The sequence below is a fragment of the Gammaproteobacteria bacterium genome (assembly GCA_024235095.1).
Classification (GTDB): Bacteria; Pseudomonadota; Gammaproteobacteria; order Competibacterales; family Competibacteraceae; genus UBA2383.
On the sequence record JACKNC010000002.1, the window covers coordinates 115,343 to 173,013 of the forward strand.

Here is a 57,671-nt window from a genome sequence, read left to right on the forward strand (position 1 = left end):
GAATCGGCGCATTCAGCGCCGTGGAAAGAGACAGGCCGAGAATGCGCCGGGTCTGCGCGGGGTCGACCACCCCGTCATCCCACAAGCGGGCCGTCGCGTAGTAGGGATGGCCCTGCTCCTCATACCGTTCGCGGATCGGCGCTTTGAACGCCTCTTCGTCTTCCTTGCCCCAGACGCCGCCGCTGGCCTCAATGCCATCCCGGCGCACGGTCGCCAGTACGCTGGCCGCTTGCTCGCCGCCCATCACCGAAATCCGGCTGTTCGGCCAGGTCCACAGGAAGCGGGGTGAGTAAGCGCGTCCGCACATTCCGTAATTACCCGCGCCGAAACTGCCGCCGATCAGTACCGTGATCTTGGGAACCTGCACAGTCGAAACCGCGGTGACCATCTTCGCTCCGTCCTTGGCGATGCCGCCATTTTCATACTTGCGGCCTACCATGAAACCGGTGATGTTTTGCAGGAATACCAGCGGGATGCCGCGTTGCCCACACAGCTCAATAAAATGCGCGCCTTTCTGGGCCGACTCGCTGAATAGAATGCCGTTGTTAGCGACCACCCCCACCGGGTAGCCGTGGAGTTGGGCGAAACCGGTGACCAGCGTCGCACCATATCGGGTCTTGAATTCGTCAAAGCGCGACCCGTCCACCAGCCGAGCGATAATCTCCCGCACATCATAGGGCTTGCGGGTGTCGGTCGGGACAATGCCGTAGATTTCCTCGGGGTCGTAAACCGGCGCTTCACCCTTGCCCAGCGCCAGATTGACCGGTTTGACGCGGTTGAGATTGGCCACAATCCGCCGGGCGATGTACAGCGCATGGGCGTCATTTTCCGCCAAATGGTCGGCCACCCCGGACAGCCGGGTATGTACATCGCCGCCGCCCAGATCCTCCGCCGTGACCACCTCCCCGGTCGCCGCCTTCACCAGCGGCGGCCCCCCCAGAAAAATGGTGCCCTGATTTCTGACAATCACCGTCTCGTCCGACATGGCCGGCACGTAAGCGCCGCCCGCGGTGCAGGACCCCATGACGACGGCAATCTGCGGAATGCCCTGGGTCGACATATTCGCTTGATTGAAGAAGATGCGGCCAAAGTGATCCCGGTCGGGAAACACCTCATCCTGCTTGGGCAGAAATGCCCCGCCCGAATCCACCAAATAGATACATGGCAGATGATTCTGCTCGGCGATTTCCTGGCCGCGTAGATGCTTCTTCACCGTCAGCGGATAGTACGTTCCACCCTTCACCGTGGCGTCGTTGGCGATAATCATGCATTCCACGCCCTGCACCCGGCCAATCCCGGCAATCGCGCCTGCTGCCGGGGCTTCATTGTCGTACAGACCATACGCCGCCAGTTGCCCGATTTCCAGGAATGGCGTCCCCGGATCCAGCAGATGATTCACCCGCTCCCGGGGCAGCAGCTTGCCGCGCGCCACATGCTTCTGTCGAGCGGCTTCGCTGCCGCCCAGCGCCGCCTGTGCGATCTTCTCGCGCAAATCGGCGACCTGAGCGCGCATCGCCTCTGCATTCGTCTGGAACTCGGCGGAGCGGGGATTGATCCGGGAAGTGATTACGCTCATTTCAAGCGCTCTCGGCGAACAGTTCCCGGCCAATCAGCATCCGGCGGATTTCCGAGGTACCCGCGCCGATTTCATACAGCTTGGCGTCCCGCCACAAGCGGCCGGTGGGGTATTCATTGATATAACCGTTACCGCCCAGCGTCTGAATCGCCTCCCCGGCCATCCACGTCGCTTTTTCCGAAGCGTACAGAATCACGCCCGCTGCATCTTTGCGCAGGGTGCGGGCATGGTCCGCCCGGTCGCAGGACTGCCCGACCGCGTAAACATAAGCGCGGCAAGCCTGCCAGGTGGTGTACAGGTCCGCCAGCTTGCCCTGCATAAGTTGAAATTCGCCAATCGGCGTCCCGAACTGCTGGCGATCATGCAGGTACGGAACCACCACATCCATACAGGCCGCCATGATGCCCAGCGGCCCGCCTGCCAGCACCGCACGTTCATAATCCAGTCCGGACATCAACACCTTAACGCCGTTTCCGACCCCGCCCAGCACATTCTCCTCCGGCACTTCGCAGTCATCGAAGAACAGCGGATAGGTATTGGAGCCGCGCATTCCCAGCTTGTCCAGGTGCGAGCCGTGGCTGAAGCCCTTGAAATCCTTTTCCACGATGAAAGCCGTGATGCCCTTGGGGCCGGCGTTGATATCCGTCTTGGCGTAGATGATCAGCGTCTGGGCGTCACCGCCGTTGGTGATCCACATCTTGCCACCGTTAAGCACATAACAGTCGCCTTTTTTATCCGCCCGCAGTTTCATCGACACCACATCGGAACCCGCGTTGGCCTCGGACATGGCCAGTGCTCCAACATGTTCGCCGGACACCAGCTTGGGCAGATACCGGGCTTTCTGTTCCATCGTCCCGTTGCGGTGAATCTGGTTCACGCACAGGTTGGAATGTGCGCCATAGGAGAGTGCGACGGCGGCGGACGCTCGTGAGAGTTCCTCCATAACGACGATATGGGCCAGATAACCCATGTTGACGCCGCCGTATTCTTCGTCGACGGTTATGCCGATCAGGCCCAGTTCACCGAATTTAGGCCACAAATCGGCGGGAAATTGGTTGTCATGGTCGACTTGGGCGGCCCGGGGGGCGATTTCCTTGCGGGCGAAAGCCGAAACCGTCTCGCGCAGCATGTCGATGGTTTCGCCCAGATGAAAGTTCAGGCTATATAAAGACATAACTTCTCCTGGTGGGCACGGCAAGTCCTGTGGGCGTTCCTGCGCCCTCAGCGCCGGGTTTTATTTGAATGATTTTGCAAACCCTGTTTTGTCGCGGAAGTTTATTTACGCTCACCAGAGAGAATAGTTCTTTTTGAGGAAAATCACTTGAATTACTGCCGGTCCGCGAATGACCAATAATTGCGCTTCATTCATCGATCCCTTCAGCATCCCAATGATCTAAACTACAAACAAGCCTTTCCAGTAAAACGCCTAATTCAGTCACCAGACAATGGTGAAAAGGGGAAAGATCATGAGATCGCTTTTGGCAGTAATGATAGGATTGATAGCGATGGTTTCCTTGACGATTTGTCGTGCGGAGGAACCTACAGTCAAACTGGGAGCGCTTTATAATCTGACTGGCGGCATGTCCTCTATCGACGCGCCAGCCTGGCGCGGATCGCAATTGGCAGCCAAGCGCTTGAATGAGAAAGGCGGAGTGTTGGGTGGAAGAATGTTGGAACTTCTGGTCATCGATACCAGGACCGATATCCCGACTATCAAGGAAGCCGCCTTAAAATGGATCGCAAAGCCGGTCGTGGCTGGCCTGGGATACAGCGATAGCGATTCAGTATTGGCGGCAGCGCCTGTCTTTGAAAAACAGAGTATTCCCTTTCTGACCACAGGCGCGACCGATCCATCGCTGCCGCAGAAGATTGGGCGCTTCATGTTTATGACCCCGTTTGGCGATAATGATCAGGCCTATGCTATGGCGGATTTCGCCTATAAAACTCTTAATGCCCGCAATGTCGCGGTATGGATTAATGAATCCACTGACTTCACGCGCGTTCTAGCTAAGTTCTTTAAAGAACATTACCGTGAACTCGGAGGTAAGATTGTTGAGGAATACACTTTTCAAGCGGACCAAAGAGATTTTTCCACCGCTATCGAAAATCTGAAGCAGCTCTCTCCTCAACCGGATGTCATCTTTATTTCCGGTAACCCGGAAGATGCAATGCCCACGGTGCAACAATTGCGGGAAGCGCGCATTCAGCTTCCTATCCTGAGCGGAGATGGTTTTGACATCGACTTGCTGGCACTGTTGGCTAAACCGGAAAACGCAGACAGCGTCTATTTCACCACACACGCCTATTTCGAGTCGAAAAGACCGGAAGTAGCCGATTTCGTCAAGGCTTATCGGGAAGAGTACGGCCAAGCCCCGGAAAATTCCTTTGCAGCGTTAGGCTATGATGCGGTGAACCTGTTGGCCAATGCCATCGAACGAGCCGGTAACACCGAGGGCGCAGCCATTGCCAAGACCCTGACTGAAACCCGCGAATTCAAGGCGGTGACCGGCGATATCTCTTTCACGAGACCCAATCGTGTTCCCGTCGTCCCTGTAGGTATCGTGGCCATCAAAGATCAGAAGTACCACTTGATGACCACCTGGACACCATAAGGCAGTGGAGTCTCGCCAAAATTCCATTTCATCGACTACGCTTTTTCTAAACGCCGCGCCGGCAGAGTCCCCGTCCGCCGTCCCGGTGATGACAACAATAAAACGGTGATGAGACCGAATCCGGCTTCCCAGCGAACCGGGAATCGGCTGGAGGAGAATGATGTCTTCAGGAACACCCACGGCGACGCCGGAGGGCGTACAGACCTTCCCGCGCCTGCTTTTCCGTCACGCCGAAGTGCGGGGAGACGCCCCGGCCATCCGCGAAAAGGATCTTGGCATCTGGCAAGCCTGGACTTGGTCCGACGTGGCCGAACGAGTGCGCGCCTTGGCCAGCGGCCTGGCGGCGTTGGGCTTCAAGCGCGGCGATAACCTGGCCATCATCGGCGACAACCGTCCTCACCTGTACATGATGATGAGCGCCGCCCAATGTCTCGGGGGCGTCCCGGTGCCGCTCTATCAAGACGCCGTCGCCGATGAAATGCTCTTCGTCCTCCAGGACGCCGCTATCCGCTTCGCCGCTGTCGAAGATCAGGAGCAGATCGACAAACTGCTAGAAGTGTTGCATCTGGCGCCCAGGCTTGAACACATCATTTACGACGACCCGCGCGGGATGCGCCACTACACGGAACCCTTTCTTCACGACATCTACGCTCTGATGGAGATGGGACGGATTCACAACCGCAATCATCCCGATTTCCTCAACGCCGAGATCGCACAGGGACAGAGTCACGATGTCTCGGTCATGCTCTACACCTCCGGCACCACCGGTAAACCTAAGGGCGTCTGTCAAACTCACGCCGCTTTCATCGCTTCCGCTCGGGGAGGCCAGCAGATCGATCGACTCAGCCCAGATGGCGATATTCTGTCTTACCTGCCCATGGCCTGGGTCGGCGATCACCTGTTCTCTTTCGCCCAGGCGCTGGTCGTCGGCTTTACCATCAACTGCCCGGAATCCGGCGACACGGTGATGACCGACCTGCGTGAAATCGGTCCAACCTATTACTTCGCGCCGCCCCGAGTGTTTGAAAGCCTCCTGACCTCGGTCATGATCCGCATGGAAGATGCCGGGGTGATCAAACGTCGCCTGTTCCACTATTTCCTGGGCGTGGCCAAACGCTGCGGCAGCGCCATTCTCGACGGCAAGCCGGTCGCTCTCGGTGAGCGGCTTTTGTATGGACTGGGAACCCTGCTGATTTACGGTCCTCTGCGCAACGTCCTGGGCCTGAGCCGCATCCGCGTCGCCTACACCGCCGGCGCCGCCATCGGCCCGGAACTGTTCAGTTTCTACCGCTCCATCGGCGTCAACCTCAAACAACTCTACGGCCAGACTGAAACCTGCGCTTATGTCTGCCTGCAACCGGACGGTCAGGTCAAACCCAGCAGCGTCGGCGCGCCGGCCCCAGGCGTGGAGATCAAAATCGCCGACAACGGCGAGGTGCTGGTTAAAGGTCCGATGCTGCTCAAGGAGTACTACAAACGGCCTGACGCCACGGTCGAGTCCATCAACGATGAGGGCTATTTCATGACCGGCGACGCTGGGTTCATCGACGCCGACGGGCATTTGAACATCATCGACCGCGCTAAGGATGTTGGCAAATTGGCCAACGGCGCGATGTTCGCCCCGAACTACATCGAAAACAAACTCAAATTTTTCCAGCATATCAAGGAAGCCGTCTGTTTCGGCCATGATCGCGACCAGGTTTGCGCGTTCATCAACATTGATGTCGGCGCAGTGGGTAACTGGGCCGAGCGGCGCAATATCGCCTATTCCGGCTACACCGATTTGACCAGTAAGCCCCAGGTTCATGAACTGATCAAAACCTGCGTCGAAGAAGTCAACGCCACTCTCGCCCAGGATGTCATGGTGGCGGATTCCCAGATTCACCGCTTTTTCATCCTGCACAAGGAACTCGATCCCGATGACGACGAATTGACCCGAACCCGCAAGGTGCGGCGCAACTTCGTCGCCAAAAAATACCAGGTGCTGATCGACGCCTTGTATAGCGGCAAGACCTCGCAATTCATTGAAACCGAGGTCAAGTTTGAGGATGGCCGGCGCGGCAAGGTGTCCGCTGATCTCCAGATTATCGAAGCCGGAACCTTTCAACCGCGCAGCAGGCGGCGTAGATCATGAGCAAGCAAATCGGCGAGGTTATTCTCGACCTGCAAAGCATTTCGCTGCGCTTTGGCGGAGTCAAGGCCCTGACCGACATCTCCTTCGATGTGTGCGAACACGAAATCCGCGCCATCATCGGCCCGAACGGGGCGGGTAAAAGCTCAATGCTGAACGTCATCAACGGGGTTTATCACCCCCAGGAAGGCGTCATCATCTTCCACGGTCAGGAACGCAAACGCATGGAACCACATCACGCCGCAACTCAGGGCATTGCTCGCACTTTCCAGAACATCGCCCTGTTTAAAGGCATGAGCGTCCTCGACAACATCATGACTGGACGCATCACCCGGATGAAAGCCAGTTTTCTCGAACATGCGCTGTGGCTGGGCCGGGCACAACGGGAGGAATTGGAACACCGGAAAAAAGTGGAGGAAGTCATCGACTTTCTGGAAATCCAGCATATCCGCCGCACTCCGGTCGGGCGTCTGCCCTACGGTCTGCAAAAGCGGGTGGAGCTGGGCCGGGCGCTGGCCGCCGAGCCGTCCATGCTGCTGCTGGATGAGCCGATGGCCGGCATGAACGTCGAGGAAAAACAGGATATGTGCCGTTTCATTCTGGACGTGAACGACCAGTTCGGCACGACCATCGTCCTGATCGAACATGACATGGGGGTGGTCATGGATATTTCCGACCGCGTCGTAGTGCTCGACTACGGGAAAAAGATCGGCGACGGCCTGCCGGACGAAGTGAAAAGCAATCCGGATGTCATTACCGCCTATCTGGGCGTGAGTCATTGAGGAGACCGGGACCATGCAATTTTTTCTGGAAGTCCTGATCAGCGGCCTGCTGTCCGGGGTGATGTACGCGCTGGTCGCCCTGGGTTTTGTGTTGATTTACAAGGCGTCCGGCGTGTTCAACTTCGCACAAGGGGCGATGGTGTATCTTGCTGCGTTGTCGGTCGTCGGTTGCATGGAGCACGGCGCGCCCCTGTGGCTGGCGATCATCCTAGCCTTCATCATCATGACGCTGTTCGGCATCGCTACCGAAAAATTCGTCCTGCGCAAACTGGTCAATCAGCCGCCGATCACGCTGTTCATGGCTACGATTGGTCTAGCGTTCTTCATCGAAGGGCTGGCCCCCATGATCTTTGGCAGCGACCCGCGCGGTCTCGATCTGGGCATTGTGGATGAGCCGATCATGGCGATTCTCGATGCCTGGGACATAGTGATCTCCAAATTCGACCTGGTCGCAGCCGGCGTAGCCGCCCTGTTGGTCACGACGCTGGCCCTGTTCTTTCAATACACCCGGATCGGTCGGGCCTTGCGTGCGGTGGCCGACGACCACCAGGCGGCGCTGTCCATCGGCATCCCCTTGCAGCATATCTGGGCCATCGTCTGGGGCATTGCCGGCTTCGTCGCCTTGATTGCGGGCTTGATGTGGGGCGCGCGCAACGGCGTGCAATTCGCCCTGACCTTCACTGCTCTCAAGGCGTTGCCCGTGCTGATCATCGGCGGCTTCACCTCGGTGCCGGGCGCCATTGTCGGTGGGCTGATCATTGGCGCTTCGGAAAAACTGGCGGAAATTTACCTGCCGCCGGTCATGCAATCCCTGTTCGGCGGCAATTTCGGCGGCATCGAAGGCTGGTTTCCCTACGTGCTGGCGCTGTTCTTCCTGCTGGCGCGTCCCGAAGGTTTGTTCGGCGAAAAGCATATTGACCGGGTATAAGGAGCGCCATCCATGATTTATCGCGAAGCCGGTCAATTCAAAACCCGTTACGCTGCCGATCAGCAAATTTTCCCGATTCGCCAGGATCGCATCAGCATACTCATCCTGCTCGCGATGGTCTTTCTGGTCATTCCAGCGATGGCCAGCGATTACTGGTTCTCGGCCATTCTCATCCCCTTCCTGATTTTTTCCCTGGCGGCGCTGGGGTTGAACATCCTCACCGGTTATGCCGGCCAGTTGTCGCTGGGTTCGGCAGCGTTCATGGCGGTCGGCGCCTACGCCGCCTACAATTTCCAGTTGCGCATCGAAGAGATCCCGATCCTGCTCTCTTTTGTTCTCGGTGGATTGACCGCAGCGGGCGTCGGCATTCTGTTCGGCCTGCCCAGTTTGTGGATCAAGGGCTTTTATCTGGCGGTTGCGACCTTGGCCGCGCAATTTTTCATTGTCTGGTGCTTGACCAAATTCCCCTGGCTGTCCAACTACTCCTCATCCGGCGTGATTTCCACCCAGAAGCTCATCCTCTTTGGTCACGAATTCACGTCCCCCCAGGAAAAATACCTGCTGGTGCTGACGATTGTGACGGTTATGGCGCTGGCGGCGAAAAACCTGGTGCGCTCGTCCACCGGTCGCGCCTGGATGGCGGTGCGCGACATGGACGTAGCCGCTGCGGTGATCGGCATTCGCCTGATGCCCACCAAACTGCTGGCGTTTGCCGTTAGTTCCTTCTACTGCGGCGTAGCGGGCGCGCTGTACGCCTTCTGCTATCTGGGATCGGTGGAGCCGGACGGCTTTTCACTGGATATGTCCTTCCGCATCCTGTTCATGATCATCATCGGCGGAGTCGGTTCGATTCTGGGCAGCTTCCTGGGCGCGGCTTTTATCCTGCTGTTGCCGATTTTCCTGGATATCACCCTGCCGCAAATCGCCGGTTTACTGGGGTTGCCCTTTTCCAATGCAACGGTCTCGCACATCCAGATTCTGTTATTCGGAACATTGATCATGTTTTTCCTGATCGTGGAGCCGCACGGCCTGGCCCGTCTGTGGCAAATCGGCAAGGAGAAACTACGTCTATGGCCCTTCCCCCATTAGGGGGTCATTCTCGAAAACAACTAATGTGGAGAAGAAATATGATTAAAGTCCGCAAGTCCGTACTGATGACCGCCGTATCCATCACCCTGTTTTCACAAGCGGCGCTGACTGCTGAGGAGCAGTTTTTCCCGGTGCTGTCCTACCGCGTCGGTCCCTACGGCGCCAATGGTCAAGCCTTTTTCGGTGGTTTCATTGACTACCTCAACTATGTCAACCTCAAAAATAATGGCATCAACGGCGTCAAACTGGTCTGGGAAGAGTGCGAAACCGAATACAACAACGCCAAGGGCATTGAGTGTTACGAACGTCTGAAGGACAAGGCCAAGGTTTCCACCGGCCCCATCCACACGATGTCGACGGGCGTGGCCTACGCGCTGATCGACAAATCAGTGGAAGACCATATCCCGCTGGCTATGGTGGGATATGGCCGCACCGACGCGGTCGACGGCTCGGTCTTTCCCTACGCCTTCCCGCTGGTTAGCACTTATCAGATGCAAGCCTCCGCTATCCTCAAGTTCATCAAGGAAAAGGAAAAGGGCAGTCTGGAAGGCAAAAAGATCGTCTATCTCTACCACGATTCCGCTTATGGCAAGGAGCCGATCGTCGCCCTGCAGGAAGAAGCCAAGCTGAACAAATTTGATTTGACGCTGATTCCCGTGGCCCATCCGGGCAACGAACAGGGCGCACAATGGCTGCAAATTCGCCGGGAACAGCCGGACTACGTCATTTTCTGGGGCTGGGGCGTGATGAACCAGACCGCCATCAAAGCCGCGCAGAAAGTCGGATTCCCCCGCGACCGAATCATCGGCTCCTGGTGGGCCGGTTCCGAAGAAGACACGATTCCCGCCGGTGACGCCGCCACCGGCTACATGTCTGCGACCTGGAACGTGTCCGGCAAAGATGTACCGCTCATTGCCGACATTGAAAAGGTGGTCTATGGCGCGGGCAAGGGCAACCTGCAAGACCCCTCCAGGATCGGCACCATTTTGTATAACCGGGGCGTTTCTGCGGCAGTACTCTCCATTGAGGCGATGCTCAAGGCGCAGGAGAAATATGGCAAGGAAAAACCGGTGACCGGCGAACAGGTGCGCTGGGGCATGGAAAATCTGGACATCACCGACGCCCGCTTGAAAGAAATCGGCGCGACCGATTTGTTGCCCGAAATTAAAACCTCCTGCATGGATCATGAGGGTTCCGGCAAAATTAAAATCCAGCAATGGGATGGCGCCCAGTGGGTCCCGGTTTCCGGCTGGATCGAAGGGAACAAGGAACTGATCCATCCGCTTTTCAAAGCCTCCGCCGAACAGTACGCCAAAGAAAAAGGCATCACGCCGCGCGACTGTTCAAAAGAAAGCTGATCGAAGGCGTTCCCACCTCCAAAGCTAGACCTCCTCCGTTTTATGGGCGAGGATTCAGGCAAGGGGTGGGCGCGAATGCCCATGCGTCCTGTCGCAACCGAATAATCGTATATGGCTGTCCAAACTGTCGCCGCTCCAGCGGCTGAGCGCTATTTAACCATCAATAACATCGAGGTCATTTACGACCATGTGATCCTGGTGTTGAAAGGAGTCTCGCTCAACGTACCCAAGGGCGACATCGTGGCCCTGCTCGGGGCGAACGGAGCGGGTAAAACCACGACGCTCAAAGCGATTTCCAACCTGCTGCGCGCTGAACGCGGCGATGTCACCAAAGGTTCCGTGGAATTCAAAGGGAACCGGGTTGATCAGCTTACCCCGAATGAACTGGTCAAACGCGGCGTCATTCAGGTCATGGAAGGCCGGCATTGCTTCGGCCATCTGACGATTGAGGAAAATCTGCTAACGGGCGCTTATACCCGCTCGATTTCTCGCGGCGGGCTGAAGAATGAACTGGAAAAGGTTTACCACTATTTCCCCCGGCTCAAGACCCGGCGTGGCTCCCAGGCCGGCTACACCTCCGGCGGCGAGCAGCAGATGTGCGTGATCGGTCGCGCGCTGATGGCCAAGCCGGAAATGATTCTGCTGGATGAGCCGTCTATGGGCTTGGCTCCACAGATCGTCGAAGAAATCTTTGAGATCGTAAAGGGCCTGAACAATCGGGAAAACGTCAGCTTTCTGTTAGCCGAGCAGAACACCATGATGGCGCTGCGCTATGCCGATTTCGGCTACATTCTGGAAAATGGCCGGGTGGTAATGGAAGGCGCTGCCGAGGAGTTGCGCACCAATGAAGACGTTAAGGAATTTTACCTGGGTATTTCTTCCTCCGGGCGCAAGTCCTTCAAAGACATCAAGCACTATCGCCGCCGCAAGCGCTGGTTGTCCTGAGAACGACGCTTGAAACCACCATGAAATTCGTCGACATCGACGGCATCCGCCTCGAATATATCCGCCTGCCCTCGGCCCACCGGCGCGAAGGAGCGCCGGTCATGGTCTTTCTACACGAAGGACTCGGTTCAGTTTCCCTCTGGCGCCAGTTCCCGCAGCAGGTCGCCGATGCCTGCGGTTGCGAAGCTGTGGTCTATTCGCGTGAAGGCTATGGCCACTCCGACCCAGCTCCTGCGCCGCGCACCTCGCGCTACCTGCATCGTCAAGGCATCGAGGTGTTGTCAGCATTGATTGATGCCCTGGAATTGAAACGGCCATTGCTCCTGGGCCATTCCGATGGCGCTTCGATTGCATTGCTGTGCGCCGGAGAAACCACGATACCTCTATCGGGCCTGATCGTGATGGCTCCTCACGTCATGGTCGAGGAAATCACCCTTACCGGTATCCGCAAAGCCGCCCAAGGGTCTCGCGCGACCGATCTGCAACAACGCCTGAGCCGCTACCATTCCGCGACGAATGCGGCGACCGTCGTGACCGCCTGGCGGGATATCTGGCTCGATCCCGTCTTTCGCGGCTGGAACATCGAGTCTTGCCTGCCCATGATCCGTTGTCCAGTTCTTGCCATCCAGGGCGAGGACGACGAATACGCCACCATGGAACAAATCGACCGGATTGCGGCCCAGGCCCCGGACGTCGACCTTTTCAAGCTGGCCGATTGTCAACACTCGCCACACCGGGACCAGCCACAAGCTGTAATCGAAGCTATTGTTGCTTTCGTCGACCGGGTGCTGGAAAAGTCCTTATCGCCGATCGGGAGATAAACATGATTTTTCAATGGGATGATCCCCTGCTGCTGGATTTGCAACTGACCGGGGAGGAACGTCTGATTCGTGACGCCGTGCGCGACTACTGCCAGAGCAAGCTGGCCCCGCGCATTCTGCAAGCATTTCGCAATGAGCACACCGACCCGCATATTTTCCGCGAAATGGGAGAAATCGGTCTGCTTGGTCCGACTATTCCCCTTGAATACGGCGGCGGCGGCCTCAGTTACGTGAGCTACGGCCTGATCGCTCGTGAAATCGAATGCATTGACTCTGGTTACCGCTCGCTGATGAGCGTGCAGTCGTCGCTGGTTATGGGGCCGATCCACGAGTTCGGAACCGAAGCGCAGAAGCAGAAATATCTGCTGAAACTGGCTACCGGCGAATGGATTGGCTGCTTTGGCCTCACCGAACCCGATCACGGTTCCGATCCGGGTTCGCTGATGACCCGCGCCCGCGCGGTTTCCGGCGGCTACTGTCTAACCGGCAGCAAAACGTGGATTACCAATAGCCCGATTGCCAACGTGTTCATCGTTTGGGCTAAAAACGACGCGGGTAAAATTCGTGGCTATATCCTGGAAAAGGGTATGAAAGGACTTTCAACCCCAATGATCCACGGCAAGATCGGTCTACGCGCGTCCATCACCGGTCAAATCGTCATGGACGAGGTCTTCGTGCCGGAGGAGAACGAATTCCCGGAGGTCAGCGGCTTAAAAGGACCCTTTGCCTGTCTAAATGCAGCCCGCTACGGTATTGCCTGGGGGGCGTTGGGCGCTGCCGAGGACTGCTGGCATCGCGCCCGTCAATACGTGCTTGACCGCCGTCAGTTCGGTCGTCCGCTCGCCGCTAACCAGTTGATCCAGAAAAAGCTGGCCGATATGCAGACGGAAATCGCTCTTGGGTTGCAAGCCTGCCTGCGCGTCGGGCGCATGAAGGATGAAGGAATTGCGTCGGTCGAAATGACCTCCATCATCAAACGCAATTCCTGCGGTAAGGCGCTGGACATCGCCCGCACAGCGCGCGACATGCTGGGCGGCAACGGCATTTCCGACGAGTACGGCGTCATCCGTCATCTGGTTAACCTTGAGGTGGTCAACACCTATGAAGGCACGCACGACATTCACGCCCTGATTCTGGGCCGCGCCCAGACCGGCATTCAGGCGTTTTCACGTTGATCAGGATAGCGAGCTTGCGGGAGCGGTGAGTGGCTTCGCGCGAAACCGTTCTACCAGCGGATCGGGAATGCCCGCTTCGGCGAAGCCTTTAGCGCGTAGTACACAGGCTGGACATTTCCCGCAAGGCGGCTGGATACCGTTATAGCAGGTCTGCGTATCCGCCAGTGCGGGCAATGCGCCAAGATCGCGCGCGAGACGCACGGTATCGGCTTTGGACTGAAACATCAGCGGAGTATGAATCGTAAGTTCGTACTCCATCCCTAAGCAGAGGGCGCGTTCCAGCGTTTGTAGGGTGGTTTGTCGGCAATCGGGGTAGCCACTGTAGTCGGTTTGCGCCACACCAGTGACTAAGTGATGAATACCTCGTGGGTAGGCCAGCGCTGCGGCAAAAGTCAGGAAAATTAGATTGCGGCCAGGCACAAAGGTATTCGGCAGGCCAGTTTTAGCATCCACACCGTCCCGGACCCCAATATTCGCATCGGTCAGCGCATTGCCGCCAAGCGCGGCGAAGGTGTTGATCGGCAGCACGGTCTGCGCCACACCGGCGCGCGCTGCAACTTGAGTTGCGCAGTCCAGTTCGATCCGGTGGCGCTGACCGTAATCAAAAGTCACGGCCTCGACATGGCCAGCGCCGAAACGACTCAGCGCCCAGTACAGGCAGGTTGTGGAATCCTGGCCACCAGACAGAACAACGAGGGCGCGCTCCATCATGAACAAACTCCGTTCAGTCAATCCCGGAATTTCGGCTTGCGTTTTTCCTGAAACGCCCGTACGCCTTCCTGCGACTCCTCAGTGCCATAGAACAAGCTGACCGCTTTCAACCCCAGTGATGACAGACCGGCAATGTGCGCGGTATCGGCGTTAAACGAGCGTTTCGCCAACTCCAGCGCGGTGGGACTTTTCTCCAGAATTTCCGCACACCAGCGATCGACTTCCGCATCCAGTTCGTCATCGGGAACCGCCTTGTTAGCCAACCCCATCTGCACCGCCTCCGCCGCCGTATATTGGCGGCAGAGATACCAGACCTCCCGCGCCTTCTTTTCGCCGATCACCCGCGCCATATAAGCCGTGCCAAATCCGGGATCGACCGAACCGACCTTGGGACCGACCTGCCCGAATTTGGCGGACTCCGCCGCGAGCGTTAGGTCGCACAACAGCGCCAGCACATGCCCGCCGCCAATCGCGTAACCCCGCACCTTGGCGATGACCGGCTTGGGAACATCACGGATCACGCTTTGCAATTCCTCCAGCGGCAGGCCAATCACGCCGCGCCCGTCGTAATGCCCGGCGTGCGCTGACTGGTCGCCGCCGGTGCAGAACGCCCGATGGCCAGCGCCGGTCAGGACAATGACGCCCACCGATCGATTCCAGCCTGCCTTGAGAAAGGCATCAATCATTTCCTCACAGGTCTGGGCGCGGAAGGCGTTGTATTTGTCAGGACGGTTGATCGTGATGGTGGCGACGCCATTCTTGATCTCGTAGAGGATGTCCTCATAGTCGGCGGTCATAACAGCCCCTTGGTTGGTTTGAGTTACTTGGGATTATAGGCAACAAACTCCATTTCAAATCGCCCCATCTGCGACGAACCGGGTAATTTCGCTTTCAGAAAATCCCCAGCCGATCAACCAATCGTGTGAGGCGTCGATCGGCTTGCCTGGCGGCCCCTGAATCGTTGCTGGGGTGCGGCTAAAGCGCGGCGCCGGAGCCGGTTGCGTCAAGCCAGCGAACTCAACAAAGGTTTCCCGCGCCTGGTTATGCGGATGAGCAGGCGCTTCTTCCATGCTCAGCACCGGCGTTACGCAAGCGTCGGTATTTTCAAAGAGCGCACACCATTCGTCCCGGGTTTTGGTGCGAAATGCTTCACGCAGACGCTCCTTCATCGGTCGCCAGGATTTTGGATTCCATTGCTGCCGGGGATCAGGGTCCATCACGCCACAACCTTCGAGCAAAATCTGGTAAAAATGCGGCTCAATCGGTCCGACCGCCAGCCATTTGCTGTCGGCGCATTGATAAGTATCGTAAAAGTGCGCGCCGCCATCGAGAAAATTGCGCTCCCGCTGATCCGTCCAGAACCCCATCGCTCGCAGGCTGTACATGGCGGACATCAGCAGGGCGCTGCCATCGGTCATGGCGGCGTCCACTACCTGGCCCTGGCCGGAATTCCGCGCTTCCAGAAGGGCGGCCAGGATACCCACGATCAGAAACATCGCGCCGCCGCCGTAGTCGGCAATCAAATTCAGCGGCGGGACGGGGCCGCTGTCGGCGCGGCCAATGGCATGCAGCGCCCCGGTGATCGCCAGGTAATTGATGTCGTGACCCGCGGTCTGCGCCAAGGGGCCTGTCTGACCCCAGCCGGTCATGCGTCCATAAACCAATCGCGGATTTCGCGCCAGCGCCACATCCGGCCCCAGACCCAGTCGTTCCATGACGCCGGGCCGGAAACCCTCGATCAGCGCATCTGCTGATTCGATCAGCCGCAGCGCCGTTACCTGACCTTCCGGGGATTTCAGGTCGAGCCGAAGCATGCGCCGCCCCCGATTGGGAATATTCTTTTCCGGGGAGAACAGGTTTGCTTCCGGGTTGGCTGTATCCCGGTTGAGTTGCACGACCTCTGCGCCTAGGTCGGACAGCAGCATCGCGGAAAAAGGCACCGGACCGAGTCCGGCGAATTCAATGACTTTAATGCCCTGCAAGGGTCCCATCGTATTTTGACCTTATTTAATCGTATGAATAGGGCTGCCTATTTCGCGCCCATGCGTAGCGCGCCATCAAGACGGATAATTTCGCCGTTAAGATAACCGTTTTCAATGATCTGGCGCACTAGGCTGGCAAATTCCTCCGGCTGGCCCAGGCGCGGCGGAAAGGGAACCACATTGCCCAGCGAGTCTTTCACCTCCTGGGGCATGCCCATCAACATCGGGGTTTCCATGACACCGGGCGCAATGGCCATCACCCGGATGCCATAGCGGCTGAGTTCCCGGGCGATCGGCAAAGTCATCGCCACCACGCCGCCCTTAGAGGCAGCATAAGCGGCCTGACCGACCTGTGCTTCAAAAGCAGCGATGGAAGCGGTATTGATGATGACGCCGCGTTCGCCGATCTCTCCCGGTTCATTACGCGCCATGGCGGTCGCGGCATGGCGCGTCAGGTTGAACACGCCGATCAGATTAATTTGCACAACCCTGGCGAACAGAGCCAATCCCGGCGGCTCCCCCTTGACGAGCACCTTTTCCGCTGGAGCGACGCCAGCACAGGTCACCAGGCCATGCAGCGCGCCGAATGCGCTTAAGGTCGCGTCGACCGCAGCCCGTCCACTGGCTTCATCAGCCACATCGGTCACTATGAAACGAGCAGCAACGCCCAGTTCAGCCGCCAGTACCTCCCCCGCCTCCCGGTTCAGATCGGCGATAGTCGCCTGACCTCCCGCCGCGACGAGCATCCGCACCGTAGCGGCGCCCAGACCGGAAGCTCCTCCAGTGACGAGAAAAACCCGGTGATCGATCTTCATGCCCATACCCCGACGTCATCATTGATTTTTACCAGAGTCAAAGTAAGTCTAATGGATAACGTCTTTTGCGCAACAGAGCATTGACTATTCTGGCGAATATTGCTGTTAAGAACCATATAATGCATCTTTATAATGAAAATCGGACCGACAGACCAAAGGGGAGCAACGTGAGTTATACCGTTACCGTATCGTTCGACCGCAAACGGGAATACGAGATCATGCTGCATGATGGCGAAATCCAGAGCATGGATAAGGATCAGGCGCGCGCTTGGCTGACCCGGGAATTCGAGGACCTGGAATGCGTACCGTCCAACCCGACCGGCAAAATTCTGCTGCTCGACATGGTTCTTAACGTTGCCCGGTACGGCGGCGAGGATCGCTTTGAGGAAGCGGGCGAATGGGCCAGAAGCTACGCGATAGCGGTCACGGTCGTCCTGGAGCGCCAGGTCATCCGGGTAGACGTTGGGAATTTTGTCGTCGGCTGAAACCAGGTGAAGTTCGCGTATCTCCTATTCCGTTCGCTGGAGTATGGCTAAAATCCAAAATTCGCCTAATCTACAGAATATTCAGTTCATCCTTGCCTTCCGCCTATCGCCAACGAGGTCCATCCTATTATGAACGCCGTGGTTCACGCCAAGGCTGAAAGTCGCCATTTACTATCCGGCAACGAAGCCGTCGCCCGCGCTGCCTGGGAAGCCGGTGTTCGCGTCGCCGCCGCCTACCCCGGCACTCCCGCCACCGAAATTCTGGAATACATCGCCCTCTATCCTGACATCTACTCCGAATGGTCGGTCAATGAAAAAGTGGCGGTGGAAGTCGCCATCGGCGCTTCCCTGGCCGGATCGCGCGCCCTGGCGGCGATGAAACACGTCGGTATGAACGTCGCCTCGGACGCCTTCATGACGCAATCGCTGGCTGGCGTGGTCGGCGGTCTGGTGATCGTGGTCGCTGACGATGTCGGTCTATCTTCCTCGCAGAATGAGCAAGATTCGCGCTACTGGGGCCGGTTTGGCCACCTACCGATTCTGGAGCCTGCCGATTCTCAGGAAGCTTACGATCTGGCCAAGCGCGCTTTTACTCTCTCGGAAGAATACGAAACCCCGGTCATCGTGCGCATGACCACGCGCGTCTGCCATGTCAAAGCCATGGTGACCTTTGCCGGTGAACGAATCGAACGGCCCGCCGCTGGCTTCCAGAAAAATCCCCAACGCTGGGTGATGACTCCGGCGAACGCCAAGCCCCGATTACCGCTCATGCATCAGCGCGATCAGGTCTTGCGCGCGGCCTCCGAAATCAGCGACCTTAACGAAATCTCCATGGGCAGCGACCGGCGGATGGGCTTTGTCACCTCCGGTCCAGCCTTCATGCATGTCCGCGAAACCTTCCCGAACGCTCCGGTGTTCAAACTTGGCTTCAGTCACCCAGCTCCGCTGGACCGGATTCGCGCTTTTGCTGGCGAGGTAGATACGCTGGTCGTCGTCGAGGAAACCGAACCCTTGCTGGAAACCGAACTCTGCGCTGCGGGTCTCGCCGTACATGGCAAGGACATTCTGCCTCGCTTTGGCGAATTGACTCCCAGCGTACTCCGTCCGGCCATCAAGCCACTGCTTGGCGAGCCTTATTCTGTCCCAGATCGCCGCCAGGCCGATGTGTTTCCTCGTCCGCCGACCATGTGCGCCTCCTGTCCGCACCTGGGTCCCTACTTTGCTCTCTCCCATATCCGCAATCTCAACATCATCGGCGACATCGGCTGCTACACGCTGGGCGCTGGCCATCCCTGGAATGCCCTGGATACCTGCATTTCCATGGGCGCATCGTTAAGCATGGCCCACGGCATGGACAAGGGCCGCGGAGAATCCGACGAGAAAAAACACATTGTTGCGGTGATTGGCGATTCGACCTTCCTGCACATGGGTATGCAGGGCCTGCTGAACATGATTTACAACCGGGGCAACGTCACGGTGCTGCTCCTCGATAACCGCTCGGTGGGCATGACCGGCGGCCAGGAAAATCCCGGCACGGGAGAAAATCTGCATGGCCTGCCTGCGCCTCGCGTCGATTTCGCCAAACTGGCCGAAGCCCTGGGCGTCCGTCCTGAGCGCATCCGCAGGGTCGATCCCTACGAACTGCCCACGATGGTCAAGCTGGTGCGGGAAGAGACCAAAATGGAAGAACCCTCGGTCATTATCACTAACCGCCCTTGCTCACTGACCGACCGCTTCGAGCGTTTCAAGCCTTACGAAGTGATCGACGACAAATGCACCGGTTGCGGCAACTGCATCGACCTGGGTTGTCCCGCCATCTTTGTTTCCCACCGCGAAACGGTGACCGCCAAGAGCGGCAAGGCTAAGGAACTGGTCTTCGCCCGCATCGACGCCAACGCCTGCACCGGTTGCCACATGTGCGTCGAGACCTGCGCTCCTGAGGCGATTGTCCAACCCCAGCCGACGACCCGCACCATCCGGATTCATCCTCATGGCTGAAGGTATTACCAACATTCTTGTGGTCGGCATCGGTGGCCAGGGCGTGATGACCGCTGCGGAAATGCTGGCGCGCACCGCCCTGAACCAGGGTTTCGATGTCAAGAAAACCGAAGTCGCGGGCATGGCCCAGCGCGGCGGCGTCGTATCCTCGCATGTGCGTTTCGGCGCGAAGGTCTATTCGCCACAGATCGACCCCGGCGAGGCGGACCTGCTCATTGGCTTCGAAGCCGCCGAAGCGTTGCGCTGGCTGCCCCACTTACGCCCGACCGGGATCGCTATGGTCAATACTTTGCGCTTGGCCCCGCCGGTAGTTTCCGCCGGTTTGTATGACTACCCCGCTGATCCTATCGCCGATTTGGTCGCGTCCGGTGTTGAAGTCCACGCCTTTGACGCCGGCGCGATTGCGGATGGATTGGGCAATGCCAAACTGGTGAACACCATCATGCTGGGCGCGATCAGCGATCATCTGCCCTTTCCCGCTGAAGTGTTGAAAGAATGCATTATTGAGGGTTTTCGCGCTTACAAGCCCAAACTGGTCGATATCAATGCCCAGGCTTTTGACGCGGGCCGCACAGCGGGACAGGCTGCTTAAACCCTTCTATGTTTTGCCGTAACACAAGTTACTTCAATGTGTTGGAGGAATAGAAATGCTAATACAAAGATTACTAAGAATTTTTATCGCCATAATGCTACTCGTCGGTGTCAACGGGGTCAGTGCCGCCGAACCGATCAAAGTCGGTACATTCCTGACTGTCACGGGTCCCGCTTCATTCTTGGGCGACCCCGAATTGAAAACCCTGCAAATGGTCATTGAAGACCTCAATGCTAAGGGCGGGTTGAATGGACGGAAAATTGAACTTGTGCACTATGACACGGGCGGTAATGCCCGCGAGGCTCTGAACTTTGTCAAGCGCCTGATCCAGAAAGACCAGGTTGATCTGATCGTCGGCGGCACCACCTCAGGCGATTCGCTGGCCGTCATCCCCGAAGTCGAGAAGGCCCGTATTCCGCTGATCTCTCTAGCGGGCGCGGTTGAAATTATCGAACCAGTGCGCAAATGGGTCTTCAAAGTCGCTCACACCGACCGCATGGCTGCCGCTAAAATTTTCGAGGATCTGCGTAAGCGGGGTCTGAACAAGGTCGCGCTGATCACCGGCGATGGCGGTTTCGACAAATCCGGTCGGGCACAGATCCTCAAACTGGCTCCGGAATATGGCATGACCCTGGTTGCTGACGAATCCTATGGTAACAAGGATACGGACATGACCACCCAACTGACCAAGATTCGCGCTACTGACGCTCAGGCGATCATCAACTTTGGTTTTGGCCAGGCCCCGGCCATTGTGACCAAAAACATCAAGCAACTGGGTATTGACCTGCCGGTCTACCAGTCGCACGGCGTCGCCTCAAAGACCTTTATTGATTTGGCGGGCGAAGCAGCGGAAGGGGTGCGTCTGCCCGCCGCAGCATTAGTAGTTGCTGAGCAACTACCGGATACCGATCCACAGAAACCCGTATTACTGGCGTATAAGAAAGAGTACGAAGCCAAGCATGGCCCTGTATCTACTTTTGGCGGCCACGCCTATGACGGGATCATGATCGCCGCTGAAGCGATTAAGCGCGCGGGTGGAACCGACAAAGCCAAGATGCGCGATGAAATTGAAAAAATTTCGGGCTTCATCGGCACCGCCGGGGTCTTCAACATGACCCCGGAAGATCACATGGGCCTGAATCTGGATGCCTTCAAGATGGTGGAAATCCGCGACGGCGCTTGGAAGATCGTTGAATAACCCCTGTCAATGCTCGAACAGATTTTCCAGTTCCTGGTCACTGGCATTACGGTCGGCTCCATTTACGCCCTGGTAGGATTGGGCTTTGCCCTGATCTATAACGCCTCAGACGTGGTGAACTTCGCCCAGGGCGAATTCGTGATGCTGGGAGCCATGACCGCGATTGCGCTGTTAGGGGCGGGTTTGCCCCTGGCGCTGGCGGCCATTGCGGCAACGTTGCTTACGGCGCTGACCGGTCTGTTGCTGGAGCGTTGCGCCATTGAACCGGCGCGCGGCGCGTCGGTTGTCACGACGATTATCATCACCATCGGCGCAGCGATCTTCCTGCGTGGAGCCGCTTCGCTGCTCTGGGGCAAAAATTCTCTTCCCCTGCCGGCTTTTTCCGGTAACGAACCCATTAATTTGGGCGGTGCGACTCTGCTCCCGCAAAGCCTGTGGGTGCTGGGAGGTACGGTGCTATTGGTCGGATTGACGCGCGCCTTTTTGAATCGCACGCTGCTCGGCAAGGCGCTGCTGGCGTGCTCTTTCAATCCAGCCGCGGCGCAACTGGTCGGAATCAACGTCAAAGTCATGCTGCGGCTAGCCTATGGACTGTCCGCCGGTCTGGGCGCTATTGCCGGCATTCTGGCGGCGCCGATTACTTTCAGTTCCTACGAGGCCGGAATCATGCTCGGTCTCAAAGGATTTTCCGCCGCTATTGTCGGCGGGATTGGCAACCCGATGGGCGCAGTCGCCGGTGGCCTGCTGCTTGGCGTTCTGGAAGCGCTGGGCGCGGGGCTGATCTCTTCCGGCTACAAGGATGCCATCGCTTTTGTGTTCGTGCTGATGGTGCTGTTTTTTGAACCCACCGGGTTATTTGGCCATAAGATCGCTGAACGGGTTTGATAGGAAAGGAATCATGCGATTGGCCGGTTTTCTCGTCTTCGCCGCTGTAGTGCTTCTACTGCCGGTTCTGTTTCCGAACAATTATTTCGTCACCGTCGTCGGCGTCGCCGCCGGTCTGCATGTCATTCTCGCCGTGGGCCTCAATCTGCTGATGGGCTATGCCGGGCAGATTTCCCTCGGTCATGCGGCGTTCTTCGGCATGGGCGGTTACGCTTCAGCGATTCTGACCACACACTTCGATTGGCCGGGCTGGCTGGCCCTACTGGCGGGTCTGCTGGTCGCCGGAACCATTGCCTGGTTACTAGCCCGGCCTATTCTCCGTCTACGTGGACACTATCTGGCCATGGCGACTCTGGGTTTTGGCATCATTATCCATGTCATCCTGGTGCAGGCGACGGAATGGACCGGGGGACCGGACGGTCTGGGAAGCATCCCGCCCCTGAATTTGTTAGGTTGGACAATAGACAACGATGCGCAATGGTACTGGGTCATTGCCGCTGCTATGCTGCTGGTCATCTGGCTGTCACTGAATATCGTTGATTCCCGGATCGGTCGCGCCCTGCGTGCGGTGCGCGGCTCCGAACTCGCCGCCCAAATGATGGGGATTGACACGGCCCACGCCAAAACGCAGGTCTTCGTAGTATCCGCTTTATTCGCCGCCTTCGCTGGCAGTTTATTCGCTCATCAGCAAGCCTTTGTCAGCCCGGATTCCTTCAGCCTTATGGTTTCCGTGGAACTGGTGACTATGGTGGTATTAGGTGGCATAGCCTCGACTTTCGGCGCAGCGTGTGGCGCAATTGCGCTGACGCTGCTGCACGAGGGGCTGGTCGTTTTCGAGGATTACGAAATGATCATCCACGGTGGACTGTTAATGGCTGTCATGATTTTTCTGCCCCAAGGATTGTTCGTGGGGTTGACGCAGGGAATACAGCGAAGTTGGTCATGGATCGTCTTAGGACGTGGTGCGAAAGCGCAGCGTAATTCAGCAGTTTCATGATGACTTCTGATCCTTCCAACCTGCTGACTGTGGAAGCCCTTGAGCAAAGCTTCGGCGGCGTCATGGCCCTCGCCGGCGTCAGTTTCCAAACCCCGGAAAACCTGATTTACGCCATCATCGGACCCAACGGCGCGGGCAAAACCACCCTCTTCAACGTCCTGTGCGGCTTCTACCAGCCCACCGCCGGTTCCCTGCGCTTCAACGGCCACGAACTGCGCGGCATGCCTCCGCACCGCATCGCTGCGCTCGGCATCGCCCGCACCTTCCAGAACCTGCAACTGTTTTTCAACATGACTGTCCTGGAAAACGTCATGGTCGGCTGCCACTTGCGCGCCAAAACCGGGCTGCTCGCTGCCGCACTCCGCCTCCCCCGCGTATGCCGCGAAGAACGGCAACTCTGCGCCTGGGCCGCTGAAGCTTTGGAATTGTGCGAACTCTCCGACCGCGCCGGACAACCCGCCGGCGCCCTGCCCTACGGCCTGATGAAACGAGTCGAAATTGCCCGCGCCCTGGCGGCCAAACCCTGGCTCTTGTTGCTGGACGAACCCGCTGCTGGTCTCAATGACACCGAAACCATGGCGCTGCGCGACCTGATCGCCCGCATCCGCGCGACCGGCATTACAGTGCTTCTGGTCGAACATCATATGCCACTGGTCATGAGCATCTCGGATCGTCTGCTGGTGCTCGATTACGGCAGCGTCCTAGCCGAAGGCTCGCCCGCAGAGATTCAAGCGAATCCCCGCGTCATTGCCGCCTATCTGGGAGGAGCGGTGCAATATGCGGTTTGATGATAAGCGTCCGGCGCTGGATTCCAGGCAGCAGGCAGTAAAAGAAAAGCCTACTGATGCGCCCTTGCTGGAAGTTAGCCACTTGCACGGTCGCTATGGGCCGGTGCAGGTCATCGATGGTATCAGCCTGAGTGTTCACACTGGTGAACTGGTAGCTTTGGTCGGCGGCAACGGCGCGGGAAAAACCACCCTGCTGCATACCCTGTCTGGCTTGCATCCGCCCAGCGCTGGGACCATCCGCTTCGCCGGCAATGACATCACGCACTGGCCCGCGCACCGCATTGTTACCGCCGGTATTTGCCAGGTGCCGGAGGGTCGCCAGGTATTTGCTCCACTCAGCGTCGAGGACAATCTACGCTTGGGCGCTTATCGCCAGCATCATGACGCCAACTGGGTACGGAAGGAAATGGAGCGGGTTTACCATCTCTTTCCGATTCTCCAGGAACGCCGCCAGCAACTGGCCGGCACGCTATCGGGCGGTCAGCAACAAATGTTGGCTATTGGCCGCGCTCTGCTCGGACGGCCACGCCTGTTACTGCTGGACGAACCTTCGATGGGTTTGGCCCCCTTGCTGGTTGACGAGATTTGCCGGGTAATCGTCGAACTGAATGCCGAGGGCGTCACCATTCTGCTGGTCGAGCAAAACGCCCGCGCGGCCCTGGCTATTGCCGGGCGCGGCTATATTCTGGAAACCGGTCGTATTGTCAAAACCGCGCCCGCCGCAGACTTGCTAGCCGATGACGATGTGCGCCGGGCTTATTTAGGATATTAAGAGTGGAAACAGGTGAATCATGTATGTAGACCGGATTATGACTCGCGGGGTATTGCAGGTCACTGAAGACACGCGCTTGCCGCAATTGGCGGCTTTGATGCGGGATCATCATATTCGCCATCTGCCGGTTGCGCGCGAAGGTCATTTGGTAGGACTCGTTACCTCACACGATCTGGAGCGCGTCTCCCCCTCCCCCATTACCACGCTCTCTGTGGGCGAGGCCAACTATCTGCTCGGCAAGCTTACAGCTGCTAAGGTGATGCGCGCTAAAGTCATCACTTGCACCCCGGATACCCTGGTCGAAGAAGCCGCCCGTCTGCTGCGTCAGGAAAAGATCGGCTGTTTGCCCGTCGTTGAGAGCAACGGGCAACTGGTTGGCATCCTTACCCATGAGGATGTGCTTGATTTTTTTCTGGAGATCACCGGCTGCATGATGGAGGACGCAACGCGCATTACCGTGCATCTGCCCGATGCCACCGGGCAGTTAAGCCGGTTGTTGACCCAGATCAACGAAGCCGGCGGCTACATTGCCACCGTTGTTTCACCCCTGCATCCTGATCAAACTGGCCTGCGGATCGCCGTAGTCCGCTATCGTGCCGCTGATCCTTCCGCCCTGAATCAACATCTGCGCGATCTTGGCTATGATTTGCTGACTGAAACGCTGCCATTGGTAAGAAAGCAGTAGCGCCATGCTGACCCGTGACCAGCTTTCCTCCCTGTTGATCGATCTGGAATCAGATCGCGTTGAAAGGACGACATCGACTGGCAAAACCGATAAATTTGGTGAAGCGATCTGCGCCTTTGCCAACGACCTGTCCCATCACCGACAGCCGGGCTATCTCCTCATCGGTGTTAAGGACAACGGCCAGTTATCTGGACTCACTGTTACCGATGAACTGTTAAAAAACCTGGGCGCTATCCGCTCGGATGGCAATGTATTACCACAACCGGTTATGAATGTTGCCCGATTTGGTTTTGATGATGGTGATATCGCCGTAGTTGAAGTGGTCCCATCCGACCTACCTCCGGTGCGCTATAAAGGTCGGGTCTGGATCCGTGTTGGGCCACGCCGGGCCATCGCTAGCGAACAGGAAGAGCGTATTCTGACTGAACGGCGTGTCGCTTCAGCGCGATCTTTTGATGCCCGCCATTGTTCGGAAAGTAAGCTCAACGACTTGGCGCTTGGACAATTCGAAGCCTATCGTCATCAGGCGGTTGACCTGGAAACGATCACCGCCAATCAGCGGTCGATTGATCAGCAACTGGCCTCACTGCATTTTTTTAATCCTGAACAACATTGCCCAACCTATGCCGGTATTCTGCTTTTTGGCAAAAATCCCCGCTACTTTTTGCCGGGCGCTTATGTGCAATATTTGCAATTACCCGGCGCTGATTTAACTGACCTTCCCGAAGATCAGACGGAAATATCGGGTGATTTGCCATCTGTGCTGCGCGAACTAGAGTTTCGCACCAGAACTTTGACGCAAAACAGGCTTCAATCCACTCACGGATTTCAGGAAAAAATCCTTCCTGACTATCCTGAATGGGCGCTCCGTGAATTACTGATGAATGCGGTCATGCATCGCGATTACGACAGCAATACGCCTGTTCGTTTCTATGTATTCAGTGATCATATCGAAATCATGAACCCTGGCGGCTTATATGGAGAAGCAACACGCGAGAATTTTCCAACTCGCAACAGCTATCGAAATCCGATCATCGCTGAGTCCATGAAGGTATTAGGGTTTGTTAATCGCTTTGGGTACGGGGTGCAACGTGCGCAGTCACTCCTGGAGGCTAATGGTAACCAGCCTGCCGAATTTGAATTTGACCAACACTCGGTATTGGTCAAAATCAGCCGGAGATCTGTATGAAAATGATCGCCTTCTTTAACAATAAAGGCGGGGTAGGAAAAACTGCGCTGGTTTATCATCTTGCCTGGATGTTTGCTGACCATAATATTTCCACACTTGCTGTTGATCTTGATCCACAAGCCAATTTGACAGCAATGTTCTTAGATGAAAATCGCCTGGAAGCGCTCTGGCCCGACGATGATCATCCACAAACAGTCTATGGCGCTATACGTCCTATTCTGCGGGGAACTGGCGACATTACAGAACCTTTTATAGAGCAAATCACGCTAACTTTGGGATTGGCTCCAGGTGATCTGGGCCTGTCCCGGTTTGAAGATAAACTATCCAGCGCCTGGCCTCATTGCCATAACCGTGATGAATCCGCTTTTCGCACGATGACCGCCTTTTACCGCATTATTGAATCCGCGATGAAGAACGGCGGTGCCGAATTAGCGTTGATCGATGTCGGACCCAATCTTGGGGCCATCAACCGCGCCGCCTTGATTGCTTCCGATCAAGTTTGCATTCCTCTCGCGCCTGATCTGTTTTCTCTGCAAGGTCTCAAAAACCTGGGACCTACTTTACGGGAATGGCGTGCGACCTGGTTAGAGCTGCTTAGGAAAGCACCGATCGACCTATCGATGCCTAAAGGCGCGATGCAGCCTGCTGGATATATCGTTATGCAACATGGCGTCCGTGATTCAAGACCAGTCAAGGCTTATCAACGCTGGATGGGAAAAATACCGGACACTTACCGGGTTGCAGTGCTAGATGAAAAACCGGGTGCAAAGATTCCAGTAGTTGATCAGGACCCTTATTCGCTGGCGCTGCTCAAGCACTATCGGAGCCTGATGCCTCTCGCGATGGAAGCACGTAAGCCTATGTTCTTCCTCAAGCCATCAGATGGCGCAATCGGTTCGCATGTCGAGGCTGTCAGGAGTTGCTACAAAGATTTTCAGCATTTGGCGCAACGCATCGCCCAAGGTGCTGGAATTGCGATAAGTCACGATAGTGATCGGGAATGATGGGTTTCGCGCACTTAAAGGAGTATTTGCAACGCCCTCTGTGGCTCCGCTTCCTCTAATCATCTTCCCGTTCAAACTGCACTGTCGTCATTCCTAATATGGTCATCTTAATGTACATTTTCAGTTGATTGGAGTTCGGCCCCCAATTCGCACTCTTTCGACTACAATCACGACTACAATCATTCACAAAAAATGGGCGTCCGCCGATGTAGCGATTGCGCCGTCCTCTCCATCTGCCGGACACACACCCGGGTCAAAAACGGAACCAATCCCATGATTCTGGACATTGAACAGGAAACACTGCCCCGCGAAGAACTCCAGGAACTGCAAGCACGCCGTCTACGCACCACGGCCGAACGGTGTTACCAAACCGTTCCCTATTACCGCGAAGCCATGGATGAACTGGGCGTGAAGCCTCAGCACATTAAGTCAGTAGCAGATGTGCGCCTCCTGCCCTTTACCAAAAAAGAGAACCTGCGCGAAAACTATCCCTTCGGTATGTTTGCCGTACCGACGGATCAGGTTGTGCGCATTCACGCTTCCAGTGGCACCACCGGCAAGCCTACCGTAGTCGGTTACACCCGCCGTGATATTCGCACTTGGGCGCGCGTCATGGCGCGCAGTCTGGCCGCCGCTGGCATGCGGCCTGGCGACCGGTTGCATAATGCCTATGGTTATGGACTGTTCACCGGCGGATTGGGTCTGCATTACGGCGCGGAGGAGCTGGGCGTCATGGTGACCCCCATTTCCGGCGGCCAAACCCAACGCCAGATCATGCTCATCCGTGATTTTGAACCGACGGGACTGTCCTGTACTCCTTCCTACGCGCTGAACATTGCTGAAACCGCTGAGGACATGAAAGTCGACCTGCGCAAGCTGCCTTTGCAAGTCGGTGTCTTCGGTGCGGAACCCTGGACCGAAGAGATGCGCTATGAACTGGAATCGCGACTGGGCATTGATGCTATCGACATCTATGGCCTCTCCGAAGTGATCGGCCCTGGTGTGGGTATCGAATGCGTCGAGGCCAAAAACGGCTTGCATGTTTTCGAGGATCATTTCCTGATTGAAGCTGTCGATGTTAACACCGGTCAACCCATCCCTTATGGCGAAGCCGGGGAAATCGTCATCACCTCGCTGACCAAGGAAGCCTTCCCGGTGATCCGCTACCGAACCCGCGACGTATCGGTGCTTGACCCGACGCCCTGTCGTTGTGGACGCACTCATGTCCGGATGAAGCGCGTCACAGGTCGTACCGACGACATGCTAATTATTCGCGGCGTCAATGTCTTCCCCTCCCAGGTGGAAGCCATTCTGATGCAAACTGAAACACTCTCGCCGTTCTACCAACTGGAAATCTTCCGCGAGGGTAATCTCGACATGCTCACCGTCAATGTCGAAGGTAGTCCACCGCTGGTTGCCCAGGGTCAGGAAGCCATGAATCGGGTAGCCCACAAAGCGCAGAAGGATATCAAGGACTTCATTGGTGTCACGGCTGGGGTCGTGGTCAAGCAGACCGGCGAAATCCCTCGCTCGGAAGGCAAAGCCGTGCGCGTAATTGATCATCGCAAGTAAGCAAAATAATCTAGATGATGTCTAACACCTCATTCCAGATGCCAATTCCAAGAGGTGCAAGGTCATGCCAGAGCCCAAGGCGAATATTCAGGTCAATTCTCCCGTAGCTGATTCAGCTTCCCAGGAAAAGGGGACGCCTGAAAAGGCGCCAAGCCATCCACGCCGTCGCGCGAGTGGCAAATCAGTAGCCAGTGCGGGCGGCCTTATCGAGCGCTCATTACTGGGTACTCATATTCCTGAAACCATCGACCGGATGGTCAATGCGAACCTAGCGCGTGTCACGGCGGGTATTTCCCCTACCGTAATGGCAATGGCCTACTTTGACTGGCTGATGCATCTTGGCCTCTCGCCAGGTAAGCAGGCGCTTCTTAATGAGAAAGCCCTGCGTAAGGCGGTGCGGTTGGCGCTGTACGCCTTTAAATTCAATCAGAATCCGGATGTTCCACCTTGCATCGAGCCATTGCCTCAGGATCACCGTTTTGATGGCGAGGGTTGGCGGCAATGGCCATATAACCTGATTTATCAATCGTTTCTGCTGACTCAGCAGTGGTGGTACAACGCGACGACCCATAATCGCGGCGTTGACCGACGCAATGACGCCATTGTCTCCTTCATGACCCGACAGATTCTTGATATGTTTTCCCCATCGAATCTGCCGCTGACCAATCCGGAAATCCTCAAGGCCACTGTGGATGAAGGGGGGCAGAACCTGGTGCGTGGTTGGACCAACTTTATGGCTGACATGGAGAAATTGGTCGCTGGTAAGCAATTGGTCGAGGATGATGAGCAATTTGTCGTAGGTCGCGATGTAGCAGTCACGCCGGGTAAGGTAGTTTTCCGCAATCACCTGATAGAGTTGATTCAATATCAGCCGGTGACTGAACGAGTCTACGCAGAACCTATTCTTATTGTGCCCGCCTGGATCATGAAGTACTACATTCTTGATCTATCGCCGCACAACTCAATGGTGCGTTATCTGGTTGAGCAGGGTCATACCGTCTTCATGATCTCCTGGAAAAACCCGACAGCTGACGATCGCGATATTGGTATGAGCGATTACCGCCGACATGGGATCATGGCGGCTTTGGACGCGATCACGGCGATCGTGCCGGATCGGATTCATACGGTTGGTTATTGCCTGGGCGGCACCCTGCTTACGATAACCGCCGCGGCTATGGCGCGTGATGGTGATCATCGGTTGAAAACCATGACGCTGTTTGCCGCACAAACCGATTTCTCCGAAGCGGGTGAATTGTTGTTGTTTATCAATGAAAGTCAGGTCGCTTTCCTGGAAGACATGATGTGGGATCAGGGTTATCTGGATGCTGGGCAAATGGTCGGTGCTTTCCAGTTACTGCGCTCGAATGACCTGATCTGGTCCCGCATGGTGCATGACTACCTGTTAGGCCAACGCCAGCCCCTGAATGATTTGATGGCCTGGAATGCGGATCAGACGCGTATGCCCTTCCGTATGCACTCTGAGTATTTGCGTCATATCTTTCTGGGAAACGAACTAGCGACCGGTCATTACGAGGTTGAGGGTCGACCTATTGCGATTTCCGATATCCGTGTACCCATCTTTGCTGTTGGGACGGAACAAGATCATGTGGCGCCATGGCGATCGGTGTACAAAATTTATCTATTAGCGGATGCTGAGCAGGTGACCTTTTTGCTGACGAGTGGCGGACATAATGCAGGTATCGTTAGCGAACCGGGACATAGCCGGCGCAGTTACCAGATGGCGGGACGCCGCGAAGAGGATCGCTACATCGATCCTGAGACTTGGCATATCTTTACCCCCCGGCAATCCGGTTCCTGGTGGCCGGCCTGGCAAGCCTGGCTGGTCGAGCATTCTGAGGAACAACAGGTGCCCCTGCCACCGATGGGAATGCCTAAGAAGGGTTTTGGTTATCAAATTGACGATGCGCCAGGAAGGTATGTGTTGCAAAAATAGTGAGTTGTAGTAGGTATTTGGGATCCTAACTTTCATCTTGTCCGAATGTGAGCGGTAAATTGAATAATCATTCTTCCCGTCAATCAGGAAGAGCGCGACAGGTTCAGGCGTTATCCGGTGCACAGGAGATAGCTGAATTTCTGCGTCAGGTTGCATGTGTTCCCAAGGCGTCTCCAGTAAAAGGCCGGTTGCTGTTTGCTCTCGATGCCACTGCCAGTCGGCAGCTAACTTGGGATCAGGTCTGCCAATTACAGGGTGATATGTTTGCTACGGCTGCAGAAATCGGTGGATTGGCTTTGCAACTGGTTTGGTATCGGGGTTATGGTGAGTTTCAGGTTGAACCATGGTTGACCGATGCCGCTGAACTCCAGCGTCGTATGACATCGGTGCAGTGCCGGGGTGGTTTGACGCAAATTGGTCGCGTTCTTGAACATGCTATTCAGGAAACCGGACGTCAGCGCCTGAATGCCTTGGTGCTGGTCGGCGATTGCCTGGAAGAAGCGGTTGATCCGCTCTGCTATCAAGCGGGTCAACTGGGGTTGCTGGGCGTTCCGGCCTTTGTCTTCCAGGAGGGTTATGAACCTGATGCAGCATGGGGTTTTCGAGAAATTGCCCGACTGACCCGGGGCGCCTATTGTGTTTTTGATAATGGTAGCGCGCGCCAGTTGCGTGAGCTGCTCAGGGCGGTGGCGATTTATGCAACGGGCGGTCGTCAGGCCCTGGAGGATTTCGGTCGACGTCAGGGTAGTCTGGTCCGGCAACTCGCTCGACAACTCTGAACGCTATGTTGGCGCGCCTTCTAGTCATTGCGGCTGTGCTGATTGGGTTGTATTGCCTGATCCGCCAATTTCGTCGTTCGCTCTGGGGTCCACAGTTAGGGCGTATTGCGCTGGCCGTGGGGGGGCTTAGCTTTCTGTTGCTGCTCACTGTGCGCGGTGGCGCGGAAATTACCTTGCCGCTGCTTGCGGTGCTGGCCCCTTGGTTGATTCGTTGGCTGAAGACTCATTCTCCTTCTCTCTCTGCTCCGTCGCAAACCGGCGACTCGTCGCGGTCTGTGGTGACTACTCGTTTTCTGCTTATGGCGCTGGATCACGCGAGTGGAGTCATGACTGGCCAAGTTCGAGAAGGCCGGTTTGCGGGACGCGATCTGGTGGATCTAACGCTGCCTGAGTTGTTGATACTCTGGTGTGAGTGCCAAGTAGACTCGCAATCTGTTGCGGTTCTAGAAGCTTATCTGGATCGTTATGCTGGATCGGGCTGGCGAAAGCGTTCGCAGGGCGATCAGCACTCGCAGTCGCCGACGAATTCTGGGGCAATGACTTTAGTGGAGGCTTATCAGATTCTGGGTTTGTCGCCGGGTGCCAGCCGAGCGGATATTCAATCTGCCTATCGACGTTTAATTCAACGTTTGCACCCGGATCATGGGGGAACTGCTTATTTGGCGGCGCAATTGAACCGGGCTAGGGATTTGCTGTTGACTGATGAGCTTGACTAGGCGGTGTGTTGCTGTTGTGCTAGTTTTTGCCGCTTTTGATAGCATTCCCTGGTAAGAGCAACGTCTTTCAGGAACCAGTCTAGCTCGCTCATGAGCATGGCTTGAGGACCATCGACCAACGCTTTGGCGGGTTCAGGGTGGAAATCGACGAGCACCATGTTAGCTCCGGAGATGATGCCCTGTGCGGTGGCATGCATCAGGTCGAGTATTCCGTCGGGAGAATGCTCGCGGGAACCCACTGAGTGTGAGGGATCAATACAGACTGGCATTCGGGTGAGTCGCTTAATGACGGAGACTTGGCTGAAGTCGACTAGATTGCGGTGGGGGTCACTCATATTGGTTTTGACCCCGCGTAGGCAAAAAATGACCCGTGAGTTGCCTTCGCTGGCCAAGTACTCGGCGGCGTTCAGTGATTCGTTGAGGGTAATGCCGAATCCCCGTTTGAACAGTACTGGAAATTCTTGTTGGCGGCCAACGGCTTTGAGTAATTCAAAGTTTTGTGTGTTGCGAGTGCCGATCTGTAACATAACCCCGGTAGGTTGGCCGGTCTGCTCTAGGCATTTGTGAATCTCCTCGATATGGTCTTCGTGGGTGACCTCCATAGCGATGACCTTGATTCCGTACTGTCCGGCTAGTTCGAAGACATAAGGCAAGCAAGCTTGGCCGTGGCCCTGAAAGGAATAGGGGTTAGTTCTTGGTTTGTAAGCGCCCATGCGAGTGCAGGTTTGACCGTGTTCATGCAGGGCCTGGAGCATGGTTTTGACGTGTTCTGGGGTATCGACGGCGCATAGTCCAGCGAAGATATTTAGGTTGTCTTGACTGAACTGGATACCGTTGTATTCGAAGCCGCTGGTGCGTTGCTTATCTCGATGTCGCCCTAGGATGCGGTATTCCTCGGAGATTCGGATGACTCGTTCGACGCCTGGCAAAGCGTGGATGTCGTCCGCTGAAAGGCTTTTGGTGTCGCCAATGAGATAGATCTCAGTAAGGGTTTGCTGTGCGCCCTGGATTTTATGAACGCGGGTGGCAATACCGGGTAACTGAGAGAGGTAATTGAAAGTTTGCTGGTATTCTTCGGAATGGTCGGTAATGCTGGGTTCTAAGATGATAATCATGATAATTTTGTTCCTGTATGAATTTGGCGTCTGGGGCTAGCGTCCATTTGGAATGAGGGTTTCCAGTCCAGCCATGTAAGGTTGGAGAACTCTAGGGATTTGGATATGCCCTCTTTCATCTTGGTAGTTTTCCATGATGGCGACTAAGGTTCGTCCTACGGCTAGTCCTGATCCGTTGAGGGTGTGAACCAGTTCGGGTTTGCCGGTGGCGGGATTGCGCCAGCGGGCTTGCATTCGCCGCGCCTGGAAGTCCTCGAAGTTGCTGCAGGAAGAAATTTCCCGATACCTTTGCTGGCCGGGAAGCCAGACCTCTAAATCGTAGGTTTTGGCGGAGGAAAATCCGATATCTCCTGTGCAGAGGGCAACAGTGCGATAGGGTAATTCGAGTTGTTGTAAAACATTTTCGGCGTGGTTAGTCAATTCTTCTAATGCATTGTAGGAGGTTTCGGGATGGACGATTTGTACTAGCTCGACTTTTTCGAACTGGTGTTGGCGAATCATGCCACGTACGTCCTTTCCGTAAGATCCCGCTTCGCTGCGGAAGCAAGGAGTGTGGGCAACCCAGCGGACTGGAAGTTTTTCGGCTTCGATAATGCGGTCGCGCATTAGGTTGGTTACGGGTACTTCGGCGGTTGGGATTAAATAGTAATTGAGGTCGCCGCTGAGCTTAAAGAGATCGGTTTCGAATTTAGGTAGTTGTCCAGTGCCGCGCAGGCTGTCGGCGTTGACGAGATAAGGGGTATAGACTTCCTGATAGCCATGTTTCTGGGTGTGGAGATCTAGCATGAACTGGATGAGCGCGCGGTGGAGTCGGGCTAGTTGTCCGTGAATGACGGTGAAGCGGCTGCCAGTAAGTTTGGCCCCAGCATCAAAGTCTAAGCCGCCTTCTCCTCCAAGATCAACGTGATCGCGGGGTGTAAATGCGAAATTGCGGGGCTGGCCCCAGCGACGGATTTCGAGGTTGTCGATGTCGTTAGTGCCGGTTGGGGTGCTTTCGTGAGGGATGTTGGGGATGTTGAGTTGTAGGTTGAGTAGCTGGGTCTGTAGGATTTCGAGTTCGGTTTCGGTTTGTTTGAGCTGTTCTCCGAGTCCTGAGACTTCGTTAAGTAGCGGTTGGATGTCTTGTCCTTGCACTTTGGCTCTGCCGATGGCTTTTGAGCGGGTGTTGCGCTTGTTCTGGAGTTCCTGAGCGCGGACTTGCAGATTTTTCCGCTGTTTTTCCAGTGTATTGAAAAGTTTTGTGTTCAGGTTGTAGCCGCGTCTGGCGAGTTTGAGGGTAGTTTGCTCTAGTTCGCTTCTGAGTAGTTTTGGGTCTAGCATTGGGGTGGAGAGCCTTTTGTTGTGAGATGATAGTGAAGTGGGATTTTTGATTGAGAAAGGGGATTATATCTGATTTGGGAATTGTGGATAATGAAAGAGATGATGATATAAAAAGAGCTTGTTTTTTTAAGGGCGGCCTCATTGTTTATGAGACCGCCCTGGATAGTGAACCTACCCGTTCAGTTCAACACAGATCAGACATCCCGCGTCCACAGCGAAGCCATCGCTGGACCAGTGCCCACGCATAGCGATGCGCCGCCCGTGGTTTTGCCTTGCCGTTCCAGTTCGTAGTACAGGCTGACAACGATGCGCAGCCCCGTGGACCCGACCGGATGCCCCAATGCGATGCCAGAACCATTGAAATTGCAATTATCTGGAGTCAACGACATACCATGATCTTCTTTCAACATACGCCCAACGCCCAGCCATTGGGCGGCAAACGCTTCGTTAACTTCCCAGTAATCGATGTCTCCGAACTTCATACCGGCCTGACTCAGGCATTTGGGAATCGCAGCTGCTGGCCCCAGCCCCATTACCGCCGGATCAACACCAGCATTGCAGATGCCGACTAACTTCATCAGCGGCTTGATGCCCATAGCCTTGGCCTTGTCCAGTGACATGATGACCACCGCGCTGGCACCATCATTGATACTGGAAGCGTTAGCCGCAGTGACCACGCCATCTTTCTTGAAGGCGGGTTTCAGTTGAGCCATCTTTTCGAGACTGGCGTCAGGAATGAAGTTCTCATCCGTATCAAAGAAAGTGGAGCCTTTCCTGGACTTTAATTCCACCGGCACGATTTCACGCTTGAAGATGCCTTCCTTGGTCGCCGTGGTGCAGCGGGTATGACTGATCAGCGCTAATTCGTCGCATTCCTGCCGAGTGATGCCGTATTTGACCGCAACATTCTCGGCAGTCATCGCCATATGGCCAGGCACCAGTTCGTCGAACAGGCCATCGTGGATCATGCTGTCCTCGATGTTGCCCTGCCCCATCCGGTACCCCATGCGGCCTTTGGGCAACAGGTAGGGGGCATTGGTCATGCTTTCCACGCCAACGGCCAAACCGATTTCAGTCTGACCCAGCATGATGTTATGACAGGCAATTTCCAGGGCGCGCATGCCAGAGGTACAGTTCTGGTTGACGGAAACGGCGCTGCTGCTGTGTGGCAGGCCGACCCGCATACTGACTTGGCGAGCGGGCAGAGAACCCTGCATGCCCATGTATAGCTGCCCCATGCAGATTTCTTCAATCTGGTCGGCGGGAACGCCAGACCGTTCGATCGCGCCTTTGGCGGCGGTAATGGCCAAGTCGCGGGCCGGTACATCTTTCAGAGAACCCATGAATTTGCCAATAGCGGTCCGGGCGGCGCTGACGATCACGACTTCTTTAAGAGCCATAGCTACTCCTCAGTTTGCGTAGTAAGCGGGGTTGTATGTGAGTTGGATTCTGGCCAGTGCTGACCAGGTGCCAATGCTTCCTGCAGGTGCGTCCGCGCGAGAATCTGAATCACGTCGCGTCAGCAGACTTTGGAAAGTAAAGCCTATATTTGGTGGATGTCAATTATTCCTGTTTTGCTGTTTTCGATTGGCCTTGAGCTTGCACTATAATTTTGGGGTAATTTTATGATGATATAAGAGCAATATATAAAAATCTGTTTAAAAACTCCCGGCGAAATAGACGCCACCCGTCATCATCAAGCTATAAAATAGCTCTATGAATGAGGTGAAGAAGTCATAGGAACCCTGCTATGGTTTTTGTAACGGACATCGACAATGTGACTACATCCGAAAGTCCTGTGATCATCGATTATGAAAGCTTCAGCGCCCTGACTGCGCCCCGCGCTCACCAGCTCTTGCGGCTGGCTCGCCTACTTTCAACAGAGCGTTCGCATACAACTCTGACCCGCCCACTCGTCGCCGACCTGCTGTCTCACGCGATCCAGATCGAGGAATTCCTTGATGCCTACGGAGCGCGCAATAACCGTCAATGGTCACGCTTCAGATCATTAACTGCCACGATCAAGCTGTTTGCCGATATCAGCTATAAGCTGCTGCACATTCAGCACTCCCTGCCCTCCTACCAGTTGCCTGCCATCCAACGCAACTTTACCGAGGTTACCGCGCAGACACTGGCGTTCACCTACGAAATCCTGGTCAGGGCATCCGTCCGCATTCTTACCAAAGCGGCGCATCTGAACCTGCCCACGCCGACTGATGATCTGAACAAGGAAAATTATCGGGAACCTCTGCCACCAGGCCGCCTGCCCCGTGATCGGGCTATGCGCCAGGTCAGCAGCACAGCGGAAACCGTGATTCATGTCGCCACCGCCTACCTAAACCTCGCTTCGGAAAGCCAGTTGCTGCACATTGTCGAGTGGGTAAAGCCCAGCCAGTACCCGAGCTGCTTTCCAGACCCGCTCAGCGAGGACAAGCTGCGCCACCTGCAATTACGATTTCACAGTTTGCAGGCGCTTTACGATACCCATATTGCCGAAACAGAGGTTGAATCGCTGGATACCGACTTGCCCGTCCTGCGCGGCTATATCAGCATCGTCTTCCACCTGCTGGAAATCGCCACTCAGCTCATTCATCACTATGAACGCCACCTTAACGCCAAAACTGGCGACGCCTCCCTGCGCCGCAATCCGGTCGTTTCCACCCGCGCATTGCTTGCCATGCTGATGAATTATGCCATCGCCTATGCGGGCCAGTATCTGAGTGATGGACGCTGTCTTTGTCACGCTCTCCTCAAGCGCTATGCAGAAGTCGGTAAAGTCGAGGTTCCCGTTCCCTCCTATCGCGGTTTTCATGTCCGTCCCGCCACTCTGATCGCAAAGATTGCGCAGCATTATGGCAGCGCGATCACCATGGAACTGGATGAGCAATGCTACGACGCCAGTTCGCCGATGGACATCTTTCGGGCTAATGAGCGCATCAACGCCCGTAAACGCCGCTGGCTGGCTTTACAAATCGGCAATCTGTGGCTGCCGACGATCGAACCCAGCGACCATCAAATTCGGGCTACGGTGCTGAATGTAGTGCTCAGGCTCGCTGAACAAGGCAAGATCATCATTTATCAACAACCGCTGCAGTTATCGGAAGAATTCACCCGTGAAAGTATTTTTCTGGAAAAGATCACGACTGAAATCGCCCGACTGATGGCAACCGGTCAGATTGACATCAAGACCGATATGAACATTACTTTTACAGGCGATAAGCGGGTATTAAGCGACCTGGAGCTGTTAGCCAATTGCGGCTATGGCGAGGACAAGTTCGGCAACAACGTCACCCTACCCCGGGAACTGGCCTACCTGCGCCGCTAGCGCTGAGAAGCGGCATTCGTGAGCAGCGGAAATTTCGGTGGTGTCCCTCAGTTTACGTGATGAGCTAAGCCAGTGACGACGACAACATGTATCCTCATTGTGATTGTGGTGTTAATCACTGACCGGGGATCTTATGAAGTGGGAAACGCTCTACTGCCCCAATCGTTCCTGTCACCACTACGGTCGGCCCTTTGGTCAAGGGTTGTTGGTCAAAAATGGTTCCAGTCACGGGAAAAAGCAGGCGTTGTGTCGTTCGTGCGGGAGGAGAGTGTCCTTGACGTACGGAACTGCGTATTTTGACCTCGAGGCCGACCCCGCCGTTTTCGAACTGGCGATGCGGGCGTTGGCGGAGGGAAATTCCATCCAGGGTACGGCACGAATCGTCCAGATCGACAAGGATACGGTTTGTGCGTGGTTGACTCGGGCCGCCCAGCAATGTCGTTTGGTGGTTTTGTCCCATTGGCGCGAGCTGACGGTGACCGAGTGTCAACTGGATGAATTGTGGAGCTTTGTCCATACCAAGGACCAGAATCTGCCGATGGCGCAGCAATGGTGCGAGACGGATGGCGATGCTTGGGTGTGGGTCGCCTTTGCGCCCGAATGGCGCCTGGTGGTAGGGTTTGTCGTGGGCCAGCGCACGCAGGCTCAGGCGAACCTGCTCCTGGAGCGCGTGGTGTATGTGACCGACGATCACGTCCCCTTCTTTACTAGCGACCAATGGCCGGGCTATCCCAGCGCCTTGCTCCATGCCTATGGGGAATGGTATCAGCCCGAGCGCCAAGGGACGCGAGGACGATATCCGGCCCCACGGTGCCGCCCACCGCCGAATTTGCTGTATGCTCAAGTGGTTAAGCGACGTGAAAAAGGACGGGTGGTCGAGGTGACCCGTAAGAGGGTCTGGGGAAGCGCGGACGAGCTTCAGGCGCGATTGGCCGCATCCGCCACCAGCACGACGATCAACACGAGCTTTGTGGAGCGGGATAACCTGGCCTGGCGCGAACACAATCGGCGGTTGGCTCGCAAGACGACCGCGTTTTCCAAGCAACGGTCGTGGATGGAAAAGCAGGTGTGGCTGTCGTTGGCTTACTACCATTTCTGCTTGCCCCACCTGAGCCTGCGTGAGGAATTGCCCACCCCGGAACCGACCCGAGGCAACGGATCGCCCCGTAAATGGCGGCCTGTCACGCCGGCCATGGCGGCGGGGATGACCGATCATATCTGGACCACGGCGGAGTTGCTGGGCTTTCGGGTACCCGCACCGTTTCTGAATACCTTGGAAACCATCAAACACTTGTTCCCCGCACTCGACGATGCTCATCACGTAAACTGAGGGACACCACCGAAATTTCCAGACAGGCGCATTCTCACGCCTGGCATAGTAAAATAGTTTTTTGAAGACTATTTTTCGACCGAATCCGTTCGGTTTTCATTGCACTTATCGAGGCCATTATTCTTATGAACAAACCCAGAAAAGTCGCCATCCTTACCGCGGGCGGTCTCGCCCCCTGTCTGAGTTCAGCCGTTGGCGGCCTTATCGAACGCTACACCGAGGTCGACCCCACCATCGACATCATCTGCTATCGCAGCGGTTACAAGGGACTCCTGCTGGGTGACTCTTACCAAGTCACTCCGGAAATCCGCGAAAAAGCCCGGTTGCTACACGGCTTTGGCGGATCGCCCATCGGCAACAGTCGGGTCAAGCTCACCAATGTCAAGGACTGTGTAAAGCGCGGTTTGATCAAGGAAGGCGAGGACCCACAGAAAGTCGCTGCCGACCAGCTCATTAAGGACAGCGTCGACGTGCTACACACCATTGGTGGCGACGACACCAATACCGCCGCCGCCGATCTTGCGGCCTTCTTGGCCAAACACGACTACGGCCTCACCGTTATCGGATTGCCCAAGACCGTCGACAACGACGTCTACCCGATCAAGCAATCGCTGGGCGCCTGGACCGCCGCTGAACAGGGCGCTCGCTACTTCAAAAACGTCGTCGCGGAGAACAACGCCAACCCACGCATGTTGATCGTTCACGAAGTCATGGGTCGCAACTGCGGCTGGCTCACCGCCGCCACCGCACTGGAATATCGCAAGATGCTCGATCATGCTGGATGGCTACCCGCTATTGGACTTGATCGCTCAGCCTTCGATATTCACGCTGTTTTCGTCCCCGAGATGGAAATCGACATCGCCGCCGAGGCCCAACGCCTGCACGCTTTGATGGACAAGGTAGACGACATCAACATCTTTGTGTCGGAAGGCGCAGGCGTAGAGGCTATCGTAGCTGAACTACAGGCCCAGGGGCAGGAAGTCCCCCGCGACGCGTTCGGGCACATCAAGCTTGACGCCGTCAACCCCGGCAAATGGTTTGGCGAGCAATTCGCCCATATGATCGGCTCGGAAAAAACCCTAATCCAGAAATCCGGCTATTTCGCGCGCGCTTCCGCGGCTAATAGTGAGGATCTGCGTCTGATCAAGTCCTGCGTCGATATGGCGGTTGAATGCGCCATGCGTCGCGAACCCGGCGTGATCGGCCATGACGAAGATCGCAACGGCGTCTTGCGCGCTATCGAGTTCCCGCGCATCAAGGGCGGCAAACCCTTCGATATCGATACGCCATGGTTCACCGAAATGCTGGCCGCCATTGGCCAACCAAAGGGCAAAAAAGTGGCGGTCAGCCACTAAGCGCCAAGGCACATTCAGCTTGACTTAATCATAGCCACCCTCCCCTGGTGGGAGGGTGGAAGAAGGGTTATCAGGCTGTTTCAGCTATCCGACCCGGGCGACTGGCGCCCATAACCGCTCCAGACAGGGCAGATCGTCGCCCAGCAATGGCCGCAGGTAGCTGTGAAAAGCATCGGTCACCTGATTGCTCTCGGTATTAATATACTCATCCGGCAAATGACGGGTCTTGGCCGCAATGTCCGCCAGACGCGCCAGTTCGTACTTCACCGCATAGTCGCCCGTGCGCTTGATGACCACTGAGCCGTCCACATTATGCCGACAGGCGTAATGCGCGGCTTTCTCCCCGACCTCACGCGCCTCGCGGGCGTCGACGCTGGACACCACGCCGGGGAAAGAGCGTTGCAAATAGCCGAAGGTATCCGCACGCACTCGCCGGATGCCCATTCGCTTTTGCACGATATCAGCCAATTCATCAGCCAACGCCCCGCCGGACAACTGGATATTGCCATGCGCATCGACCTCTGGTTGGCGACCCGCCTTGCGCATTAGATCGGCCGCCAGCGGCACTTCCTGACCTCGCTCGTCCCAGGTCGCCCACACGCCTTCCGAAAGCGCCACAAGGCAGCGGCCATGTTGCTTATACACCCGGTCGATATCGTCCAGATAGCGATCGATGGAAAACTGCCGCTCCGGCACATAGATTAAGTGCGGACCGTCATCGTCATGTTTACGGGCCAGAGCCGCCGCCGCTGTCAACCAGCCCGCATGACGCCCCATAATAACTGCGATGTAAACACCGGATAGCGCCCTAATATCAGCATTCACGCCACTAATCGCGCACGCCACAAAACGCGCGGCGGAGGGATAACCGGGACAGTGGTCCGTGATCGGTAAATCGTTATCGACCGTTTTGGGGATATGAATGGTTCGCAACTCGTAGCCTTCCTGGCCCGCTTGTTCATTCACAATGCGCACCGTGTCAGACGAATCATTGCCGCCGATGTAGAAAAAATAGCGAACATCGTGCTTCTTGAAAACATTGAAAATACGATGGCAATATTCCGCATCCGGCTTATCACGGGTAGAGCCAAGCGCTGAGGACGGCGTTTGCGCGACCCGCTCCAGATTATGTGTGGTCGCCTCAGACAAGTTCACGAAGGTTTCATTGATGATGCCGCGCACTCCGTGCAGCGCGCCCCAGACATCGGTAATCTCGGGAAACTTCCGGGATTCCAGAACGGCCCCGACCAAGCTCTGATTGATCACTGCTGTAGGACCGCCCCCTTGGGCGATGACCACTCTTCCGCGCAGCCGACTCATTAAAATACACTCCCCAACACTGTGATTGGAATCGCCATTATTATTCAGGAACAGGTCTTTAAGCTATAGATAAGCCTTTGAGCGTCTGACTAGAACCCCGCAGACGCCCACTATAAAAAATAACTAATTGCTCAAGCCTGGACCTTGGCGAACGCCTCGATCACTTCCGGCGGCGCCTGGATCAGTTCAATCAGCACGCCTTCACCGCTCAGAGGCGTAGCCTCATTGCCCTTGGGATGCAGGAAGCAGACATCGTAACCCGCTGCGCCCTTACGGATACCGCCTGGGGTAAACCGCATTCCTTTGCTGGTCAGCCATTCCACCGCCGCCGCTAGATTATCGATCCACAAGCCAATGTGATTCAGTTGCGGCTCATGCACCTTGGGGGCTTTACCGGGATCAATCGGCTGCATCAGATCGACCTCAACCTTGAACGGGCCGGAACCGATGGCGGCGATATCCTCATCGACATTTTCCCGCTCGCTGCGGAAATTACCGGTCAGGGTCAAGCCGAGGGTGTCAATCCACAGCCGGCTCAGCTTGCTCTTGTCCAAACCGCCGATGGCGATCTGCTGGATGCCCAGCACTTTAAAGGGTCTATCGGACACAAAAACCTCCTGAAATTGATAGTTGGCGTCGTTATCTTCCCTCTCCCCCTGAGAATAAGACGAAGAGTGAGGGGCGATCACCCTTTGAGTATGTCATTCAACCCGCCGATTGCAACCCAGGGCTGTGCGCGGTCGCCATCATCCACGGGCATTCAGGTCATCTTCGGTTATACTCTTGGATTATCGTCCAACCAACGTGTTTCGATCCCACTGGAGGATGTGCATGTCAAACCCACAAACCGCGGATCTGCCCGCTCCCACCTTCGACGAGTTCGCCCCGACTCCTTACGAGGAATGGCGCAAAGTCGTTGATAAATTCCTTAAAGGTGCGCCCTTTGAGAAGCGGCTGGTTACAAAAACATACGAAAACATCGACTTACAGCCAATGTACCGGCAAGAGGATATCGCCGGACTGCCGCAACTGGACAGTTTGCCCGGCTTCGCTCCCTACGTGCGCGGCGCAGCCCCGCTCGGTTATGTGACCGGTAGCTGGGATGTCGCACAGGAAATTGCCTGCGGAACGCCCGCCGCTTTCAATGCGGCCTTGCGCGCCGATTTGGAGCGCGGCCAGAATGCGGTGAACCTGGTGCTCGACCGCCCGACGCTGGCTGGTGTCGACGCGGATCAGGCCGATGCGGAAGACGTCGGAAAAAGCGGCCTGTCGATTTCCAGCGTCGCCGATCTCGCTCAGGCGCTGGAGGGCGTTGATCTGGAGAACACGCCGATTTACATCCAGGCCAGCACCAGCGCCCTGACCTTCACGGCGCTGCTGGCGGCGTTGGTGAAAAAGCAGGGACAGTCGCTGGCCAAGGTGCGCGGCGCGATCGGCATGGATCCGCTGGGCCAGCTGGCGCGTGATGGCCGGTTGCCCCGCGATCTGGAGGGCATTTACGACGTGATGGCGCAACTGGTGGCGTGGGCTAACGTGAACGCCCCGCAGTTGCAAACCATTACCGTCCAGGGCAGTCCCTATCACAATGGCGGCGCCAGCACGACGCAGGAACTGGCGCTGGCCCTGGCGACCGCGGTCGACTATCTGCGCGCCATGCAGGCGCGGGGGTTGAGTGTCGACGACGCTGCGCCGCGCTTCCGCTTTTCGTTGTCGATTGGCGCTAATTTCTTCATGGAAATCGCCAGGTTGCGCGCCGCGCGAGGGCTGTGGGCCAAGATCGTGCAAGCCTTCGGCGGTAACGCCGAGTCGCAGAAGATGCGCATCCACGCCCGTACTTCGGCCTGGAACCAGACGCTCTATGACCCGCACGTCAATCTGTTGCGCGGCACCACCGAAGCCTTCTCGGCCGTAGTCGGCGGTTGCGACAGTCTGCACATTTCACCGTTCGATGAATTGGTGCGCATCCCGGACGATTTCTCCCGGCGCGTCGCCCGCAACACCCATACTGTGTTGCGCGAAGAGACCCACATCACCAAGACTGTCGATCCCGCCGGTGGCTCCTGGTATGTCGAAACCCTGACCGACACGGTGGCCCGTCAGACCTGGGCGATCTTCCAGGAAATCGAGAAGCAAGGCGGCGTGGCGCAAGCCCTGCAAGCGGGCTGGCCACAGGCGCAAATCGCTGACACTGCGGCGAAGCGCGCCGCCAATATTGCCAAACGCAAGGATATTTTCGTTGGCACCAACATGTATCCGAACCTGAAGGAAAATCGGATTGAACCGGCGCTGGTGGATGCGTGGGCGATCCAGACGGAACGCACGACGGCGCTCAATCAATTCCGGGCGGCGGCGAACGCCGAACAGAAGCAGGCCGCGCTGGATGCGCTGGCCAAGGCGGGAACGAACAGCGTTGATGCCGCGATTCAGGCGGCGTTAACCGGTGCGAGCCTCGGCGAAATTGCCCAAGCCGCGCGCACTGGCGCTAAAGCAGGCCCGACGATCAATCCCGTGCATGCCCATCGCGGCGCGCAAGCCTTTGAGGCCCTGCGGCAAGCGGCGGAAACCTATATCGCCCGCACCGGTCAGCGGCCCGTGGCGTTTCTCGCTAACATGGGGCCGTTGACCCAGCACAAGGGGCGCGCCGACTTCAGCACAGCGTTCCTGGGCGTAGGCGGCTTTGAGACGGTTTATCCATCCGGTTTCCAGACGCCAGAGGAAGCGGCGGATGCAGCGCTAGCCTCGGGCGCCAAGGCGGTGGTGATCTGCTCCACCGATCCTACCTATCCTGACATCGTCCCGCCGCTGGTGCAAAAACTCAAACAGGCCAGTCCCGGCCTGACCGTATTGCTGGCCGGCTATCCGGCGGATCATGTTGAAGCCTTCAAGGCCGCCGGCGTCGATGATTTTATCCACCTGAACGCTAACTGCCTGGCGCTGTTGACTATGCTGCAAAAGAAAATGGGGGTTGCCCAATGAGCCAAACACCGGATTTCACGTCTATGGCCTACGGCCTGGACTTCCCCAAACCGAGCTTCGCCGAGTGGAAGGCGATGGTGGAGAAAACGACCGGCAAGACGCTGGAGCAGTGGGTCTCCGCGACGATGGAGCAGATTGATGTCAACCCGCTGTACACGCGGAATGACATTCAGGATCTGAAACACCTGGGCTATGTGGCCGGGGTGCCGCCGTTCCTGCGCGGCCCCTACCCGGCTATGTACGTGACCCAGCCGTGGACGGTGCGCCAGTACGCCGGATTCTCCACCGCCGAAGAGTCCAACGCCTTCTATCGGCGCAACCTGGCCGCTGGGCAGAAAGGTCTATCCATTGCGTTCGATCTAGCTACCCATCGCGGCTACGACTCGGATCATCCGCGCGTGGTGGGCGATGTCGGCAAAGCGGGCGTCGCGATTGACTCGCTGCTCGACATGGAAATCCTGTTTGGCGGCATCCCGCTGGATCAGATGTCGGTGTCGATGACCATGAACGGCGCGGTGCTGCCGGTGATGGCCTTCTACATCGTCGCGGCAGAAGAACAGGGTGTACCCCATGACAAGCTCACCGGCACCATTCAGAACGACATTCTGAAAGAGTACATGGTGCGTAACACCTACATTTACCCGCCCGACCCGTCGATCCGCATCATTGGCGACATTTTCGCCTACACGTCCAAGGAGATGCCTAAGTTCAACAGCATCTCGATTTCCGGCTATCACATGCAGGAAGCCGGAGCGACTGCTGATCTGGAACTGGGCTATACGCTGGCCGACGGTCTGGAATATGTCCGCACCGGCGTCAAAGCCGGGATGGATATTGACACCTTCGCCCCGCGCCTGTCGTTCTTCTGGGCGATTGGCATGAACTACTTTATGGAAGTGGCCAAGATGCGCGCCGGGCGGCTACTGTGGGCCAAGATCATCAAGCAGTTCAACCCGAAAAACGACAAGTCGATGGCTCTGCGCACCCACAGCCAGACCTCTGGCTGGAGCCTGACCGAACAGGACCCGTTCAACAACGTCGCCCGCACCTGTGTGGAAGCGCTGGCGGCGGCGCTGGGCCACACCCAGTCGCTACACACCAACGCCCTGGACGAAGCCATCGCCCTACCGACCGACTTCTCGGCGCGCATTGCCCGCAACACCCAGTTGTATCTGCAAGATGAAACGGCGATTTGCAAGGTGCTCGACCCGTGGGGCGGCTCGTACTATGTCGAAGCCCTGACGAACGAACTGGTCAAGCGCGCCTGGGGCCACATTCAGGAAGTGGAAAGCCTGGGCGGCATGACCAAGGCCATTGAAACCGGCCTGCCCAAGATGCGCATTGAAGAAGCGGCGGCGCGGAAACAGGCGCATATCGACTCCGGCAAGGAGACCATCGTCGGCGTCAACAAGTATCGGTTGCCCAAGGAAGACCCGCTGGAAATCCTCAGCATCGACAATACCGCGGTGCGTGAATCGCAGGTGCAGCGGTTACAGAAGCTGCGCGCCCAGCGTGATGAAGCCAAAGTCAAAGCCTGCCTGAACGCGATTACCGACGCAGCCAGTGCCGGTTCCGGCAATTTGTTGGAGAAGGCGGTGGAAGCCGCCCGCGCCCGTGCGTCACTGGGCGAAATTTCCGACGCGATGGAGAAAGTGTTTGGCCGGCACAAAGCCATCATCCGCGCGATTTCCGGGGTGTACAGCAGCGAGTTCGGCGACGCCGAGGAAATCGCCACGGTGCGCAAGATGGCCGACGACTTCGAGCAACGCGAAGGCCGCCGGCCCCGGATTCTGGTCGCCAAGCTCGGTCAGGACGGCCACGACCGGGGCGCGAAGGTGATTGCCACCGCGTTTGCCGATCTCGGTTTCGACGTGGACATCGGCGCGCTGTTCCAGACCCCGGAAGAAGTCGCCCGGCAGGCGGTGGAGAACGACGTGCATGTCATCGGTATGAGTTCGCTGGCCGCCGGTCATAAGACCCTGTTGCCGCAACTGATTGCGGAACTTAAGAAACTGGGCCGCGAGGACATCATGGTCGTCGCCGGTGGCGTGATTCCCGCCCAGGACTATGAGTACCTCAAGGCTAATGGCGCGGCGGCGATCTTTGGCCCCGGCACGGTGGTGCCGGTCGCTGCCCAGAAAGTGCTGGTGGAACTCAACGAGCGCCTGGCGGCGTGATCGGATGAGGAAAGAGCAGGGTGGGTGGTGCCTGCCCTGCTTGACTATTTGGAGGAAAATCTATGACATGTTATATATGCGGTAAATTGGGACACAGATCAACAATATGTCCACAGAATGGACCGCGTAGAGGCTGGAACTTTAGACAGAGTCCGAAATGATTACAAAATTCAACGACACTATACAAGAAATCGAAGTGATCTTTCCAACTATTTGGACTTGTGTTTCGACTGTCATTTAACATGTGGTCATAACGGCAACTTTCAAAATCTTCCAATTAAACCTCAAGTATGCTGCATTATGAATAAACGCCAGAGTTATTATCATATCACATATGATACATATAGAAATCTGGAACAAGACACCAAGATTAACGCACGCAAAGCTTACCGGCTGTGGTCAAAAAATCCCTTTCATCCTTCCTTACACTTCAAGTGTATTAATCGACAAGAAAACATCTGGTCGATAAGAATTACATCAGCTTATCATGCTCTCGGCATATTCGACAGCGATGTAGTTACATGGTTTTGGATTGGTGGACGTGTTTTCAATATCTTATCCCATTAAGTCGGCGCGTATGGGACTGAACGGCTACCTCGAATTCCTTAACAGAAGTGAAATTGTACTATCATAAAAAACAGCATTGAATTTCTATCCCACCGCTTCGATATAAACGGCCTTTATCCGCTTCCCTAAAGGAGAACCTTTGCATGAAAACCCGCCTGGTTGCGCTTGCCGTACTGGTGATGTTCGGCCTGAACCTGTCGCCCGCCTGGGCTGGCAAGTTGGAACAAATTAAAAAAGACGGCCTGCGAGTCTGCCTGGAACCAGCTTACATGCCGTTCGAGATAACCAATAAACGGGGAAAAATCATCGGCTTCGATCCTGACCTAGCCGAATTGATGGCCAAGGAACTGGGCGCCGCCAAGCTGGAGCTGGTGAGCACCGCCTGGGATGGCATCATTCCGGCGCTGATCACCAATAAATGCGACATCATCATGAGCGGCATGACCATTACCGAGGAACGCGCCAAGACGGTGGACTTTTCTGAACCGTATATGCTGATCGGTCAGACGGTGTTGCTGCACAAGGAGTTGGCTGACAAGGTTAAATCCTATAAGGATTTGAATAACAAGAAATACAAGATCGCCTCCAAGCTGGGTACGACCGGTGAGATCGCCGCTAAAAAATATATTCCCAACGCTCAATACTTCTCCTATGAAACCGAGGCGGAAGGCGTGATGGAAACCGTTAACGGCAAAGTCGACGCTTTTATCTATGACTCTCCCTACAATCTGGTCGCCAACGTGCAACGCGGCGAGGGCCGACTGGTCTTCCTCGATGAGCCGTTTACCAAGGAACCGATTGGCTGGGCTATTGCTCAGGGCGATCCGGAATTTCTCAAGGCGATTAATGGCTTCCTGGCTAAAATCAAAAAGGATGGCGCCTATGCCAAACTGCATAAAAAGTGGTTTAAGAGCACCGACTGGTTAAAAGAAGTGCAGTAAGCCGTGCCGCTTAAACGACGTTCCGCCCAGTGGCCCTGGCATGGGCTGCTGGCGCTTATTCTGGCGGGATTCGCTTTTGGCCTGTGGTTCGCCACCAAGCAGGTGAACTACGAATGGCGCTGGGAGCGGGTTCCGCAATATTTCGCCTACTACGATGAAGCGCCGGAAACCGCGCCGTTTTCCGGAAAAGTAGCCAAAATTAGTCCCGATGACACGAACAGTCGCGTGGAAATTGTCCCGGATGGCGATGGTTCGCCCGCAATCCTTACGGTAGAAACCGACACCCTGCAAGTGGCAGTGGGCGATCAGGTCGAGAAAAACGATGACATCGGAGCAACCCGGCACTGGCAGGTCGGACCGTTGACCAAGGGCTTATGGGTCACGATCTGGATTTCCTTCGTTTCCGGTTTCATCGGCCTGATCATCGGCCTGATCACTGGACTGTGCCGCATCTCGAAAAACCCGGCGGTGAATGGGTTAGCCGTACTTTATATCGAGTTGATTCGCGGCACACCCTTGCTAGTGCAAATCTTTATTTTCTACTTTTTCATCGGCACGGTGCTTGATCTCGACCGGACTGTCGCCGGCATTGGCGCGTTAGCTCTCTTTGTGGGCGCATATACCGCTGAAATCATTCGCGCCGGGATTCAATCCATTCCCAAGGGACAAACCGAGGCGGCTCGTTCGCTGGGCATGAGCGCCGCTGATAACATGATCCATATTGTGCTGCCGCAAGCCTTTAAACGAGTGCTGCCGCCGCTGGCTGGACAGTTCATCAGTCTGATCAAGGATTCTTCGCTGGTGTCGGTCATTGCTATTACCGATCTGACCAAGAGCGGACGGGAGATTATTACCTCCAGCTTTGCCACGTTTGAAATCTGGTTCACGGTCGCCCTGCTCTATCTGCTGGTGACCTCGGTTTTATCGCAACTGCTCTTCTGGCTGGAGCGGAGGTTTGCCCGCAGTGATTGAAGTTAGAAACCTCATCAAGGTCTTCGAGGGTCGCGGCCAGGTGGTGCGCGCGGTGGATAACGTAACGACTCAGGTCGCCAGGGGCGAAGTCGTGGTGGTCATTGGCCCGTCCGGTTCGGGCAAATCGACGTTTCTACGCTGTCTGAACGGTCTGGAGGAATTTGACGACGGTCAGGTGATCATCGACGGCATTGACATTGCCAGCAGCGCCACCAACCTGAACGCAGTGCGCCGCGAGGTCGGAATGGTGTTCCAACACTTCAATCTGTTTCCGCATAAGACGGTGCTGGAAAATGTGACCCTGGCGCAGCGGGTGGTGCGCAAACGCAAGGCGGCGGAGGCCCAGGATAAGGCGATGGCCTTGCTGACCAAAGTCGGTATCGCCGAGAAAGCCAGTGAATACCCGTCCCGCCTGTCCGGGGGCCAGCAACAACGGGTGGCCATTGCCCGCGCCCTAGCCATGGACCCCAAGGTCATGCTGTTTGACGAGCCGACCAGCGCCCTGGACCCGGAAATGGTGGGCGAAGTGCTGGATGTGATGAAGCAACTGGCCAGCGAAGGCATGACCATGGCGGTGGTGACCCACGAAATGGGCTTTGCCCGCGAGGTGGCGCAACGGGTGTTGTTCATGGATGCCGGCAAGGTGCTGGAAGACGCTCCGCCGGCGGAATTTTTCACTGCTCCCCGGGAACCACGGGCGCAGACGTTTTTGAAGCAGGTTCTATAGCATCGTTGCCCGTTCAGCCAAACTCCAGCCGAAACCCGGCCTTTTTCAAATAGTGCGCCTCGCTGCTCAGATCGGCTCGGGTCAGGGGATTGGCATCGAGCCATTTCTCGGGAAAATGCAGCTCCAGCCGTTGCCGATCGACCTGCAGGTTCAACAGGGGCAACGCATGGCGGCTGCGGCCCCGGTGCAATACCACAGCCAGGCGCAGCAACACACATAACCGTTGAGCCAGCGGAGCGAACTCTCTAGGCAAGTGTTCAAACGCTTTTGCGGGAAATCCCCGCCGGTGGCGACGCACCAGTGTAGCCAGCACCACTTGATCACTGCGGGAAAAGCCGGGCAGATCCGCATGCTCCAGAATATAAGCGCCATGCTTATGATATTGGTCATGCGTCAACAGCAAGCCAGTCTCGTGCAAACGGGCGGCCCATTCCAGATTATGCGCCAACTCTTCCCCGGTCAGGCGCCAGGCGTCTCGCACTTGATTTAGCAATATCCACGCTGTTGCGCTCACCCGTTCAGACTGCGCCTTGTCGAGACCGTAGCGGTCGATCACCGTGGCGATGGTGCGATCCCGCACGTCCTCATGGCGAATACGACCCAACAGATCGTAAATCACTCCTTCCCGCAACGCCCCTTCGGACACTTCCAGGCGTTCTACACCCAGCGCTTCGCATAATCCATGCAACACCACGAACCCGCCGGCGAAGACTTGGGCGCGAGCTGGCTCTAGTTGCCAGCGGGCAGACAGGGTCTCAACTCGACCGGTTTCCAGCAAGGCGGCGCGCAAACGCCGTAATGATTCCAGGGTGATGCCTTCATGGCTCCAGCTTTCTTTTTTCACAACCTCCTGGATCGCCTTGATCGTCCCTGATGCACCGGTTGCGACTTGCCAGCCCTGATCGCGGAATTCTTCGCACACCGGCTCCAACTTCAATTGCACCAGCAACTCCGCCTCGCGCATTCGCGACTCGGTGACTCGTCCTTTATCGAAGCAGGCGCGACTCAGACTGACGCAACCCATTTTCAAACTGGTCAGGTGATGGGAATCAAATTTCCTGCCAAGAATCAATTCGGTGCTGCCACCGCCAATATCCACCACCAGGCGCTGGCCTGGAACGTCAGCAACGTTGTGCACAACGCCCAGATAGATCAGACGCGCTTCTTCCTGACCGCTGATGGTTTCAATGCTGTGTCCGAGGACTGCCTCAGCCCGAGTCAGAAACACGACGCTGTTGCGCGCTTGACGCAAGGTATTGGTGCCAACGACGCGCAATTGCTCGGGCGGAATCTGCCGCAAGCGCTGCCCAAAACGCGCGAGACAATCCAGGGCGCGTAATTGCGATTCTTCGGACAACCGGTTACGGCTGTCCAGTCCTGCCGCCAACTGCACCATTTCTCGTAACCGATCCAGGATTTGCACCTGACCATTGTTGATCCGGGCGACGATCATGTGAAAGCTGTTGGAACCAAGGTCAATCGCAGCGACAATATCGGAAGACACAGGTTCATCCTTTCTTGAGTTTTAAGTTTTAAGTCTGCTTCAAGAATATCACCAGAATAGTCCAATCAGGTATACGGACGACAGGCCATAAAACCGTAGCGCGGGCGCTGGAACGGCGATAGCGGACTCTCAATGCGTCCGAGGGCGCGGGCAACGATCCCAGCCTGTTCAAACAGTTCAGCCTGCCGTTCAACTTCGCTCTCGCCTTGATTGATGACCAATAGGCGTCCTCCCGGCGCCAATAAAGTCCAAGCGTGATCCAGCAGGCGGCGCGGCATCAGGAATCGGTCAGGTAGGCCCCAGATCCGCAATGGCGCGGCATGGAGAAAGGGCAGGAACCAGGTGATAAAGCTATAGCCGCCATGCAGATCAAGTAAATTACCCGCCAGATACCGGCATTCGGGCAGGGCGTGGGCGACCCATTCGCCGTGGGCGCGGCGCGTGGTCAGCGTCCAGTAGCGGCGATGGGCGTCCAGTTCCACGCCATCCCAGGGACCGCCCGACCAAGCCTGCAAACCCGGTAGATAACAACCGTTTTTGCAGCCGATGTCCAGTCCGGGCCGCATCGCATTCGGCGAACCGGCATAGCGATCCAGCACATCCAGCACATACAGACTCTCCCGAAACCCCTGCGCATCACAGGCCCGTTCCCAACCTTTCAGGTCATAGCGGGCCGCCAGCGCATCGGCGACCAGGCGTACCGTAGACGGTAGGGTGTTCAACAGCGACGCTAGCGCGCGTGGCCGGCGCCAAACGGGCAGCGACCAGCATAAGGTATTCCGTAACCGCCAGGCCAGCCAGCGCGCTTGTTCACGGGGCTTGAAGGAAACTTCGCTCTTCCACATGGAAATTTATTCTTGCGGTTGAATACCCACTTGCGGCAAATTTCGTCCATTATTATAAATTCGCAACCCACTTTCACGAGGAGAAAACTCTTATGAACAGCTTCAATCGTCATGTCCTGAGCGCTGCGATCAGTGCAATCCTCTTGGGTCTGGGCGGCATGGCCCAGGCCAAAGATGCCATCAAGATCGCCGTGGCCGGTCCGATCACTGGTCCCGTCGCCCAGTACGGCGACATGCAAATGATGGGCGCCCAGATGGCGGTCGAACAGCTCAACGCCAAGGGCGGCGTCAACGGCAAGCAACTGAAGGCTGTACTCATCGACGATGTCTGCGAACCCAAGCAAGCGGTTGCCGTTGCTAACCAGATCGTCAATGACAAGATCAAGTACGTGGTTGGCCATTTATGTTCCGGCTCCACCCAGCCAGCTTCCAAGATCTATGAAGACGAAGGCATTTTGATGATCACCCCCGCGGCCACTAACCCGGCCATTACCCAACAGGGCTACAAGATGGTGTTCCGCACGATCGGCACCGATGACCAGCAGGGTCCAACCGCGGGCAACTACATTGCTGATCAGATCAAGCCCAAACAGATGGCGGTGATCCATGACAAACAACAGTACGGCCAGGGGATTGCCGAGGAAGTCAAGAAAACAGTTGAAGCCAAGGGCGTCAAGGTGGCGATGTTCGAGGGTGTGAACAAGGGGCAAACCGACTTCTCCGCGCTCTGCACCAAGATGAAGAGCGAAAACATCGATTTCGTCTATTACGGCGGCTATCACCCGGAGCTGGGCCTGATTCTCCGTCAATGCCGGGAACAAGGGTTTGACGCCGGTTTCATGGGGCCGGAAGGCGTGGGCAACAAGGACATTAGCGCTATTGCCGGCCCGGCCTCGGAGGGACTGCTGGTCACGCTGCCCGCCGATTTTAGCGCTGACCCGGCTAACGCGGATCTGGTCAAAGCGTTCAAGGAAAAAAACCAGGACCCCAGCGGCCCATTTGTCATGCCCGCCTATTCAGCGGTGCAAATTATTGCGGACGCTATCAAAGGCGCGAAGACCGAAGATCCGGTCAAACTGGCGGACTATATCCATAAGCACAGCTTTAATACGCCGATCGGCAAGGTCGCTTTTAAGGAAAACGGCGACCTGAAAGAATTCCAGTTCGTAGTCTTCGAATGGCATGCCGACGCGACCAAGACGCCGGTGAAGTAAGGCATCAATCTCCAGGTAAAGAGATTCCAGGCTCCAGGGATCAGGTTCCAGGTAAGAAGACTACCCCCTGATCTCTGCCTCCCTGATCCCTGTCCCTCTGATCCCTGATTCCTCTGTCCCATGCTCGAATTCTCTCAGCAGATCATCAACGGCCTGACCTTGGGCAGCATCTATGCGCTGATCGCCATCGGCTACACCATGGTGTACGGTATCATTGGCATGATCAATTTCGCCCACGGCGAAATTTATATGATCAGCGCTTACATCGGGTTGATTACCATTACCGCGCTCACGGTACAATTCGGCGTGGAAAACGTCCCTTTGATTCTGCTGTTCACGCTGGCGGTTAGCATCCTGATCACCAGCGCGTATGGTTGGACCATCGAACGGGTCGCTTACCGTCCACTGCGCGGCAGCCCCCGCCTGATACCACTAATCTCGGCCATCGGCATGTCGATCTTTTTGCAGAACTATGTGCAAATCGGCCAGGGTGCGCGGGATTTGTCCATGCAACCGCTGATCAGCGGCGGTTGGCGGTTCGGTCCCGAAGATGGATTTCAGGTCTATCTGTCCTACATGCAGGTGCTGATCGCAGTGGTGACGGTGATCTTCATGACCGCGCTAACGCTGTTCATCGCCCGTTCGCGCCTGGGCCGCGCCTGCCGCGCCTGCTCCCAAGACCTGACAATGACGAATCTACTGGGGATCGATACCAACCGCGTTATTTCCCTGACTTTCGTACTGGGCGCTGCTCTGGCGGCGGTGGCTGGCGTGCTGATCAGCCTGTACATCGGCAAAATCAATCCCTTCATTGGTTTTGAGGCCGGCATCAAGGCGTTTACCGCCGCCGTACTGGGCGGCATTGGCAGCATTCCCGGCGCAATGTTGGGAGGAGTGATCCTGGGGTTAGCAGAAAGCTTCGCGTCCGCCTATCTGCTCACGGAATATAAAGATGTAGTCGCTTTCAGTCTGCTGGTGCTGGTGCTGCTGTTTCGTCCCACCGGCCTGTTGGGCAAACCCGAAATCGAGAAGGTATGAAACCGATGCCCCGACATTTATCCGAGGCGGCGCTGGTCGCCCTGCTGGCCGGTCTGCTGACGGTGCCGATTCTGGGCATTCAAATTCAGGTCGAGGGCATCAACGTCTCCCTGGAGGGCGAACCCTGGCCGGTCGTGCTGGCCATGGTTGCAGTATTCGTAGCGCGGTTGTTGCAGATTCCCCTAAAAGCAATCTCCAGTCTGGTTCACATAACTCACCGCCTGTCCCTACCCACACATTTGCCAAAGGCATATTTTCTCGGGTTACTGGCCCTGGCGATCATTGCCGCCGCCATCTGGCCCTTCACGGCTTCCCGGGGTTCGGTGGACATCGCCACGCTGGCGCTGATCTATGTCATGCTGGGCCTGGGCTTGAACGTAGTCGTAGGTTTTGCCGGGCTGCTGGATTTAGGCTACGTCGCTTTCTACGCCGTTGGCGCTTACGGCTATGCGTTGCTGTCGATGCATTTCGGCCTGTCCTTCTGGGAATGTCTACCGTTGTGCGTGATCATGGCGGCGATGACCGGTTGCTTGCTGGGCTTCCCGGTCTTGCGCCTGCGCGGTGATTACCTGGCCATCGTCACCCTGGGGTTTGGCGAGATCATTCGCCTGCTGCTGAACAATCTGGATGAACTGACCGGTGGCCCCGACGGGATCGGCAATATCCCCAAGCCGACGCTGTTCGGACTGGAATTCGCCCGCCGCCCGAGCATTGAGGGTGGAACCACTTTCCATCAGTTCTTCGGCCTCGACTACAGCGGCGCCGACACCGTGATTTTTCTTTATCTAGTGGCGCTGGTCATGACCCTGTTCATTCTGTACGTGATCAACCGGTTAATTCGGATGCCGGTGGGGCGAGCCTGGGAAGCCTTGCGAGAGGATGAGATCGCCTGCCGCTCGCTGGGCCTGAATCCGACTACTATCAAGCTGTCCGCCTTCGGTTTCGGCGCATCGACAGCGGGTTTCGCCGGGGCATTCTTCGCCGCCCGGCAGGGGTTCATCAACCCGGAATCCTTCACCTTCATTGAATCGGCCATCGTCCTGGCCATCGTGGTGCTAGGCGGCATGGGTTCCCAGATTGGTGTGATTTTGGCCGCTATCGCCTTGACGGCGTTGCCGGAAATGGCCCGGCAATTCGCCGAATACCGTATGTTGATTTTCGGTCTGGTGCTGGTGCTGATGATGATTTGGCGACCTCAGGGCTTACTGCCCGCGACCCGGCCTCGGTTGGAATTGCCGGTGCGTAAGGAGGGGCCATCATGAGCAAACGTGCCTTTCGCACTATTTCCACCCCGGCGGTGGTGAATCGTCCTCTGCTGCAAGTCTGGGAGTTGAGTATGCGCTTCGGCGGATTGCTGGCCGTGGACAAGGTCACTTTCGAAGTGCGTCCCCGCCAGATTTTTGCAGTCCTTGGTCCCAATGGCGCGGGTAAGACGACCGTCTTCAACTGCATCGGCGGCTTTTACCGCCCCACTTCAGGAAGCGTGCTGCTCGACGGTCATTCCATTCAGAGCCTGCCCAGTCATCGCATTGCCCGGCTGGGATTGGTGCGCACTTTTCAAAACGTGCGCTTATTTAAGAATATGACCGTGGTAGAGAACCTGCTGATTTCTCAGCATACGCAACTGGAAACCGGTTTTTTGCAGGGCTTGTTTAAAACCCCCAAGTATCGTCGCGCCGAAACCAAGGCGCTAGAGCGAGCGGCGTTCTGGTTAGAGAAAGTGAACCTGTTGTCAGTCGCCAACCGGGAAGCGGGCAATCTGGCCTATGGGCAACAGCGGCGTCTGGAAATCGCCCGCTGCATGATCACTCAACCCAAGCTGTTGATGCTGGACGAGCCAGCGGCGGGCCTGAATCCGCAGGAAACCCGTGATCTGGATCGGCTAATCAATGAGTTGCGCGCTGAACATGATGTGGCGGTGCTGCTGATCGAGCATGACATGAGCCTGGTTATGGGCATTTCCGACCAGATTCTGGTCATGGAGTACGGTCGTCCTATTGCTACCGGCGTTCCCGAGCAAATCCGCACTGATCCCCGAGTGATCAAGGCATATCTGGGGGAAGAGTGAACACGCCGTGCCGTACCGGGAGCGCACATTGCGGAATGATCGATCACTCGTGTCAACCAGCGTTAAGAACTCCAGTTGACTACTGTCTTGCAGTATAAGTCCCCGAGTAGGATGATACACGGAACTGTAGAATTATTTGTTGTCGCGGATGCTTCGCGCCCGCGACAACGGGGCGGCAAGAGGCCGTATGAACCAGGACCAGATCAAGCATGCCGAGCTACTTCGCGAGGCGTTTAATCAATATCTCGTGCATGTTCACGAACTGCCACTGAATCCGGGTGGCAAACTGCTTGGTTACGACTTTGACTTTATAAACGGGCGTAAGTGGCGCGCACTTG

The 57,671-nt window shown here is 56.5% G+C and carries 51 protein-coding genes (2 of these 51 running past the window's edge); 38 read left to right on the top strand and 13 right to left on the bottom strand.

The annotated features are described in order from the left end of the window. Both H6973_13620 and H6973_13625 read right to left on the bottom strand, forming a co-directional pair. A protein-coding gene (locus tag H6973_13620; protein ID MCP5126626.1) for a methylcrotonoyl-CoA carboxylase crosses the window boundary here: on the bottom strand, window positions 1-1,576 show its 5' portion. Its footprint begins 32 nt before the window's first position; the window shows 1,576 of its 1,608 coding nt (coding positions 1-1,576); it begins with the start codon at window positions 1,574-1,576; its stop codon lies off the left edge, out of view. Between the two features lies 1 nt (window position 1,577). Next, window positions 1,578-2,750, bottom strand: coding sequence for an isovaleryl-CoA dehydrogenase (locus H6973_13625; protein MCP5126627.1), 1,173 nt, complete (start codon window positions 2,748-2,750; stop codon window positions 1,578-1,580). A gap of 292 nt (window positions 2,751-3,042) precedes the next feature. Between H6973_13625 and H6973_13630 the strand changes: the two genes are divergently transcribed. The 9 genes from H6973_13630 to H6973_13670 all read left to right on the top strand — a co-directional run bounded on the left by H6973_13630 (window position 3,043) and on the right by H6973_13670 (window position 13,417). Further along, window positions 3,043-4,188 carry an ABC transporter substrate-binding protein gene (locus H6973_13630; GenBank protein MCP5126628.1) on the top strand — a complete coding sequence of 382 codons (1,146 nt, stop codon included), beginning with the start codon at window positions 3,043-3,045 and terminating at the stop codon, window positions 4,186-4,188. 160 nt (window positions 4,189-4,348) lie between these two features. Then, the gene (locus H6973_13635; GenBank protein ID MCP5126629.1) at window positions 4,349-6,322 is read left to right on the top strand and encodes an AMP-binding protein; all 1,974 of its coding nucleotides are present in this window, start codon (window positions 4,349-4,351) and stop codon (window positions 6,320-6,322) included. Beyond that, entirely contained in the window at window positions 6,319-7,101 is a 783-nt protein-coding gene (locus H6973_13640) for an ABC transporter ATP-binding protein (protein ID MCP5126630.1), read from the top strand. The genes H6973_13635 and H6973_13640 overlap by 4 nt, the downstream gene beginning before the upstream one ends. 13 nt (window positions 7,102-7,114) lie before the next feature. Then, window positions 7,115-8,029 carry a branched-chain amino acid ABC transporter permease gene (locus H6973_13645; GenBank protein ID MCP5126631.1) on the top strand — a complete coding sequence of 305 codons (915 nt, stop codon included), beginning with the start codon at window positions 7,115-7,117 and terminating at the stop codon, window positions 8,027-8,029. Window positions 8,030-8,041: 12 nt separating this feature from the next. Further along, complete coding sequence (locus H6973_13650) at window positions 8,042-9,118, top strand: branched-chain amino acid ABC transporter permease (protein MCP5126632.1); 1,077 nt, start codon at window positions 8,042-8,044, stop codon at window positions 9,116-9,118. Between the two features lie 23 nt (window positions 9,119-9,141). Continuing rightward, complete coding sequence (locus H6973_13655) at window positions 9,142-10,476, top strand: ABC transporter substrate-binding protein (GenBank protein MCP5126633.1); 1,335 nt, start codon at window positions 9,142-9,144, stop codon at window positions 10,474-10,476. A gap of 111 nt (window positions 10,477-10,587) precedes the next feature. Continuing rightward, entirely contained in the window at window positions 10,588-11,421 is an 834-nt protein-coding gene (locus H6973_13660; protein ID MCP5126634.1) for an ABC transporter ATP-binding protein, read from the top strand. Between the two features lie 20 nt (window positions 11,422-11,441). Beyond that, window positions 11,442-12,242: an alpha/beta hydrolase gene (locus H6973_13665; protein MCP5126635.1), complete on the top strand. Its 801-nt coding sequence runs from the start codon at window positions 11,442-11,444 to the stop codon at window positions 12,240-12,242. Between the two features lie 2 nt (window positions 12,243-12,244). Continuing rightward, window positions 12,245-13,417 (top strand): acyl-CoA dehydrogenase, encoded by a 1,173-nt coding sequence (locus H6973_13670; GenBank protein ID MCP5126636.1) that lies wholly within the window; start codon window positions 12,245-12,247, stop codon window positions 13,415-13,417. Here H6973_13670 and queC read toward each other — a convergent pair whose 3' ends face one another. The 4 genes from queC to H6973_13690 are packed head-to-tail and all read right to left on the bottom strand — an operon-like array spanning window position 13,418 to window position 16,925. After that, window positions 13,418-14,128, bottom strand: a complete 711-nt coding sequence (gene queC / locus H6973_13675) for a 7-cyano-7-deazaguanine synthase QueC (protein ID MCP5126637.1) — start codon at window positions 14,126-14,128, stop codon at window positions 13,418-13,420. Window positions 14,129-14,145: 17 nt separating this feature from the next. Further along, window positions 14,146-14,925 carry an enoyl-CoA hydratase/isomerase family protein gene (locus H6973_13680; GenBank protein MCP5126638.1) on the bottom strand — a complete coding sequence of 260 codons (780 nt, stop codon included), beginning with the start codon at window positions 14,923-14,925 and terminating at the stop codon, window positions 14,146-14,148. 54 nt (window positions 14,926-14,979) lie between these two features. Beyond that, entirely contained in the window at window positions 14,980-16,119 is a 1,140-nt protein-coding gene (locus H6973_13685; GenBank protein ID MCP5126639.1) for a CoA transferase, read from the bottom strand. Between the two features lie 38 nt (window positions 16,120-16,157). Beyond that, window positions 16,158-16,925 (bottom strand): SDR family NAD(P)-dependent oxidoreductase, encoded by a 768-nt coding sequence (locus tag H6973_13690; protein MCP5126640.1) that lies wholly within the window; start codon window positions 16,923-16,925, stop codon window positions 16,158-16,160. Between the two features lie 167 nt (window positions 16,926-17,092). On the opposite strand from H6973_13690, the gene H6973_13695 reads away from it, so the two are divergent. From H6973_13695 to H6973_13765, 15 genes are all read left to right on the top strand, one after another. Next, on the top strand, window positions 17,093-17,410 hold the full coding sequence (locus H6973_13695) for a hypothetical protein (GenBank protein MCP5126641.1): 318 nt from the start codon (window positions 17,093-17,095) through the stop codon (window positions 17,408-17,410). A 129-nt stretch (window positions 17,411-17,539) separates the two neighbouring features. Continuing rightward, window positions 17,540-19,408, top strand: a complete 1,869-nt coding sequence (locus H6973_13700; GenBank protein ID MCP5126642.1) for a 4Fe-4S dicluster domain-containing protein — start codon at window positions 17,540-17,542, stop codon at window positions 19,406-19,408. After that, on the top strand, window positions 19,401-20,000 hold the full coding sequence (locus H6973_13705; protein ID MCP5126643.1) for an indolepyruvate oxidoreductase subunit beta: 600 nt from the start codon (window positions 19,401-19,403) through the stop codon (window positions 19,998-20,000). The genes H6973_13700 and H6973_13705 overlap by 8 nt, the downstream gene beginning before the upstream one ends. 55 nt (window positions 20,001-20,055) lie before the next feature. Then, a complete protein-coding gene (locus H6973_13710) occupies window positions 20,056-21,198 on the top strand; it encodes an ABC transporter substrate-binding protein (protein ID MCP5126644.1) in 1,143 nt (380 codons plus the stop codon). Window positions 21,199-21,207: 9 nt separating this feature from the next. Then, window positions 21,208-22,083 carry a branched-chain amino acid ABC transporter permease gene (locus tag H6973_13715; GenBank protein MCP5126645.1) on the top strand — a complete coding sequence of 292 codons (876 nt, stop codon included), beginning with the start codon at window positions 21,208-21,210 and terminating at the stop codon, window positions 22,081-22,083. A gap of 13 nt (window positions 22,084-22,096) precedes the next feature. Next, window positions 22,097-23,080 carry a branched-chain amino acid ABC transporter permease gene (locus H6973_13720; protein MCP5126646.1) on the top strand — a complete coding sequence of 328 codons (984 nt, stop codon included), beginning with the start codon at window positions 22,097-22,099 and terminating at the stop codon, window positions 23,078-23,080. Next, window positions 23,080-23,868 (top strand): ABC transporter ATP-binding protein, encoded by a 789-nt coding sequence (locus H6973_13725; GenBank protein ID MCP5126647.1) that lies wholly within the window; start codon window positions 23,080-23,082, stop codon window positions 23,866-23,868. The genes H6973_13720 and H6973_13725 overlap by 1 nt, the downstream gene beginning before the upstream one ends. A 64-nt stretch (window positions 23,869-23,932) precedes the next feature. Then, window positions 23,933-24,640, top strand: coding sequence for an ABC transporter ATP-binding protein (locus tag H6973_13730; GenBank protein MCP5126648.1), 708 nt, complete (start codon window positions 23,933-23,935; stop codon window positions 24,638-24,640). Window positions 24,641-24,659: 19 nt separating this feature from the next. Continuing rightward, the gene (locus tag H6973_13735; protein MCP5126649.1) at window positions 24,660-25,325 is read left to right on the top strand and encodes a CBS domain-containing protein; all 666 of its coding nucleotides are present in this window, start codon (window positions 24,660-24,662) and stop codon (window positions 25,323-25,325) included. Between the two features lie 4 nt (window positions 25,326-25,329). Then, on the top strand, window positions 25,330-26,514 hold the full coding sequence (locus H6973_13740) for a putative DNA binding domain-containing protein (protein MCP5126650.1): 1,185 nt from the start codon (window positions 25,330-25,332) through the stop codon (window positions 26,512-26,514). Next, window positions 26,511-27,518, top strand: a complete 1,008-nt coding sequence (locus tag H6973_13745) for an AAA family ATPase (protein MCP5126651.1) — start codon at window positions 26,511-26,513, stop codon at window positions 27,516-27,518. The genes H6973_13740 and H6973_13745 overlap by 4 nt, the downstream gene beginning before the upstream one ends. A gap of 273 nt (window positions 27,519-27,791) precedes the next feature. Beyond that, window positions 27,792-29,090 carry a phenylacetate--CoA ligase gene (locus tag H6973_13750; GenBank protein ID MCP5126652.1) on the top strand — a complete coding sequence of 433 codons (1,299 nt, stop codon included), beginning with the start codon at window positions 27,792-27,794 and terminating at the stop codon, window positions 29,088-29,090. Between the two features lie 64 nt (window positions 29,091-29,154). Further along, complete coding sequence (locus tag H6973_13755) at window positions 29,155-31,044, top strand: polyhydroxyalkanoic acid synthase (GenBank protein MCP5126653.1); 1,890 nt, start codon at window positions 29,155-29,157, stop codon at window positions 31,042-31,044. Window positions 31,045-31,172: 128 nt separating this feature from the next. After that, window positions 31,173-31,823: a VWA domain-containing protein gene (locus H6973_13760; protein MCP5126654.1), complete on the top strand. Its 651-nt coding sequence runs from the start codon at window positions 31,173-31,175 to the stop codon at window positions 31,821-31,823. A 5-nt stretch (window positions 31,824-31,828) separates the two neighbouring features. Beyond that, a complete protein-coding gene (locus H6973_13765) occupies window positions 31,829-32,539 on the top strand; it encodes a DnaJ domain-containing protein (protein MCP5126655.1) in 711 nt (236 codons plus the stop codon). Here H6973_13765 and H6973_13770 read toward each other — a convergent pair. The 3 genes from H6973_13770 to H6973_13780 all read right to left on the bottom strand — a co-directional run bounded on the left by H6973_13770 (window position 32,536) and on the right by H6973_13780 (window position 36,374). Next, window positions 32,536-33,654, bottom strand: a complete 1,119-nt coding sequence (locus H6973_13770) for a 3-deoxy-7-phosphoheptulonate synthase (protein ID MCP5126656.1) — start codon at window positions 33,652-33,654, stop codon at window positions 32,536-32,538. The two genes, H6973_13765 and H6973_13770, sit on opposite strands and share 4 nt — an antisense overlap. A 36-nt stretch (window positions 33,655-33,690) precedes the next feature. Then, complete coding sequence (gene serS, locus H6973_13775) at window positions 33,691-34,974, bottom strand: serine--tRNA ligase (GenBank protein MCP5126657.1); 1,284 nt, start codon at window positions 34,972-34,974, stop codon at window positions 33,691-33,693. Window positions 34,975-35,168: 194 nt separating this feature from the next. Then, a complete protein-coding gene (locus tag H6973_13780) occupies window positions 35,169-36,374 on the bottom strand; it encodes a thiolase family protein (protein ID MCP5126658.1) in 1,206 nt (401 codons plus the stop codon). A gap of 350 nt (window positions 36,375-36,724) precedes the next feature. Here H6973_13780 and H6973_13785 point away from each other — a divergent pair, with 350 nt between their 5' ends. From H6973_13785 to H6973_13795, 3 genes are all read left to right on the top strand, one after another. Continuing rightward, a complete protein-coding gene (locus H6973_13785; GenBank protein ID MCP5126659.1) occupies window positions 36,725-38,299 on the top strand; it encodes an HPr family phosphocarrier protein in 1,575 nt (524 codons plus the stop codon). Window positions 38,300-38,543: 244 nt separating this feature from the next. Beyond that, window positions 38,544-39,629, top strand: coding sequence for a helix-turn-helix domain-containing protein (locus H6973_13790; GenBank protein MCP5126660.1), 1,086 nt, complete (start codon window positions 38,544-38,546; stop codon window positions 39,627-39,629). Between the two features lie 125 nt (window positions 39,630-39,754). Continuing rightward, complete coding sequence (locus tag H6973_13795) at window positions 39,755-40,984, top strand: pyrophosphate--fructose-6-phosphate 1-phosphotransferase (protein MCP5126661.1); 1,230 nt, start codon at window positions 39,755-39,757, stop codon at window positions 40,982-40,984. An 84-nt stretch (window positions 40,985-41,068) separates the two neighbouring features. Here H6973_13795 and H6973_13800 read toward each other — a convergent pair whose 3' ends face one another. Continuing rightward, window positions 41,069-42,304, bottom strand: coding sequence for a 6-phosphofructokinase (locus H6973_13800; protein MCP5126662.1), 1,236 nt, complete (start codon window positions 42,302-42,304; stop codon window positions 41,069-41,071). A gap of 131 nt (window positions 42,305-42,435) precedes the next feature. Then, entirely contained in the window at window positions 42,436-42,912 is a 477-nt protein-coding gene (locus H6973_13805) for a VOC family protein (GenBank protein ID MCP5126663.1), read from the bottom strand. 223 nt (window positions 42,913-43,135) lie between these two features. Here H6973_13805 and H6973_13810 point away from each other — a divergent pair, with 223 nt between their 5' ends. From H6973_13810 to H6973_13835, 6 genes are all read left to right on the top strand, one after another. Further along, complete coding sequence (locus tag H6973_13810) at window positions 43,136-45,280, top strand: acyl-CoA mutase large subunit family protein (protein ID MCP5126664.1); 2,145 nt, start codon at window positions 43,136-43,138, stop codon at window positions 45,278-45,280. Then, complete coding sequence (scpA, locus tag H6973_13815; GenBank protein ID MCP5126665.1) at window positions 45,277-47,457, top strand: methylmalonyl-CoA mutase; 2,181 nt, start codon at window positions 45,277-45,279, stop codon at window positions 47,455-47,457. Before H6973_13810 ends, scpA begins: the two co-directional genes overlap by 4 nt. Before the next feature lie 62 nt (window positions 47,458-47,519). Continuing rightward, window positions 47,520-47,618 carry a hypothetical protein gene (locus tag H6973_13820; protein ID MCP5126666.1) on the top strand — a complete coding sequence of 33 codons (99 nt, stop codon included), beginning with the start codon at window positions 47,520-47,522 and terminating at the stop codon, window positions 47,616-47,618. A gap of 549 nt (window positions 47,619-48,167) precedes the next feature. After that, window positions 48,168-48,965: a transporter substrate-binding domain-containing protein gene (locus tag H6973_13825; GenBank protein MCP5126667.1), complete on the top strand. Its 798-nt coding sequence runs from the start codon at window positions 48,168-48,170 to the stop codon at window positions 48,963-48,965. A 3-nt stretch (window positions 48,966-48,968) separates the two neighbouring features. Further along, on the top strand, window positions 48,969-49,937 hold the full coding sequence (locus H6973_13830) for an amino acid ABC transporter permease (protein MCP5126668.1): 969 nt from the start codon (window positions 48,969-48,971) through the stop codon (window positions 49,935-49,937). Continuing rightward, window positions 49,930-50,664: an amino acid ABC transporter ATP-binding protein gene (locus H6973_13835; protein MCP5126669.1), complete on the top strand. Its 735-nt coding sequence runs from the start codon at window positions 49,930-49,932 to the stop codon at window positions 50,662-50,664. The genes H6973_13830 and H6973_13835 overlap by 8 nt, the downstream gene beginning before the upstream one ends. Window positions 50,665-50,677: 13 nt before the next feature. On the opposite strand, the gene H6973_13840 is transcribed toward H6973_13835, so the two are convergent. Together H6973_13840 and H6973_13845 are read right to left on the bottom strand one after the other, a co-directional pair. Beyond that, window positions 50,678-52,117: a Ppx/GppA family phosphatase gene (locus tag H6973_13840; protein MCP5126670.1), complete on the bottom strand. Its 1,440-nt coding sequence runs from the start codon at window positions 52,115-52,117 to the stop codon at window positions 50,678-50,680. Between the two features lie 116 nt (window positions 52,118-52,233). Continuing rightward, window positions 52,234-53,013, bottom strand: coding sequence for a hypothetical protein (locus H6973_13845; protein ID MCP5126671.1), 780 nt, complete (start codon window positions 53,011-53,013; stop codon window positions 52,234-52,236). A 92-nt stretch (window positions 53,014-53,105) separates the two neighbouring features. Here H6973_13845 and H6973_13850 point away from each other — a divergent pair, with 92 nt between their 5' ends. From H6973_13850 to H6973_13870, 5 genes are all read left to right on the top strand, one after another. Then, a complete protein-coding gene (locus H6973_13850; GenBank protein ID MCP5126672.1) occupies window positions 53,106-54,227 on the top strand; it encodes a branched-chain amino acid ABC transporter substrate-binding protein in 1,122 nt (373 codons plus the stop codon). Window positions 54,228-54,347: 120 nt separating this feature from the next. Beyond that, window positions 54,348-55,265: a high-affinity branched-chain amino acid ABC transporter permease LivH gene (gene livH, locus H6973_13855; GenBank protein MCP5126673.1), complete on the top strand. Its 918-nt coding sequence runs from the start codon at window positions 54,348-54,350 to the stop codon at window positions 55,263-55,265. Beyond that, window positions 55,262-56,527 carry a high-affinity branched-chain amino acid ABC transporter permease LivM gene (gene livM, locus H6973_13860; GenBank protein ID MCP5126674.1) on the top strand — a complete coding sequence of 422 codons (1,266 nt, stop codon included), beginning with the start codon at window positions 55,262-55,264 and terminating at the stop codon, window positions 56,525-56,527. Before livH ends, livM begins: the two co-directional genes overlap by 4 nt. Then, window positions 56,524-57,333: a high-affinity branched-chain amino acid ABC transporter ATP-binding protein LivG gene (livG, locus tag H6973_13865; GenBank protein ID MCP5126675.1), complete on the top strand. Its 810-nt coding sequence runs from the start codon at window positions 56,524-56,526 to the stop codon at window positions 57,331-57,333. Before livM ends, livG begins: the two co-directional genes overlap by 4 nt. 187 nt (window positions 57,334-57,520) lie before the next feature. Continuing rightward, a protein-coding gene (locus H6973_13870) for a hypothetical protein (protein MCP5126676.1) crosses the window boundary here: on the top strand, window positions 57,521-57,671 show its 5' portion. The gene runs 734 nt beyond the window's last position; only the first 151 of its 885 coding nucleotides appear in the window; it begins with the start codon at window positions 57,521-57,523; its stop codon lies beyond the right edge, outside the window.

What these genes read in the sequence shown, in the direction of transcription:
- H6973_13750 (MCP5126652.1), top strand. Translation starts at nt 27,792, where the DNA reads ATGATTCTGGACATTGAACAGGAAACACTGCCCCGCGAAGAACTCCAG.
- H6973_13740 (MCP5126650.1), top strand. Translation starts at nt 25,330, where the DNA reads ATGCTGACCCGTGACCAGCTTTCCTCCCTGTTGATCGATCTGGAATCA.
- H6973_13685 (MCP5126639.1), bottom strand. Translation starts at nt 16,119, where the DNA reads ATGGGACCCTTGCAGGGCATTAAAGTCATTGAATTCGCCGGACTCGGT.
- scpA (MCP5126665.1), top strand. Translation starts at nt 45,277, where the DNA reads ATGAGCCAAACACCGGATTTCACGTCTATGGCCTACGGCCTGGACTTC.
- H6973_13725 (MCP5126647.1), top strand. Translation starts at nt 23,080, where the DNA reads ATGACTTCTGATCCTTCCAACCTGCTGACTGTGGAAGCCCTTGAGCAA.
- queC (MCP5126637.1), bottom strand. Translation starts at nt 14,128, where the DNA reads ATGATGGAGCGCGCCCTCGTTGTTCTGTCTGGTGGCCAGGATTCCACA.
- H6973_13635 (MCP5126629.1), top strand. Translation starts at nt 4,349, where the DNA reads ATGTCTTCAGGAACACCCACGGCGACGCCGGAGGGCGTACAGACCTTC.
- H6973_13840 (MCP5126670.1), bottom strand. Translation starts at nt 52,117, where the DNA reads ATGATCGTCGCCCGGATCAACAATGGTCAGGTGCAAATCCTGGATCGG.
- H6973_13845 (MCP5126671.1), bottom strand. Translation starts at nt 53,013, where the DNA reads ATGTGGAAGAGCGAAGTTTCCTTCAAGCCCCGTGAACAAGCGCGCTGG.
- H6973_13645 (MCP5126631.1), top strand. Translation starts at nt 7,115, where the DNA reads ATGCAATTTTTTCTGGAAGTCCTGATCAGCGGCCTGCTGTCCGGGGTG.
- serS (MCP5126657.1), bottom strand. Translation starts at nt 34,974, where the DNA reads ATGCTAGACCCAAAACTACTCAGAAGCGAACTAGAGCAAACTACCCTC.
- H6973_13745 (MCP5126651.1), top strand. Translation starts at nt 26,511, where the DNA reads ATGAAAATGATCGCCTTCTTTAACAATAAAGGCGGGGTAGGAAAAACT.
- H6973_13640 (MCP5126630.1), top strand. Translation starts at nt 6,319, where the DNA reads ATGAGCAAGCAAATCGGCGAGGTTATTCTCGACCTGCAAAGCATTTCG.
- H6973_13850 (MCP5126672.1), top strand. Translation starts at nt 53,106, where the DNA reads ATGAACAGCTTCAATCGTCATGTCCTGAGCGCTGCGATCAGTGCAATC.
- H6973_13705 (MCP5126643.1), top strand. Translation starts at nt 19,401, where the DNA reads ATGGCTGAAGGTATTACCAACATTCTTGTGGTCGGCATCGGTGGCCAG.
- H6973_13625 (MCP5126627.1), bottom strand. Translation starts at nt 2,750, where the DNA reads ATGTCTTTATATAGCCTGAACTTTCATCTGGGCGAAACCATCGACATG.
- H6973_13825 (MCP5126667.1), top strand. Translation starts at nt 48,168, where the DNA reads ATGAAAACCCGCCTGGTTGCGCTTGCCGTACTGGTGATGTTCGGCCTG.
- H6973_13765 (MCP5126655.1), top strand. Translation starts at nt 31,829, where the DNA reads ATGTTGGCGCGCCTTCTAGTCATTGCGGCTGTGCTGATTGGGTTGTAT.
- livH (MCP5126673.1), top strand. Translation starts at nt 54,348, where the DNA reads ATGCTCGAATTCTCTCAGCAGATCATCAACGGCCTGACCTTGGGCAGC.
- H6973_13770 (MCP5126656.1), bottom strand. Translation starts at nt 33,654, where the DNA reads ATGATTATCATCTTAGAACCCAGCATTACCGACCATTCCGAAGAATAC.
- H6973_13715 (MCP5126645.1), top strand. Translation starts at nt 21,208, where the DNA reads ATGCTCGAACAGATTTTCCAGTTCCTGGTCACTGGCATTACGGTCGGC.
- H6973_13700 (MCP5126642.1), top strand. Translation starts at nt 17,540, where the DNA reads ATGAACGCCGTGGTTCACGCCAAGGCTGAAAGTCGCCATTTACTATCC.
- livM (MCP5126674.1), top strand. Translation starts at nt 55,262, where the DNA reads ATGAAACCGATGCCCCGACATTTATCCGAGGCGGCGCTGGTCGCCCTG.
- H6973_13630 (MCP5126628.1), top strand. Translation starts at nt 3,043, where the DNA reads ATGAGATCGCTTTTGGCAGTAATGATAGGATTGATAGCGATGGTTTCC.
- H6973_13660 (MCP5126634.1), top strand. Translation starts at nt 10,588, where the DNA reads ATGGCTGTCCAAACTGTCGCCGCTCCAGCGGCTGAGCGCTATTTAACC.
- H6973_13710 (MCP5126644.1), top strand. Translation starts at nt 20,056, where the DNA reads ATGCTAATACAAAGATTACTAAGAATTTTTATCGCCATAATGCTACTC.
- H6973_13785 (MCP5126659.1), top strand. Translation starts at nt 36,725, where the DNA reads ATGGTTTTTGTAACGGACATCGACAATGTGACTACATCCGAAAGTCCT.
- H6973_13795 (MCP5126661.1), top strand. Translation starts at nt 39,755, where the DNA reads ATGAACAAACCCAGAAAAGTCGCCATCCTTACCGCGGGCGGTCTCGCC.
- H6973_13680 (MCP5126638.1), bottom strand. Translation starts at nt 14,925, where the DNA reads ATGACCGCCGACTATGAGGACATCCTCTACGAGATCAAGAATGGCGTC.
- H6973_13690 (MCP5126640.1), bottom strand. Translation starts at nt 16,925, where the DNA reads ATGAAGATCGATCACCGGGTTTTTCTCGTCACTGGAGGAGCTTCCGGT.
- H6973_13820 (MCP5126666.1), top strand. Translation starts at nt 47,520, where the DNA reads ATGACATGTTATATATGCGGTAAATTGGGACACAGATCAACAATATGT.
- H6973_13780 (MCP5126658.1), bottom strand. Translation starts at nt 36,374, where the DNA reads ATGGCTCTTAAAGAAGTCGTGATCGTCAGCGCCGCCCGGACCGCTATT.
- H6973_13800 (MCP5126662.1), bottom strand. Translation starts at nt 42,304, where the DNA reads ATGAGTCGGCTGCGCGGAAGAGTGGTCATCGCCCAAGGGGGCGGTCCT.
- H6973_13650 (MCP5126632.1), top strand. Translation starts at nt 8,042, where the DNA reads ATGATTTATCGCGAAGCCGGTCAATTCAAAACCCGTTACGCTGCCGAT.
- H6973_13735 (MCP5126649.1), top strand. Translation starts at nt 24,660, where the DNA reads ATGTATGTAGACCGGATTATGACTCGCGGGGTATTGCAGGTCACTGAA.
- livG (MCP5126675.1), top strand. Translation starts at nt 56,524, where the DNA reads ATGAGCAAACGTGCCTTTCGCACTATTTCCACCCCGGCGGTGGTGAAT.
- H6973_13720 (MCP5126646.1), top strand. Translation starts at nt 22,097, where the DNA reads ATGCGATTGGCCGGTTTTCTCGTCTTCGCCGCTGTAGTGCTTCTACTG.
- H6973_13655 (MCP5126633.1), top strand. Translation starts at nt 9,142, where the DNA reads ATGTGGAGAAGAAATATGATTAAAGTCCGCAAGTCCGTACTGATGACC.
- H6973_13670 (MCP5126636.1), top strand. Translation starts at nt 12,245, where the DNA reads ATGATTTTTCAATGGGATGATCCCCTGCTGCTGGATTTGCAACTGACC.
- H6973_13665 (MCP5126635.1), top strand. Translation starts at nt 11,442, where the DNA reads ATGAAATTCGTCGACATCGACGGCATCCGCCTCGAATATATCCGCCTG.
- H6973_13755 (MCP5126653.1), top strand. Translation starts at nt 29,155, where the DNA reads ATGCCAGAGCCCAAGGCGAATATTCAGGTCAATTCTCCCGTAGCTGAT.
- H6973_13810 (MCP5126664.1), top strand. Translation starts at nt 43,136, where the DNA reads ATGTCAAACCCACAAACCGCGGATCTGCCCGCTCCCACCTTCGACGAG.